General features: G+C 50.4%; 73 protein-coding genes and 3 tRNA genes (1 of these 76 only partly in view). 6 read left to right on the forward strand and 70 right to left on the reverse strand.

All coding sequences use genetic code 11. The annotated features are described in order from the left end of the window. Positions 1–126: 126 nt before the first annotated feature. The 12 genes from QZQ46_RS05880 to QZQ46_RS05935 form a co-directional block, all read right to left on the reverse strand. Positions 127–1,317, reverse strand: a complete 1,191-nt coding sequence (locus QZQ46_RS05880; RefSeq protein WP_296827848.1) for an MFS transporter — start codon at positions 1,315–1,317, stop codon at positions 127–129. Positions 1,318–1,751: 434 nt separating this feature from the next. Beyond that, positions 1,752–2,165, reverse strand: a complete 414-nt coding sequence (locus QZQ46_RS05885; protein ID WP_296827850.1) for a hypothetical protein — start codon at positions 2,163–2,165, stop codon at positions 1,752–1,754. A 12-nt stretch (positions 2,166–2,177) separates the two neighbouring features. Then, positions 2,178–2,807 (reverse strand): hypothetical protein, encoded by a 630-nt coding sequence (locus QZQ46_RS05890; RefSeq protein WP_296827853.1) that lies wholly within the window; start codon positions 2,805–2,807, stop codon positions 2,178–2,180. 5 nt (positions 2,808–2,812) lie between these two features. Then, entirely contained in the window at positions 2,813–3,157 is a 345-nt protein-coding gene (locus tag QZQ46_RS05895; RefSeq protein WP_296827856.1) for a hypothetical protein, read from the reverse strand. Between the two features lie 83 nt (positions 3,158–3,240). Then, the gene (locus tag QZQ46_RS05900) at positions 3,241–3,846 is read right to left on the reverse strand and encodes a hypothetical protein (protein ID WP_296827858.1); all 606 of its coding nucleotides are present in this window, start codon (positions 3,844–3,846) and stop codon (positions 3,241–3,243) included. Continuing rightward, positions 3,847–4,146 carry a hypothetical protein gene (locus QZQ46_RS05905; RefSeq protein WP_296827862.1) on the reverse strand — a complete coding sequence of 100 codons (300 nt, stop codon included), beginning with the start codon at positions 4,144–4,146 and terminating at the stop codon, positions 3,847–3,849. A 15-nt stretch (positions 4,147–4,161) separates the two neighbouring features. Then, entirely contained in the window at positions 4,162–5,148 is a 987-nt protein-coding gene (locus QZQ46_RS05910) for a hypothetical protein (protein WP_296827864.1), read from the reverse strand. Then, positions 5,145–5,471: a hypothetical protein gene (locus tag QZQ46_RS05915; protein ID WP_296827867.1), complete on the reverse strand. Its 327-nt coding sequence runs from the start codon at positions 5,469–5,471 to the stop codon at positions 5,145–5,147. The genes QZQ46_RS05910 and QZQ46_RS05915 overlap by 4 nt, the downstream gene beginning before the upstream one ends. Positions 5,472–5,475: 4 nt before the next feature. Continuing rightward, the gene (locus tag QZQ46_RS05920) at positions 5,476–5,790 is read right to left on the reverse strand and encodes a hypothetical protein (RefSeq protein WP_296827870.1); all 315 of its coding nucleotides are present in this window, start codon (positions 5,788–5,790) and stop codon (positions 5,476–5,478) included. 1 nt (position 5,791) lies between these two features. Further along, a complete protein-coding gene (locus tag QZQ46_RS05925; protein ID WP_296827873.1) occupies positions 5,792–6,046 on the reverse strand; it encodes a hypothetical protein in 255 nt (84 codons plus the stop codon). Further along, positions 6,046–6,219, reverse strand: a complete 174-nt coding sequence (locus tag QZQ46_RS05930) for a hypothetical protein (RefSeq protein ID WP_296827875.1) — start codon at positions 6,217–6,219, stop codon at positions 6,046–6,048. The genes QZQ46_RS05925 and QZQ46_RS05930 overlap by 1 nt, the downstream gene beginning before the upstream one ends. Next, complete coding sequence (locus QZQ46_RS05935; protein ID WP_296827877.1) at positions 6,216–6,662, reverse strand: hypothetical protein; 447 nt, start codon at positions 6,660–6,662, stop codon at positions 6,216–6,218. The genes QZQ46_RS05930 and QZQ46_RS05935 overlap by 4 nt, the downstream gene beginning before the upstream one ends. Positions 6,663–6,699: 37 nt before the next feature. Here QZQ46_RS05935 and QZQ46_RS05940 point away from each other — a divergent pair, with 37 nt between their 5' ends. Beyond that, positions 6,700–7,725 carry a tyrosine-type recombinase/integrase gene (locus QZQ46_RS05940; protein WP_296827879.1) on the forward strand — a complete coding sequence of 342 codons (1,026 nt, stop codon included), beginning with the start codon at positions 6,700–6,702 and terminating at the stop codon, positions 7,723–7,725. Between the two features lie 188 nt (positions 7,726–7,913). Here QZQ46_RS05940 and QZQ46_RS05945 read toward each other — a convergent pair whose 3' ends face one another. From QZQ46_RS05945 to QZQ46_RS06180, 48 genes are all read right to left on the reverse strand, one after another. Next, positions 7,914–8,120 (reverse strand): hypothetical protein, encoded by a 207-nt coding sequence (locus QZQ46_RS05945; RefSeq protein ID WP_296827881.1) that lies wholly within the window; start codon positions 8,118–8,120, stop codon positions 7,914–7,916. A gap of 718 nt (positions 8,121–8,838) precedes the next feature. Then, a complete protein-coding gene (locus tag QZQ46_RS05950) occupies positions 8,839–9,984 on the reverse strand; it encodes a hypothetical protein (protein WP_296827883.1) in 1,146 nt (381 codons plus the stop codon). Next, entirely contained in the window at positions 9,984–10,529 is a 546-nt protein-coding gene (locus QZQ46_RS05955) for a putative phage tail protein (protein ID WP_296827885.1), read from the reverse strand. The genes QZQ46_RS05950 and QZQ46_RS05955 overlap by 1 nt, the downstream gene beginning before the upstream one ends. Continuing rightward, a complete protein-coding gene (locus tag QZQ46_RS05960) occupies positions 10,522–11,556 on the reverse strand; it encodes a baseplate J/gp47 family protein (protein WP_296827887.1) in 1,035 nt (344 codons plus the stop codon). The genes QZQ46_RS05955 and QZQ46_RS05960 overlap by 8 nt, the downstream gene beginning before the upstream one ends. Beyond that, entirely contained in the window at positions 11,549–11,974 is a 426-nt protein-coding gene (locus QZQ46_RS05965) for a DUF2634 domain-containing protein (RefSeq protein WP_296827889.1), read from the reverse strand. The genes QZQ46_RS05960 and QZQ46_RS05965 overlap by 8 nt, the downstream gene beginning before the upstream one ends. Beyond that, positions 11,971–12,372 (reverse strand): DUF2577 family protein, encoded by a 402-nt coding sequence (locus QZQ46_RS05970; RefSeq protein ID WP_169014050.1) that lies wholly within the window; start codon positions 12,370–12,372, stop codon positions 11,971–11,973. Before QZQ46_RS05970 ends, QZQ46_RS05965 begins: the two co-directional genes overlap by 4 nt. 16 nt (positions 12,373–12,388) lie before the next feature. After that, positions 12,389–14,308 carry a phage tail tip lysozyme gene (locus QZQ46_RS05975; protein ID WP_296827893.1) on the reverse strand — a complete coding sequence of 640 codons (1,920 nt, stop codon included), beginning with the start codon at positions 14,306–14,308 and terminating at the stop codon, positions 12,389–12,391. Then, positions 14,305–15,045, reverse strand: a complete 741-nt coding sequence (locus QZQ46_RS05980) for a hypothetical protein (RefSeq protein ID WP_169014048.1) — start codon at positions 15,043–15,045, stop codon at positions 14,305–14,307. Before QZQ46_RS05980 ends, QZQ46_RS05975 begins: the two co-directional genes overlap by 4 nt. Continuing rightward, positions 15,045–18,032 carry a phage tail tape measure protein gene (locus QZQ46_RS05985; RefSeq protein ID WP_296827896.1) on the reverse strand — a complete coding sequence of 996 codons (2,988 nt, stop codon included), beginning with the start codon at positions 18,030–18,032 and terminating at the stop codon, positions 15,045–15,047. Before QZQ46_RS05985 ends, QZQ46_RS05980 begins: the two co-directional genes overlap by 1 nt. A 3-nt stretch (positions 18,033–18,035) precedes the next feature. Then, positions 18,036–18,176, reverse strand: coding sequence for a hypothetical protein (locus QZQ46_RS05990; RefSeq protein WP_296827898.1), 141 nt, complete (start codon positions 18,174–18,176; stop codon positions 18,036–18,038). Between the two features lie 35 nt (positions 18,177–18,211). Next, positions 18,212–18,574 carry a phage tail assembly chaperone gene (locus tag QZQ46_RS05995; RefSeq protein WP_072982017.1) on the reverse strand — a complete coding sequence of 121 codons (363 nt, stop codon included), beginning with the start codon at positions 18,572–18,574 and terminating at the stop codon, positions 18,212–18,214. Positions 18,575–18,588: 14 nt separating this feature from the next. Continuing rightward, positions 18,589–19,044, reverse strand: coding sequence for a phage tail tube protein (locus QZQ46_RS06000; RefSeq protein ID WP_296827901.1), 456 nt, complete (start codon positions 19,042–19,044; stop codon positions 18,589–18,591). Positions 19,045–19,057: 13 nt separating this feature from the next. Continuing rightward, entirely contained in the window at positions 19,058–20,188 is a 1,131-nt protein-coding gene (locus QZQ46_RS06005; protein ID WP_296827903.1) for a phage tail sheath subtilisin-like domain-containing protein, read from the reverse strand. A 3-nt stretch (positions 20,189–20,191) separates the two neighbouring features. Further along, positions 20,192–20,653 carry a DUF6838 family protein gene (locus QZQ46_RS06010; RefSeq protein ID WP_296827905.1) on the reverse strand — a complete coding sequence of 154 codons (462 nt, stop codon included), beginning with the start codon at positions 20,651–20,653 and terminating at the stop codon, positions 20,192–20,194. Next, on the reverse strand, positions 20,650–21,018 hold the full coding sequence (locus tag QZQ46_RS06015; RefSeq protein ID WP_296827907.1) for an HK97 gp10 family phage protein: 369 nt from the start codon (positions 21,016–21,018) through the stop codon (positions 20,650–20,652). Before QZQ46_RS06015 ends, QZQ46_RS06010 begins: the two co-directional genes overlap by 4 nt. Then, complete coding sequence (locus QZQ46_RS06020; RefSeq protein ID WP_296827909.1) at positions 21,018–21,341, reverse strand: hypothetical protein; 324 nt, start codon at positions 21,339–21,341, stop codon at positions 21,018–21,020. Before QZQ46_RS06020 ends, QZQ46_RS06015 begins: the two co-directional genes overlap by 1 nt. Before the next feature lie 50 nt (positions 21,342–21,391). Beyond that, positions 21,392–21,748 (reverse strand): hypothetical protein, encoded by a 357-nt coding sequence (locus QZQ46_RS06025; RefSeq protein ID WP_296827911.1) that lies wholly within the window; start codon positions 21,746–21,748, stop codon positions 21,392–21,394. Positions 21,749–21,775: 27 nt separating this feature from the next. Further along, a complete protein-coding gene (locus tag QZQ46_RS06030; RefSeq protein WP_296827914.1) occupies positions 21,776–22,687 on the reverse strand; it encodes a phage major capsid protein in 912 nt (303 codons plus the stop codon). Between the two features lie 15 nt (positions 22,688–22,702). Then, complete coding sequence (locus tag QZQ46_RS06035; protein ID WP_296827916.1) at positions 22,703–23,320, reverse strand: DUF4355 domain-containing protein; 618 nt, start codon at positions 23,318–23,320, stop codon at positions 22,703–22,705. 192 nt (positions 23,321–23,512) lie between these two features. After that, the gene (locus QZQ46_RS06040; RefSeq protein ID WP_074786657.1) at positions 23,513–23,734 is read right to left on the reverse strand and encodes a hypothetical protein; all 222 of its coding nucleotides are present in this window, start codon (positions 23,732–23,734) and stop codon (positions 23,513–23,515) included. Continuing rightward, a complete protein-coding gene (locus tag QZQ46_RS06045) occupies positions 23,724–25,466 on the reverse strand; it encodes a minor capsid protein (RefSeq protein WP_296827921.1) in 1,743 nt (580 codons plus the stop codon). The genes QZQ46_RS06040 and QZQ46_RS06045 overlap by 11 nt, the downstream gene beginning before the upstream one ends. After that, the gene (locus QZQ46_RS06050) at positions 25,408–26,775 is read right to left on the reverse strand and encodes a phage portal protein (protein ID WP_296827923.1); all 1,368 of its coding nucleotides are present in this window, start codon (positions 26,773–26,775) and stop codon (positions 25,408–25,410) included. Before QZQ46_RS06050 ends, QZQ46_RS06045 begins: the two co-directional genes overlap by 59 nt. Beyond that, positions 26,772–28,058, reverse strand: coding sequence for a PBSX family phage terminase large subunit (locus tag QZQ46_RS06055; protein WP_296827925.1), 1,287 nt, complete (start codon positions 28,056–28,058; stop codon positions 26,772–26,774). The genes QZQ46_RS06050 and QZQ46_RS06055 overlap by 4 nt, the downstream gene beginning before the upstream one ends. Beyond that, positions 28,015–28,524 (reverse strand): terminase small subunit, encoded by a 510-nt coding sequence (locus tag QZQ46_RS06060; RefSeq protein WP_296827928.1) that lies wholly within the window; start codon positions 28,522–28,524, stop codon positions 28,015–28,017. The genes QZQ46_RS06055 and QZQ46_RS06060 overlap by 44 nt, the downstream gene beginning before the upstream one ends. A 121-nt stretch (positions 28,525–28,645) precedes the next feature. Continuing rightward, a complete protein-coding gene (locus QZQ46_RS06065) occupies positions 28,646–29,023 on the reverse strand; it encodes a hypothetical protein (protein ID WP_296827930.1) in 378 nt (125 codons plus the stop codon). A gap of 1 nt (position 29,024) precedes the next feature. Continuing rightward, positions 29,025–29,510, reverse strand: coding sequence for a hypothetical protein (locus QZQ46_RS06070; RefSeq protein WP_169014002.1), 486 nt, complete (start codon positions 29,508–29,510; stop codon positions 29,025–29,027). Between the two features lie 155 nt (positions 29,511–29,665). Then, a tRNA-Ser gene (locus QZQ46_RS06075) sits at positions 29,666–29,759 on the reverse strand. A gap of 5 nt (positions 29,760–29,764) precedes the next feature. Further along, positions 29,765–29,840 (reverse strand) — tRNA-Trp (locus QZQ46_RS06080). A 25-nt stretch (positions 29,841–29,865) separates the two neighbouring features. Further along, positions 29,866–29,932 (reverse strand) — tRNA-OTHER (locus QZQ46_RS06085). A gap of 235 nt (positions 29,933–30,167) precedes the next feature. Further along, positions 30,168–30,716 carry a hypothetical protein gene (locus QZQ46_RS06090; RefSeq protein WP_296827933.1) on the reverse strand — a complete coding sequence of 183 codons (549 nt, stop codon included), beginning with the start codon at positions 30,714–30,716 and terminating at the stop codon, positions 30,168–30,170. 486 nt (positions 30,717–31,202) lie between these two features. Then, on the reverse strand, positions 31,203–31,616 hold the full coding sequence (locus QZQ46_RS06095; protein ID WP_296827936.1) for a YopX family protein: 414 nt from the start codon (positions 31,614–31,616) through the stop codon (positions 31,203–31,205). A gap of 25 nt (positions 31,617–31,641) precedes the next feature. Then, positions 31,642–32,148, reverse strand: coding sequence for a hypothetical protein (locus QZQ46_RS06100; protein WP_296827939.1), 507 nt, complete (start codon positions 32,146–32,148; stop codon positions 31,642–31,644). Between the two features lie 208 nt (positions 32,149–32,356). After that, a complete protein-coding gene (locus QZQ46_RS06105) occupies positions 32,357–32,635 on the reverse strand; it encodes an HU family DNA-binding protein (RefSeq protein WP_296827941.1) in 279 nt (92 codons plus the stop codon). A 28-nt stretch (positions 32,636–32,663) separates the two neighbouring features. Continuing rightward, positions 32,664–33,095: a RusA family crossover junction endodeoxyribonuclease gene (locus QZQ46_RS06110; protein ID WP_296827945.1), complete on the reverse strand. Its 432-nt coding sequence runs from the start codon at positions 33,093–33,095 to the stop codon at positions 32,664–32,666. Between the two features lie 11 nt (positions 33,096–33,106). Continuing rightward, positions 33,107–34,015 (reverse strand): DNA cytosine methyltransferase, encoded by a 909-nt coding sequence (locus QZQ46_RS06115; protein WP_296827948.1) that lies wholly within the window; start codon positions 34,013–34,015, stop codon positions 33,107–33,109. Positions 34,016–34,040: 25 nt separating this feature from the next. Continuing rightward, the gene (locus QZQ46_RS06120; protein WP_296827951.1) at positions 34,041–34,430 is read right to left on the reverse strand and encodes a single-stranded DNA-binding protein; all 390 of its coding nucleotides are present in this window, start codon (positions 34,428–34,430) and stop codon (positions 34,041–34,043) included. 13 nt (positions 34,431–34,443) lie between these two features. Beyond that, positions 34,444–34,626 (reverse strand): hypothetical protein, encoded by a 183-nt coding sequence (locus QZQ46_RS06125; RefSeq protein ID WP_296828026.1) that lies wholly within the window; start codon positions 34,624–34,626, stop codon positions 34,444–34,446. A 13-nt stretch (positions 34,627–34,639) separates the two neighbouring features. Further along, positions 34,640–34,891 (reverse strand): hypothetical protein, encoded by a 252-nt coding sequence (locus tag QZQ46_RS06130; protein WP_296827953.1) that lies wholly within the window; start codon positions 34,889–34,891, stop codon positions 34,640–34,642. Next, positions 34,888–35,487, reverse strand: a complete 600-nt coding sequence (locus QZQ46_RS06135; protein ID WP_072982066.1) for a hypothetical protein — start codon at positions 35,485–35,487, stop codon at positions 34,888–34,890. Before QZQ46_RS06135 ends, QZQ46_RS06130 begins: the two co-directional genes overlap by 4 nt. 1 nt (position 35,488) lies before the next feature. Next, positions 35,489–35,722, reverse strand: a complete 234-nt coding sequence (locus QZQ46_RS06140; protein ID WP_296827958.1) for a hypothetical protein — start codon at positions 35,720–35,722, stop codon at positions 35,489–35,491. Positions 35,723–35,746: 24 nt separating this feature from the next. Beyond that, positions 35,747–36,415 (reverse strand): hypothetical protein, encoded by a 669-nt coding sequence (locus tag QZQ46_RS06145; RefSeq protein WP_296827961.1) that lies wholly within the window; start codon positions 36,413–36,415, stop codon positions 35,747–35,749. A 20-nt stretch (positions 36,416–36,435) separates the two neighbouring features. Beyond that, positions 36,436–36,903: a hypothetical protein gene (locus QZQ46_RS06150; RefSeq protein ID WP_296827963.1), complete on the reverse strand. Its 468-nt coding sequence runs from the start codon at positions 36,901–36,903 to the stop codon at positions 36,436–36,438. 34 nt (positions 36,904–36,937) lie between these two features. Next, complete coding sequence (locus QZQ46_RS06155) at positions 36,938–37,849, reverse strand: phage replisome organizer N-terminal domain-containing protein (protein WP_296827965.1); 912 nt, start codon at positions 37,847–37,849, stop codon at positions 36,938–36,940. A gap of 50 nt (positions 37,850–37,899) precedes the next feature. Further along, entirely contained in the window at positions 37,900–38,781 is an 882-nt protein-coding gene (locus tag QZQ46_RS06160; RefSeq protein WP_296827967.1) for a recombinase RecT, read from the reverse strand. A 19-nt stretch (positions 38,782–38,800) separates the two neighbouring features. Beyond that, entirely contained in the window at positions 38,801–39,736 is a 936-nt protein-coding gene (locus tag QZQ46_RS06165; protein ID WP_296827969.1) for a YqaJ viral recombinase family protein, read from the reverse strand. Further along, on the reverse strand, positions 39,726–39,965 hold the full coding sequence (locus QZQ46_RS06170) for a hypothetical protein (RefSeq protein WP_296827971.1): 240 nt from the start codon (positions 39,963–39,965) through the stop codon (positions 39,726–39,728). The genes QZQ46_RS06165 and QZQ46_RS06170 overlap by 11 nt, the downstream gene beginning before the upstream one ends. A gap of 112 nt (positions 39,966–40,077) precedes the next feature. After that, positions 40,078–40,413, reverse strand: coding sequence for a LysM domain-containing protein (locus tag QZQ46_RS06175; RefSeq protein ID WP_296827973.1), 336 nt, complete (start codon positions 40,411–40,413; stop codon positions 40,078–40,080). Continuing rightward, positions 40,376–40,597: a hypothetical protein gene (locus tag QZQ46_RS06180; RefSeq protein WP_296827976.1), complete on the reverse strand. Its 222-nt coding sequence runs from the start codon at positions 40,595–40,597 to the stop codon at positions 40,376–40,378. The genes QZQ46_RS06175 and QZQ46_RS06180 overlap by 38 nt, the downstream gene beginning before the upstream one ends. A gap of 73 nt (positions 40,598–40,670) precedes the next feature. On the opposite strand from QZQ46_RS06180, the gene QZQ46_RS06185 reads away from it, so the two are divergent. Then, positions 40,671–40,877: a hypothetical protein gene (locus tag QZQ46_RS06185; protein WP_296827978.1), complete on the forward strand. Its 207-nt coding sequence runs from the start codon at positions 40,671–40,673 to the stop codon at positions 40,875–40,877. On the opposite strand, the gene QZQ46_RS06190 is transcribed toward QZQ46_RS06185, so the two are convergent. The 3 genes from QZQ46_RS06190 to QZQ46_RS06200 are packed head-to-tail and all read right to left on the reverse strand — an operon-like array spanning position 40,832 to position 42,259. Beyond that, positions 40,832–41,200, reverse strand: a complete 369-nt coding sequence (locus tag QZQ46_RS06190) for a hypothetical protein (RefSeq protein ID WP_169013979.1) — start codon at positions 41,198–41,200, stop codon at positions 40,832–40,834. The two genes, QZQ46_RS06185 and QZQ46_RS06190, sit on opposite strands and share 46 nt — an antisense overlap. Positions 41,201–41,213: 13 nt before the next feature. Beyond that, complete coding sequence (locus QZQ46_RS06195; RefSeq protein ID WP_296827981.1) at positions 41,214–42,029, reverse strand: phage antirepressor; 816 nt, start codon at positions 42,027–42,029, stop codon at positions 41,214–41,216. Beyond that, complete coding sequence (locus QZQ46_RS06200) at positions 42,026–42,259, reverse strand: helix-turn-helix transcriptional regulator (protein ID WP_279018191.1); 234 nt, start codon at positions 42,257–42,259, stop codon at positions 42,026–42,028. The genes QZQ46_RS06195 and QZQ46_RS06200 overlap by 4 nt, the downstream gene beginning before the upstream one ends. A gap of 187 nt (positions 42,260–42,446) precedes the next feature. On the opposite strand from QZQ46_RS06200, the gene QZQ46_RS06205 reads away from it, so the two are divergent. The 4 genes from QZQ46_RS06205 (at position 42,447) to QZQ46_RS06220 (ending at position 46,944) form a co-directional block, all read left to right on the forward strand. Next, a complete protein-coding gene (locus QZQ46_RS06205; RefSeq protein WP_296827988.1) occupies positions 42,447–43,073 on the forward strand; it encodes a LexA family transcriptional regulator in 627 nt (208 codons plus the stop codon). Between the two features lie 21 nt (positions 43,074–43,094). Beyond that, positions 43,095–44,741, forward strand: a complete 1,647-nt coding sequence (locus tag QZQ46_RS06210; RefSeq protein ID WP_296827991.1) for a DUF4041 domain-containing protein — start codon at positions 43,095–43,097, stop codon at positions 44,739–44,741. Positions 44,742–44,885: 144 nt separating this feature from the next. Beyond that, entirely contained in the window at positions 44,886–45,719 is an 834-nt protein-coding gene (dinD, locus tag QZQ46_RS06215) for a DNA damage-inducible protein D (protein ID WP_296827994.1), read from the forward strand. Positions 45,720–45,765: 46 nt separating this feature from the next. After that, the gene (locus QZQ46_RS06220; protein ID WP_296827996.1) at positions 45,766–46,944 is read left to right on the forward strand and encodes a tyrosine-type recombinase/integrase; all 1,179 of its coding nucleotides are present in this window, start codon (positions 45,766–45,768) and stop codon (positions 46,942–46,944) included. Positions 46,945–47,072: 128 nt separating this feature from the next. Here QZQ46_RS06220 and groL read toward each other — a convergent pair whose 3' ends face one another. The 7 genes from groL to tsaB form a co-directional block, all read right to left on the reverse strand. Then, positions 47,073–48,701 carry a chaperonin GroEL gene (groL, locus tag QZQ46_RS06225; protein ID WP_065359814.1) on the reverse strand — a complete coding sequence of 543 codons (1,629 nt, stop codon included), beginning with the start codon at positions 48,699–48,701 and terminating at the stop codon, positions 47,073–47,075. Between the two features lie 42 nt (positions 48,702–48,743). Next, complete coding sequence (gene groES / locus QZQ46_RS06230) at positions 48,744–49,025, reverse strand: co-chaperone GroES (RefSeq protein ID WP_296828001.1); 282 nt, start codon at positions 49,023–49,025, stop codon at positions 48,744–48,746. A 101-nt stretch (positions 49,026–49,126) separates the two neighbouring features. Next, entirely contained in the window at positions 49,127–49,753 is a 627-nt protein-coding gene (locus tag QZQ46_RS06235) for an ANTAR domain-containing response regulator (RefSeq protein WP_296828003.1), read from the reverse strand. Between the two features lie 3 nt (positions 49,754–49,756). Beyond that, complete coding sequence (locus QZQ46_RS06240; RefSeq protein ID WP_296828006.1) at positions 49,757–51,169, reverse strand: histidine kinase N-terminal domain-containing protein; 1,413 nt, start codon at positions 51,167–51,169, stop codon at positions 49,757–49,759. Between the two features lie 29 nt (positions 51,170–51,198). Beyond that, positions 51,199–52,209, reverse strand: coding sequence for a tRNA (adenosine(37)-N6)-threonylcarbamoyltransferase complex transferase subunit TsaD (tsaD, locus tag QZQ46_RS06245; RefSeq protein WP_296828009.1), 1,011 nt, complete (start codon positions 52,207–52,209; stop codon positions 51,199–51,201). 16 nt (positions 52,210–52,225) lie between these two features. After that, entirely contained in the window at positions 52,226–52,699 is a 474-nt protein-coding gene (gene rimI, locus QZQ46_RS06250; protein ID WP_296828011.1) for a ribosomal protein S18-alanine N-acetyltransferase, read from the reverse strand. Further along, on the reverse strand, positions 52,690–53,025 hold the 3' end of the coding sequence (gene tsaB, locus QZQ46_RS06255) for a tRNA (adenosine(37)-N6)-threonylcarbamoyltransferase complex dimerization subunit type 1 TsaB (protein WP_296828014.1). The gene runs 375 nt beyond the window's last position; the window shows 336 of its 711 coding nt (coding positions 376–711); its start codon lies off the right edge, out of view — the gene reads right to left on this strand; it ends in the stop codon at positions 52,690–52,692. Before tsaB ends, rimI begins: the two co-directional genes overlap by 10 nt.

The following is a 53,025-nucleotide window of genomic DNA, read 5'->3' on the forward strand; positions in this document are numbered from 1 at the left end:
ACATGGCGGAGACCTCCTAATGGTGTTTTGTGGTGAATCTATCATAACAGAGATCTCCGTTTATGTCTCTTTTTATATGTCCGAATTCATTATACAATCAACCTAAATTTCACAAAGCTCGTGTCCCTATCCACGAAGAGACAGCCGGGGACGACCCAAGAAGTGAAAGTAGGCAATGAAACAATAGAGCAGCGCCCAGAATCCGATACTGGCACCGACATATCCGATGTCCGGCAGTAAGCCGTAAGCCATGGTTCGCCCGCCGATCCAAGTCCCCATTCCGATGCCGACATTGAAGATGCCGGAAAAGATGGACATAGCCACCGGTGCCGCCCCGGCCGGGACTTGACGAATCAATTCAGCCTGAAAGGTTACGTTAAACAAGGTCGACGAGCAGCCTAAGATGAGGCAGACGGCCAGCATCCATTCCCAGTGATACGCTGCCAGCTGCCACAAGGACAGCATCAGGACCAGGCCGACGAAGCCCAAGCGGATGATACCGTAGCGGTAGTGGTTGTAAAAGTGAGAGAAAATATAACTGCCCACAAGACCGCTGAACCCGAGGAGCATCAACGTCGACGTAATACCGTCAGGAGTGAACCGGGCTACTGTTTTCAAGAAAGGTTCGATGTAGCTGTAGACAGTAAAATAGGCCGTCGCAAATAGGACAGAAATCAAATAGACGCTGATGACGACGGGATTTGTCAACAGTTTCGGCAAATCTTCTCGTGAAAAAGAGGTATTGGCCGGCTGTGCCGGAACGACGCGGAATAAGTAGATCAGCGCCAGCAAGGCAATGACTGTAATGCTGATAAAGGTCATGCGCCAACCAGCATAGAGACCGATGACCCGGCCCAAAGGAAGGCCAAAAATCATGGCTACGGACGACCCGGTAATAATCATGCTAAGGGCCAAGGACCGATGTGTACGAGTAACTAAACGGGCCGCCATAGGCGCTGCAATGGACCAAAAGACGGAATGAGCACAGGCTACTAAGATTCGCGCAGCAACCAACATCGGGAAGTTAACGGCCAGCCCCGACAAGAGCTGCCCCAAAGCAAAGAGACTGATCGTCGCCAACAAGAGCTTGCGCAGCTCGACGCGGCAAAGGAGAAGCATCAGCGGCAGGGACAATAAGGCCACAATCCAGGCGTAGATGGTAATCATAATCCCCGTCTGAGACTCGGTCATGGCAAAGGATCGGGAAATATCGATGAGCAGGCCAATGGGCATAAACTCTGAGGTATTAAAGATAAAGGCCGATATGGTCAACCCTAAGAGAGGCAAAACATATTTTAAAGGAATGGTGTAAAACATAAGAATCCTCCTTTTGGCAAAATCGAACTTCTTTATGGTACTCGCAGGCCCTGTAAAAGTCAAGATTGTTTGATATGCAAAAAAAAGAAACCTGCCATGAGACAGGTTTCTTAAGGAGAGTACAGTCAGTTGATGTTAACTGGCAAGACCTTACATCATGCCGGGCATTTTCCCACTGATTTTCACCTAATTTTTAAAGCATTAAGAAGCCCCATTTTATCGTGGTTTTTCAAGCATCGAATCACTTCATTTCTTACCATTTACTTTTAGGTTTAAGTATTTTGTTCTCGTTCTGTTCTCTGGTCGCATTAATAAATAAAAATTTCTTTATATTACATATATTATACATCAGCTATTTCATAGCAAGGCCGACTAATAACGTCCCAGCTGCTACAGCCCATGTGTCACGTTGTCTTGTCAGTCTGGCTTCTTTCTTAGTCATGGAGTTGATTTGCTCTGTCAATGTCGTCAAGGACTGACTCTGCCTGTTCAAGGCTTCGCTGGCTTGACTCAATGAGCTGTCGGCTGTCATCAATGACTGCTTTGTTGTCGTCAACTGTTCTTTGGCTTGCGTCAATTGATTCTGCAAGGCTGTCGAGTTGCTGTCCAGCTTGTCTAATCTGCTCTGTAGCTGTATTAACGCTCTCTCTTGCTCTCTGATTGTCGTCTTTAACTGATTGTACTGTTCGAGCGACATCTGCACCGTCTTCACGGGCGCGGCTGTCGTAGTATCGGCACAAAAGCCAGCCAAAGGCGAACACAAAGACAAGGACAACACAAGATACAATAAGGGTCTTTTTATTTTTAGCAATCTTATCAACCTCCTCTTTTAGATGCGGAAGATACAAATAGATCACCTCCTACAAGCGAGCCAATGCATCGTGCATTTCGCTATCAAAACGGTTGTTCAAACTGTCCCGGAGAGAAGAGCTGTTCCATTCCGGGGTCTTGCAGACACTGTATACGGCTACGATAAAATCATAGTCATACTCCGGAGAGTCGATGTAGCTCAAATTCGGATATCCGTCATAGTCACCCGTCTGTACGTTGAACATGCTGTGAACGGCTTCCGTCCACATGTCGAGGATGTTCCCGACGCCATACTGTACGGCCCGGCTCCACACAACGTCTTTTAAAACGTCGTGGTGATTCTCGATATGCCAATAGTTGTCTGCCAGAATCTGTACAGCCGGGTCATAGTACGCCGCTTTGACGTATTCATGCTGTGCCTGTGCAAAGCCGTCACTGTCGCTGGCCGCAATGTTGCGCCATGCTTCATCAAAACTGTCACTGCATAAGGGATATGCGTTGAGCTGTTCTCCGTACTGCGGATAGTTGTCGTTCAACCAGCTGACGAACTGGCCTAAACTTCCGGCATTGGAGCTGAACTGATACGTCCCGTAAGACTTGCCGCCCGGGTCACCATAGCCGTCGCTGATGCAGGCTGGGTCGCCGTTGCTTTCGTATTGCGCGCTTAATTCTCCTAACATAGTTATCATCCTTTCATTTTTTCTGCGTTATTTGCCATTGTGGGCGTGTTTTGTTGTGCAGCTGGCATTGTGTATCGTGCGGAGTTGAAACGGCTGTCATAGCCATATTTCGTCCAGCAGGCCTTTCCCAACCCGACGACGGTAGCGATACCACCGCCGACGGCCGTCACGCCGCTCCAACAGCTCATCAGTTCAAAGTGCGTTCCTCTTAGTGCGTTGCTCCAGTATCCGAAAAGCCAGCTGAACAGCACGAGAAACAAAAAGACCATCATAAGGATACTCATGATGATGATTAATTGGAGCCAGTGCTTTTGCCCCCATTTACCCAGGGCTATGATTTTCTTTTTCATAATATCCTTTTTTCTATCGTATTCAACTGGTGATGCGCAGACTTTACAGATGATTCCACTTGCAAATTAAACTTGTATATAACCTAAACTTTTGCAATATCGACTTTTATCACATACTTCTTCCCGACGTTACTAGCCGAGAAAAAATCGTATAAATTGCCGCTGTAAAGTGTCTGTTCGCCAATAAACGCCTTGTTGTAGCTCTGATAATACATGCCACTAAAATATACACTTCCTTGTTTACCCGTATCAGGGTCTATTAGCGTGACATTGGCATTATATGTCCCACTCGTTTCGTCTCCTATTTGCATAGCAAAATCTACATACCCACTATTAAATGCAAACATTCTGACGGCAACTGTTTTATTGTTGTACGTAAACGTACCGCTGATTGCTCCAAAGCTTTCCCCATCAAAGTCGCAAAAGCCGTCCATATTGAAATAGGTACCCATTGTTAAGTAGACATGTGGTGTAACAATGGGTTTTCTTATTGCGTATTTTTTTATTCCATTTTGCTTTATCCATAAGGCTGACGCATTATCGTCAGATTTTTCTCCAAGCTGTGCATACCGGGTCACGCCATCAGAGCATAAAACTGAGAAATAGCTATATCCATATTCTTTTGTATCTACAAGCAGAATATATTCTAAGTCTCCATTCGCTCTCGTTACACTAATATATTTTGCCATTTAATCAACACCAATCGTGACACTACCGAACGAAATTGCATTCCCTGATACTGTAATAGCAGGGACATCTGTCTTTTTAGCATATGTATCTGCGATAACATTGCCGGAATTATCATAGACAGCGCTTTTAGATGTGACGTATTTCAGCGACGTCCATGCTGTGGCGCCGTCTCCTATTTTTAAGAATGTCGTGTCGGTCTCTACCCCGAGCTCGCCGTCCAGCAGTACGGGGTTCTTGGCAGTCCAATTGACCGCCGTGTCATGCCGGCACTTGAGCTGTGCTTTTACGGTTTTGGCCATGGTCCGTCACTCCTTTTACGCATTGCCACAGTCCAGGATAAGCGTGTCGCTGTTGCGGATGAGGTTGGCCGAGTCCGACAGGTCCGTCGACTTCGATGCCTTAAAAGCTGCAACAAAGCGGGCTTGCGTATAGTACTGGTTCGTCCCTTCGGCGATGTCGGAGGTCGTCAGGATGACGTTGCCCGTCTTGCCATTGACGCTAGTAGCAGCATCCGTCGGGGACTTGAGCTGCACCCAGTTGGCCAACGTAGAAGCCGGGGTCTGTTTCAAAATCCATGTGCCCGCGCCATCGGTGCGGATTGCAATGTCGCCGACCTGTGCCGCGAGGGCCAGCATTTCGTGTTCGCTGGCGACCGTGTGCGATTCGGAAATCGCAATAGCCGGTATGACGCTGTCGCTCAGTTTTCCGTCCGAGCCGAGGATCGGGATGTTGCCCGCAGCCGTGCCGATGCCGCTGATGTCTGTCGTTGTCAGGTTACTGCCAGCCGTGACACGTCCCTTGGCGTCCACTGTTACTTTGCTGTACGTGCCAGCCTTGACCCCGGATGCGACCAGGGCGACGGTGATACTGGTGCCAGCCGAGCCGTCGAAGGTAGCCGAACCGGTAGCATCCCCGGCAATCGCAATCGTGCGGGATGCCGACAGCTTATCTGCGCTGGCCACATTGGAGACGCTCATGGTCCCATCGGCCGCAATAGACACTTTACCTGTTCCGGCGGCGGTCTTGACGCCGCCGATGGATGCCCCGCCAATAGGCAGGCGATAGACCAGCGTGTCGACGCCGTCAATTTTGATATAGCCGTTTTGCTCGCTAGCGCTCACCAAGACGCCGGCATAACGCAGGCCGACCCAGCTGGTGACGCCATCGCCAAGTTTAAATTTACCCGTGTCGACTTCGACGCCCGGTTCGCCTTTCGCCAGTACCGGGTTCTTTTCGACCCACGTAGCAGCCGTGTCGTTACGCAGGTATAAGGTTTTGACTTTTAATGTTTGTTCGCTCATGCGTGCCCTCCATCAATTGCAGTAATATCGTTATAGTCAGACCCGACGCAGTAATATTTCCCGTCGTCCGGGTCGTATCGATACAGTTTATTTTCTGTCGTATCTCCGTACAGGACGTTCACGTCGCCGATATTGGGAAAATGGAAGCGACTGTCAAAGGGAAGATACTCTAAGTGTGTCAGCGCCGCCGCAAATTCGGCCTCTGTGCCCGTGTAGCCGTTCTGCACAGCTACGTCATAGGCACTATATCCGCGTTCGCCACGTCTGGCGAATTGGCCGGAAATGCTGCCGTCGCTGCTCAAATGTGCTTTTAATGTCGCCATCTCATCACCTCGTTACGTCTGCAATGACTCGGAAGAGGCCCGGCCCGACGGTCTGCACACCGCCGCCCTGGGTCCGGACCTCGATGTCCCAAACATAGTCACCGGCCTCCAAATCGGCCGTCATGTCATGGGTTAGCGACACGACGCCATCTTGAACAGATGCTTGGAAGACATACGCGGCATCGGTGATTTTTTTCTTGACGCTAAAAACGGCAGTATAAGGTCCGATATCCGAGCCGTCTTCCTGCGTCAGATTTACGTCAAAACTGTCCGTATCCCCGCGGATATGATAGATGTTGTTGCCGATGATTTTCAGCATCTTATTTCACCCTTTCTTGCAAATCGTCCAGCCGATGATGCGCCGACGCGGCCGACGCTTCGACTTTTGCCAAGCGTTCAGCCATACTCTGCCGCTTCTCTTCGACACGGCGGATATAGTTCTGCGTGCTCTCGATGAGGTCCCGCAGTTCCTGTATCGACGACGACAGCGGCTTGATGACGGCATAGTTGAAGATGGCTCCGCATAAGCTTAGTGCGCCAACGAAGACACCCACAATCTGAAGAATAGATTCCATTATGCGTTGCTCCCGTTCTGCTGCGTGCCCTGTGACGTATCCTGTGTAGTGCTGGTATCCGCAGTTGTCGCAGCGGGCACATAGGCAATACAGTTGACGTTCGGGCAGCTCCCGTCCGCTTTCAGCGTGCTGCCGCAGTATTTACAGTATTTCTTGCGTTTCCAAAAACTCATGCTGTCGTCACTCCTTCTACCGCTTCCTTATAGGCCGCTGTCATGTCTTTGTAGTCCTTCTGGATGCTCGTCACGGCATCGGTGTTGCCGGCCAGGGACGCCGACTGCATGGCCGCCAGCATTTCCTGCTTGTTCGCTTCGTATTCACTGGTGAGCTTGGCTTTTTCCGCCGCAGCCTTTTCTTCAGCTGTCGGCTCCGGTGCGACATATGGGATAGGCTTGCCGGTCTGCATGTCGCGGACGCAGTTACTCATATACTGCTCAAAGGTCGCCTGGTCAATTAATTCAATGACGGTAGCATCGCTGGCCAGTTTTGCGGCCTTTTCTTTATCCGCTTTCAGCAGCGATTCACTGGACGGGTCCGTTGGATCATATTCGCATAAAATCGTGACGACGCGGCGGCCGGACGCATTAAAGCCGGCTACATAGTGCTGGGTATTCATGCTATCATCTCCCTAAAAAGATTATGAGGTGGTAAAAATGAGAAAGCCTAACGGCTATGGGTCTATCAAACATCTGAGCGGGCGTCGGAGGCGGCCGTTTGTCTTTGTAGTGTCTAAAGATGGGCATCAACGACCAGTTGCGTATTTCGCGACGCAGGTGGAAGCGGAAATTTTTGCAGCTGATTATAACAAAATTCATCGTCATCACTCCCTCCCTGGGCATCAAATCACGTTGATTGAGCTGTACCATCGCTGGCTCCCCGCTCATATCGCCGATACAGGACCATCACAATCATCGTTGGGCAGCTATAAGAACGCTTTTCGGCATTTATCCGACTTACATTACGAGCCAGTCACCAAATTACGCTATACGGACTATCAGCGCATCTTAGACGGCATGAAGCGGCACGGCTTATCGTACTCGTCACTAAAAAAGGTGCGCTCACTCATCTCTTTGCTCGAAAAGTACGCGCTGAAAACGGAGATTATCACGAAGGCTTATGCGCCGCTGCTCTCTATCGGTCGCAATCGGCCGGTCCGGCCTCATCACCCCTTTAGCCGGCAGAAAATCAACCGGCTGTGGGCGGCTGTGAACTTCTCCGGTGTCGATACAGTACTAATTTTGCTCTATACCGGGATGCGCTGTGGCGAGATGCTACAGCTGCAAAAAGCTGACGTCCATCTGCGTCAACACTGTATCCGCATCACACGGAGCAAAACCGCCGCCGGCATCCGCATCATCCCCATCCATCACCGTATTGCGGCGCTCATCGAGTCCCGCATGAAAAGCCCAGGTGATGCACTCATTTGCGATGATACGGGGCGGCCGTACAATTATGGCCGGTACTGCACAATCTGGCGGTCGGTCATGCATCTCATCCATGCTGACGGACACACGACGCACGACTGCCGGCATACCGTGGCCACACTGCTTGACAATGCTGGAGCGAACGAAACAGCTAAGCGGCGCATCTTAGGGCACGCAGGCGGCGATGTCACCGAACGCGTTTATACCCACAAAAACCTGCGACAGCTCCGCAAATGCATTGAGCTGCTCAAATAATGTTACTAATACGATACTATACGAGCCGCACACAGATGTATAAACCCGTCCGCTATGCGGCTCTTTTACTGTTACTATTGATACTTTAAAAATCGGTAAATCTGCATCCTCTCATGATTTTAGTGGATGCGGAATACCGATGATACGGTTAATACTCTATTTCTCATTTAGTTAAAACATATTGATAATTATGGAGCTTGCATCCGATTTAGATGCTCGTCCAGCTCTTTATATAACTGGTCGATGACAGCATCACTGAAAACAACTCCATAGCTTTCGGCCACAACTTTCATCGCGTAAATTGCGTTATTTACCTCGCCACACACAACACTGGGCCGTTTTTTCTCCGCGTCAGTACCGAGCATAAGGTATATATTTTTGTCTTGTTCGGTCATTTTAATCATCTCCTTTCAACAGTGGGTATATGATACCCAAAACTCAGACACGTTAAAAGGGGAATATACTATTAATATCCCTATCTCTATGAATTTATTAGGATGCGCCACGAGTGGTACCGGAGATGATTCTACAAATATCATCAGCTGGTCTACAACAAGCATAACGGTAAAAACTTTCCAATCACACATGACCGATCCAACGCATCGAGTTAGGCGTCCGTTCCATGCCATTCTAATCGGCAAGAACTAGACAGTGGGGATATTCTCTGTATGGCTATGTGGCGTTCCCGATTCGATTTACATCTTTTAGACAAATAACACTATTGCATGCGGGTAAGAACTTTATGATAGCTAAGGCATTAGAGGATGATTCACTTGCCGGTTTTACACTTTCAGTTAAAAACTTATCAGGATCGGACATTAATGAGGTCGATCAGGAAGGTTTCTATGACGCTCACTACATCGCAATTGGGAAATAAAAAACTACTTGCAAATTGCAATCCACTGTGCCCAAAGGTTGCTAACTTGGATTTGGCGGTCGTCGGTTATTCTTACACCGTCGAGCATAAATTTACCGTTTTGGTAGTTGCTTGTAGTTAAAATTAATGGAGTTTCCTCCGCGTTCATGTCGTTAGCTACTACTGCAAAAGGAGACGCGCTTATCGGGAGTATAACATATGATTTCACAGGGACATCACTAACGGTTCCCCACTGTTTAAAATCCTATGACGATTGCCCTAACTGTATGGTTCATTAATTCCCCCTTGCCGGAATATGTGTTAATTGTTGCTCCCGTCATCCCGTCCCTAACGACTTCGAGGAAAGTATAGTATCCGGTACCAGGGGCCTCGGAACAAGGTATTAACGTCCAATTTGACGTATAAGCAATAGGAAATTTAAATGGTTTATTGCTATCTGGAAATACCCACTGTATAATTAGGCCGTTTGCGAATTTCACGTAGCCGTTTTGCGTCAGGCTCTGGGCTACGATGCCGCCGCAGGTGCTGGCGTTAGCGTTGATGGTGTTGCGGACAGCATCGGCGCTGGTGTCGTCGAGGATGGTGCGGGCAAAAGCGGACAGTGCCGTCAGGCCGGCCGATGAGGCGCCTGTAAAGTACGGTATTTTGTCGCTGGACGGCGATAAGCTTTGCATGGCCTGATAAGCCGCGCTAAACGCCTCCCAGTCGCCGCTGCCGGCCAAAAAGCGATCCTGATAGCCGGACGACGGCGCGGGGACCAGGCCGTGCGATCCGCTATAGTAACTGCCGGCGCCGGAAAAATCATTGTATGTCGTATTGGTGTCCTGGGTGTAAAAATACCCGGTTGTATTGTCCCCGCGTGTATAGGTAATACGTGTCCCGCTACATGACAGGTCCTTGATGTAGGTGCTGCGGATATTTTGGCCATAGCTGTCGTTGGTCGCATTGGTAGCCGTAGCGCTGTTTCCGGTGCAGTTATCCGCCGTTACGGCTGTCGTATTAATGCTGATGTTTTTACTCCCATCAAACGCTGTCGCTGCGCCCGTTACTTTGCCGGAAATGGCAATCGTGCGGGCCGTGTTTAATTTTGTCGCCGTTGCCGCGTTCCCAGAAATGCCGGTACTGTGGGCGGACTTGTCCTTTTCGTGGGCCGCTTCCTGTGTGCCCAGCGAATCGATGGTTTCCTTCAGTCGCTGGTCATTCGAGAAGAGCTGGCTGCCTATATCGTTTTCCAGTTTTGCATGGACCGGGTCGCCGGTGATGCGTTGCGGGAAGCCATCCGTATTGAATTCCAGGCTATTGTCCAGGCCTGCTGTCGGGCGGGTCTGGTTATTGATTGTTTCCGGGAAATCCGTTTTCCATTTATCGAGATAGTTTGCCATTATTTTCCACTCCATTCCGTCATGCTAGTACCGTACGTATACGTCCCATCAAAGTTTATCTTCCCATTCCAGGACCAGCCCAGGTATACATAGCATCCCAGATGAGCCGGCTTATAGATTTCAATCTTCTTCTGCATCTCTTCCAGCGACGTCTTATCCGTCGTCGACGTATAGATGATGAAGAAATATTTGTCATTATGCTCTTCGACGTAGCCTGACCCATAAGCGGCGATGATATCATTGACACGGGTTATGGTCGTCGTCTGCGAACCCCGTAGGGCTATCAGGATACGTGCCCGCCGCTTCTCGTCAGAGTCGCCGGCGTCGGGTTTCAGGTCTAGGAATTCTTCCCAGTCCGAGAGCCCCCAGGTGGCGGTCTTGACGAAGAACTGTTTGGTGATGTCCATCAGGGTCAGCCGCTGTTTCTCGTGTTCCTTCGACAGGCTTTCCAGGGTCGCTGCAAAGGTCGGGTCGTGCTCCAGAAACTGCGGCAAGTATCGTTTCAGGTCTACAGGGATGACCCGCAGGAAATTGAACTTAGCCATTGATCGTCACCTCAGTGCAGCGCGCAATCTGATCATCCGTCACCGCGACCATGGTGGCGCTGCCGTTGATGGTCAATGATTCATAGTCTTCGACGCCGCAGGCCGAGTCTTCGAGGATCATCTTGCCGATCATGGCACAGGTAATGCGGATATTGTCGAACTGATGGGAGCCGAAGTAGTTGTTGACGACCGTCTGGATTGCCGTCGCGCTGGCGTTCTTGCTGTCGAGTGGCTTGATGGCCACTTTGACGGCGAAGATGCTCGGCGCTGCCACTGTGACCGTCGCCCCGATGGGCCGGACGCTTTCGATGTACGCCGCTACCTTGCTCTGCAGGTCGCTCGATGCGGGGTCCCCGTTTGTATCCGTAATCAGTACCTTAACCGTGCCGTTGCCGTTCCAGAGCGGCTTGATGACGGCCTTGCCGACGCCTGCCACGGAGGTGGCCCACTGCAGGTATTCATTCCTATTGCCCGACGTAGCTGGCTGGCGTACTTTGAAGAGCAGGCGATTGAACAGTGAATCGTCGTCTTCTTCATTGAAGCCGTCGTGCATGGCTGCGGCGTTCATCACGCTACTAATGCCCGGAATAGACATCGGTATCTTGGTGATTGTCTTCGCTGCCACATTGCCCACTGTGCCGGCCGTCGTACATTCGACAGGGATGTCCCCTGATTTGGAGATGGTCACTGCCTTCGTCGTCTCGAAGGAGATGCCTGTCTCCGTCTGGAAAATGCTGCCGAGCGGGACGATGCCGTTGCCGCTGACCGTCACCTTCCCGATGGCCTTGATGGCGTTCTTCCGGAAGATGCCGTGTTCCTCGGCCCGCATTTCCAGATATTCGCCCCAGCTGGAGCGGGCAAAGGATGCCTTATAAGCCTGTTCCAGCTCGACTTCTTCTTTCGAGAATTCGATGCTGTTCGAGGCAAGGACGTCGTATGTGAACGTCCCTTCGTAACTCGACGCATCGCTCCCGACGTTCTGCTGCAGTTCCGTCAAAATATCACTTTGTTCACGAGCTTCATACATCGACGCTCACCTCCCCATAAATCGTCGTCAGTGTAATGGATATATCGACCGTGTCGCCTTCGTGCTGGATGTCGATGGTATCGATGCTCTTGATGTATGGATTGACCATCAGACATTCGACGATGACACGTTTAATTTCACTGTAGCGCTGCTGCACGCCCATGACCTTGCCGATGAACGGGCGCAGTTCGATGCCGTACTGCCAGCTGTAGGCCAGATAACGGAAGCGTTCCGTGCTCAGGGCCTTGTAGATCCATATCTTTATCGCCTCGTCGCCTTCGACAATCTTGAGTCTGCCGTCCGCATCGTAGAGGAAGCAGTCTTTCTCGAAGTCCCAAGCGTATTCCTTCGGCGTCGGCAAATCCGACGTATAAGTATTGGCCGTAACAGTGCCGGTAAAGGGATATTCTACACTCATAATTTCACCCCGCTGTCTGCCAGCCAGTAAAGCTGCTCATCCTGGCCGTAAATCGGGATGAGCAGGACGAGCGTCCCCGGCTTCAGGGTATCGGTCCAGGTTTCATCATTGTCGACAGGATGGTTATGGCTCTCATACTGCGCATCCCCGGAGCCGCCGGCCCGGTAACTGGTTTCCCCGACGACGTGTCGGGTATAGTTCGGCAGCAGGTACCGCGAACAGTAGACGTCCTTTGCCGTGATTTCGATGTTGTTCATCTTGACGACCAGGTTCGGAGGCGGCGTCTCGACGATGCCGACCTGCGCCCCGCGCGGCAGTTCCTCCTGCGCGATGCCGTGCATGGTATCGACGACGCGGGCCATCGACTGCGAAGCCGACGGGATTTGGCTGTTATTCATGTGCTCTGCCTCCCTACTATGCTTTCTGCTGGACGCGGATGACCTTGTCCGGCAAAGAGCCGTAATCGTAAATGCTGCCGCGGTGGATCATGCGATAACCGGCAGCCGTCGAGTTGTCCCAGCAACCGCCGCTGCCGTCACAGACGCCGCAGTGTCGGCCGCTCCAGACGCAGATGTCGCCCGGGCTTGCATAGCCGTCCCAGTCTTCCTCGACATAACCGTTTTCCGAGCACCACCGTTCCAGCCCGTCCACATCTTCGATGTTCGAGTTGGCCAGGGCCACGAAGTCGGAGTTATACTGCGCGGCGAAGGTCTTAACGGCCCGCACGCAGCCATTGTCCCCAAAGGGAGCGCCTTCCAAGTTGGCCGCCGCTTCCGTGACGAGGGACGAGTCGCCGCTGAGGGTCGCGGTGCCGCTCTTGTAGCGCGGCGTTTCGACGCCGATTTCGCCGCTGTCGATGGAAGCCTTGACAGATTCTGCCGCCGCAGCACGGCCGCCTTCTGCGTAGCTGTCTTCACCGCTGATTTCGATGTTCTGGTTGAACCAGTCCGCCGCAGCCGACGGGGAACTGTCCGGAATCTGCGTCCGCAGGTCGCCGTTTTCGACCATCGTGACATAGTAAATCTGGTTCTGGTTGTTGTACGGTTCCATGCCGTGTTCCCGGCAGTATGCCACGTACTTCGGCCAGCGGTCGTCGTCACTGAGCTGGAAGAGCCCTGTATGGCTTCCGTTCGAGGCGGCCGGGTCGTAGTCGCTGTCTTCGATGCGGATGTTGCCGAGGATGCCGGCCGCCTGATTGTCCGTAAAGCCCAGGGAACGCATATAGCTGTAGGCGCCCTGTTCGCTCTGCGTGTACTGGCCCGTACCGGTTGCCTTCCTGGTTTCCTTCGGTTTGTCTTCTTTATTCATGATGTTCTCGAATTCGATTTCCAGCCGCATCTCATGGACGCCGTTCTCGAAGGTGTGCGTATCGGACTTGATCCAGAACTTGCCGCACAGCTCCGTCAAGATGTCCTTGATCTGGATGGAATAGGACGATTTCGCCGCGTAGTTGCCGAGCATCTGGATGACGCCGGACCGTTCCGGGCCTTTGAAGAGCTTGTTGATTTTCGTCTGGGCATTGTCATTCGGGTTCGTCTTGTAGACGTCTTGGACCATGGAATACTTCTTGATCCAGTCATCTTTCGTCTGATAGCCCGTGACATTGCCCTGCTGGTCCGTAACCATGACGCTGTCGACGAGTTCTTCGATGGATTCCCGGTACTGGCTGTTCTCGATGTTCGTGAACTGGTTCGCCTCCATGCCCTCGATGAGCTCGCCCTTCTTGATGACGTCCAGCTCATCGCCGCGCATGACCGGATGGAAGAGCACGTCCGGGTCGTCCTTGTTCGTCTTGCTGGCGTTAATCTGATTCGCCGCGTCCGTATAGGCAATCATAATGATCTGGTAGCCTGTCTTCTCCTGGGCGATGAAGGACGTCTTCTTCCCTGTTTCCGCTAGTTTGCCGGCTTTGATGCCCAGTTCGCTGCACACGGCCTTGGCAATGTCTTCGGCCAGCATGTCCGTGAACTTCCGCGTCGTCTTCGAGCGGCAGAGGATGAAGAGATTATCGTAGGCTGTGACCGTCACGGTCGACTGCTGCACGTCCTTCTCGATGTCGTAGACGTTGCCCTGGAACTGCAGGTTCCCGTCCTCGTCATAGCCATAGACGGTCTCACCGCAGTTGATGACGTAGTTCGGCAGGTTCGGGTCCCGGGCGTCCTGGACGTAGGAGAAGACGAGCTTCCGGGCCACGTTGAGGCGCGATCCTTCCCAGGTGACCTTGCCGACGACGAGCTGCGTGATGTCGTCCATCGACTCGGCCTGTTTGGTCGTCGTCTTCCCTTCCTTGTCCTTCGTCGTTTCCGTCTTGACGCTCTTATGCTTGATAATCAATTCTTAATCACCCACTTCCGGATGTCGTCTGCATTGTTGATAACTAGATCTTTCAGATTGTTGCTCTTGAGGACGCGGCGCCAGTGCGTATAGTCGCCGTAGGCCTTCTTGGCCACGTCCATGACGTCGCATGCCTTCTGGAAGAGGGCCTTGCCCTTGTTGACGTTCGCCTGCTCTTCCTTGATTTTCTGGTCCAGGTCGACCGGGCGGACTTTGAGGCCCGTCTTATCATCGATAGGCTTGTCATTGTTCGCTGTCGGAACGTTGAGTTCCTTATACTCCGTGAAATTCAGCGTGTAGTAGATGTCGCGGCTGCCGTCCTGCTCCCAGTAGGAGAATTCCATGATGGCCATCTGCAGGTTCACCGGCGAATCCGTAATGATGACGCGCACGGGCTGGCGGGCGGCCTTCCATTCCGTGATTTTCTCGACGCACGCCGTCGGTTCTTGGAAATCGCCGACTACAAAGGGATAATCATGGGTTGTCGACGGGAAGAACCCGGAGAAGGAAAGCGTCCGGGCTTTCGGCATCCCGAAGACCAGGGCTTCCCCGGCCTGTGTGATGTCGACGACTTTGTTTTTCTGTCCATCGCCGACGGTATATTTAGCCGGCGTGACCGGAAGGATGAGCTTCCCCGTCGTCCCTTCGAGGATGATCTGACGATGGGCACTGCTGCCGCCGGCCGAAAAGATGGCCGATAATACTTCGATGGTATTCCCTAATTTTCCGAGTCCCATTAGTAGCCGCCTCCATAATTCAGACTATTCTGTGCAATGAGTTTCGCCAGCTTGTAGGCAATCCGGTCAATATCCGCTTCTTCGCGGACATAGAAGGTATTGCCTTTGATGACGACCGGGCCGCTGCCAGACGACTGTCTGTTTTCCAGTTCGGCTTGAATCATCCGCTCCGTCGTGGCATGTGGATAGATACGGCTTCCCTGCGGCAGGTCGACGATTTCGCCGCCCCGTTCGTTGATTTCCGTCCAGCCGCCGGCGTAAAATGACGAGCCAGTCGCATGGCTGGAGAAGATACTAGGGATGCTGAATGAAAAAGAGCTGGCCGAGGAACGTATATCCGCTATAGTGCTCTGTAAATTTCCCCAGGCGCTCTTTGCACGCTCCGAAAGCGGGCCCCATACGTTCTCTTCAAACCATCCTGTTACGCCGTCCCAGGCCGCCTCAGCTTTATCCTTGGCCGATTGGAAGGCACTGGCAATGTTGCTTTCCGTGGACGAAGCGCCACTGCTGATTTCTTCCCAGGTTGTCCCGGCCGATTCTTCCAGTTCGGCCAGATAGCCGCCGGCGGCGTTTTTCGCATCGGCAAAGGTCTGGCTCCACTCCGCGTTCTTTTCATCAGCTACTTGACAAATCATATCCCAAGAGTCGACGCCGGACTGTTTGATGCTCTCCCAGGTATCCGCCCCGGACTGTTTGATGCCTTCCCAGGAGTCAGCCATATACTGATGCAATTCGGCCTGTTTAGCGTCCAGCCAGTCAGCTGTGTCACTCATTGATTGGCGGACACCTTCAAAGGTATTGGCTATAGTCGGGCCTAGTTGAGCAAAGGTCTGGCTCCACTCCGCGTTCTTTTCGTTGATGACCTGGCTAAAGGAATCCCAGTTGATGCTCTGGAAGGCTTCGGCCAGCTTCTGGCCGAGCATATCACCGCCGATACCTCCGGCGATGCCGCCCACGATTGCGCCGGCCGCTGTACCAACGCCAGGGACTGCTGAGCCTACCGAGGCACCAAATGCGGCCCCGGCTTTCATACCGGCAAAACCGCCAGCCAGGCCAGCCGCATCCCGTCCCGCTGTAGACAGCTTTTCCCCTTCCGGGGCATAAGCTACATCAAGAGCGGTTCCACCTAATGCGATAGCCGACCCAATCCATGGCACCCTTTTCGCCCAGCTGCTGAGCCGGGCGCCCCATCCTGGTTTCGGAGTCCCTTTGGGAGTCCCTTCTGGAACCGGAACCGGTGCGTTTGTCGGTGGTGCTGAAGTAGGTGCCGTGGTCGGCGCCCCTTTGCTGTTGATAATGACGTTCGTCGCCGTGACGACCATATCTTTCACGGACGACGTGCTGGGAAGCCCGTTCCCGCCGGTCGGCGTGCCGCCCGGGAGATTCTTCGGGATGCCCTGAATGACGTCTTTGACCTTCATGGCCAGGTTGTAAATCTTTTTCAACCCAACAGCTAAGGCACCGCCTGCCAGTACCGACCCGATACCGTCAAAGGCAAGGAATTTGTTTTTCAGGTCGTTGATGCCCTCGCCCACAATCTTGATGACGTCCGTCACCTGTAAACCGTCATCAATAAGGCCGGAAAAATGCGACGTCAGCTTGCCGAATTCATCGGTAAAGCTCCGCAAGCCATCGCCGACGCCATGGTCTAAGAGCTTAATGGTCAGGTTTTCCCAGGCGCTCTTCAACCGGAGCAGAGAGCCGCGCAGGTTGTCCATGGCCACCTTGGCCGTTTCATGGGCCGTGATGTCTTTCATGGCTGCGTTCATGTCTTTGACGCCCTTGGCGCCTTCACGCAGCATGATCATGCCGCCTCGGATAGCGTCCGAGCCAAACATGGTCGACAAGGCGTTCATCTTTTCTTCATCCGTTAAACCGGATAGATGCTCCTGCAAAAGACCGGCGATGTCTGAGAGGGACCGCAAGTGGCCTTCCTGATCGAAGAATTTAGACGTTCCTTCGTCGGTCAAGAGACCGAGTCTTTGCATTTCTTCGGTGGCCTGCTTCGTCTGCGGGGAGAGGTTCATGAGCATCGTCTTTAAAGACGTACCTGCGTCAGACCCCTTCAAGCCATTGTTGGCGAAGACTGCCAGGGCCGTATTAGTATCATCGAAGCTCATACCGACCCCGGCTGCAACAGCCGAGACAGCAGAGAGTGAGTACTTTAATTCTTGGACGCCCGTTGCACTGGCATTGGCCGCGCCAACTAAGACGTCTGCTGCATGAGTGGCATCATCAATATGGAAGGCGTTCATAGCCGTACTCATGATTTCCGCTGCTTCCGGAAGGGATAACTGGCCGGCTGCGGCTAAATCGAGAGCTGCCTGAGAAGCATCACCGAGAACGTCCTTGACACTGACGCCGGCTTTCAAGAGCTCTGTCATGCCCTGGGCCGCTTCCGTCGAGCTAAACTGCGTATCCGCACCGAGTTCCAGTGCCTTTTCCTTGACGGCGTCCATGGCTTCCGCATCTAACCCAGTGACTGCCTTGATTTGCGACAACTGAGCCGTGAAGTCAGAATAATTCTTTACAGCATCGAAGACGCCGTAGCCAAGCCCAGCAAAACCGGCAGCCTGTACAGGAAGGCCGGCCATAGCCCCGGCAGCCATTCCGGACAGTTTGTCCTTCATGCCACCAATATCGCCGTTTTGTTTTACGTTGATAGCCACGGTATAGGCCTTTCCTTTGAGCCCGTTCAGCTCCGTCTTGACCTTCTGGATTTTCGCCGTGGCGTCGTCCTTAGCGCGGATAGTCGCTTCATAGATGCCACGGATGCCCTGGAAGGACCGTTTAGCACGGTCTGCCTGGCCGGCTGCTTTGACAGCCGCTGTACCGGCTTTTCCCATCCCGGCGGCGGCCGTATCCGAAGCGCTCCCTGTGCTTTTCAGGGTTTCCGTCAAGCCCTTGAAGCCGGACCTTGCTTTATTGACCTGCGCCGTAAACTGGTCCTTGAGTTCCAGCGTAGCGCTCAAAACATAGTTGCTCACAGCCTAACGGCCCCCTTTCTTCAATGGCAGCGTCGCTAAATCCAATTCACGCTGCTGCTCCAGGCAGACAGCCTCATAGCAGAAAATCTTTTCCAACCGGTTCAAGCCGAAAAAATAGTCCAATCGATGCCCACGGAGGACCATGGCGGCCGCCGTAGCCGCTTCCCAGTCCTCTTGGATTAGTTTTTTACGTCTTCATGGACCTTCGATTCGATGTCTTTCCCATAGCCGGACAGCTGGGAAATCTTACGGGCAATGGCCGGAATCTCGCCGGCGTCGAACAATTTGTCGATGATGTCCGTCGGTTCGACGCAGCCATAGGCCTGCTGCAGGGTGGCATCCCTCAAGTTCGGTTCGACGACGGTCTGCAAGATGCAGTATTCGTCGGAGCCGTCGGTGATGGCCATGATTTCGGCCATGAGGCCTTTCGTGATTTTCTTGACCGTCAGCTTGCCGACGCTGGTGTCGAGGTCAAAGGTTTCCTGCTTCTTCTGTGCGATTTTGTCTTTCTGGTTAATCAATTCCTGAATGCTAACTGCCATGGTATGGTCTCCTCCTATTCAACGGTTTCCGTAAATGCCGCGTCTTCCGGCGTGAAGCCGAAGGGGTATTCCTTTTCGATGACTTTCCCTTTTTCAAAATTCATGAGCGACAGTTTGTTGAACCAGACGTTATTAAGCGTGATGCGCTCTTTCTGGGCGTCAATCATATCCGGGTCTTCGACCAGGCCAACCAGCGTCGTACGCAGGTCATGGCCACTCTTCCAGTCTTCCAAGTATTTATTCAGATTCCTGTTGATGACGCTCTTGATTTTGAGCGTCCCCGTACCCTTGAGGGATACGATCTTACTGTCTACACTGTTCCCAATAAGCACATCTTCACGGTTCGGTTCGACGTCGACTTCGAACGATTCAATTTCAAAAATGAGTTCGCCTTCCCACCATAATTTCCCGTGGGAGCCGTTCCAGCGCCGGTTGCCGCGATATTTTACGTCATATTCGCTTCTTGCCATTTGTCAGGCCTCCTTACAGCGTGAAATCAATCTTCAAGTTTTCCACGGCATCCACGAAGCGGATGTCACCGACCAGGGCCAGTGTATCGCCGGTATTGTACTGGCGGATTTCCATGACCGACATGGTCGTCGGGTCATCACCATGGAGTTTTGCGTAATTGCTCTGCCAGGTCGTGTCGATGTCGACCGTATTAGGCGCATCGGCATCCAGCACATTGCCCTTGATTTCCGAGAAATAGACCAGGATGGCCGAAATGAAGAGCATTTTGTGGTTGTAGTCGTTGATGACCTTGCCAACGTAATACTTCTTGAAGGTATTGCGGATGTCGTCAGTGACCATGTCGATGCCTTCAATAATCTTGATCTTACGGAATTCTTCGCCTTTGTCCGTCGTGAAGGTTGTCAGGCTGTTGCAGGCGCGAGCAATCTTGACACCATCGCCGTCCTGTTCATCAATCAGGAGCAGTTCGCCTTTATCAATCAGCGTGTCGATATCTTCGTAGACCTCGACGCTTTCTACTTCCGTCAGCTTGAAGTACGTGGCACTGCGGTCCAGAGCCAGGCCAGCCAAAATGCCGGCAATACGGGCCGTATACTGTACTGCTGTATACGTCGTATAGACGGGATTGCCCAAACTGTCAGTATCAGTCCGTACCTTGATATTGTTTGTGCAGAAATTGACAACCCCCTCATGGTCTGCGGCCTGGTCGGACAATACGGCCTTGAAAGTTTTATGCTTGTTGCTGCGCTGTGTCTTAATCCAAGACGCCAGGTCATTCTGTTCCTGCGTCGTGGCAGTCGGAGCGCATAGCCAGTTCCATTTGATGTTTGCCAGCATCTTGAGGACATCGGCCTGGTCCTTCGTAGCACCATCGACATTAGTATTCGGCAGCGTGTAGACCAGGATGCGGAGCGGCGTACCGAGCAGACATTTCTTGATCAGGTCCACGTTTTCATCCGTAAGGCCTGTATCCGGGATGTCGGAAACGTCGCGGATAGTGTAATTATGGATTTCATCTTTGGTTTCGTTGTGCAGGATCATCGCTACAATACCGCGGGTACTGCGCTTGATAGCCGTCGTCCCCTTGGTACGGAAATTGATGATAATCTGCGGCATGCCGAACAATTCCTGTTCATTTGCCATATGCTATTCCCCTTCCGTTTGATTTAGCTTGTTGATTTCCAGTTCCAGGTGCTGGGCCATTTCATACTGGATGCGGCCGGCATCCTCGAAGTTGTCACGGAAATCAAGATTGAAAATGTAATGCAGGATGTCATCGACAATGGTCATCTCTGCGTCGAGAATCGTAATATGCCGGTCCTTGACGGCCAGAACAGGGCGGAAAACTTTGTCCAGGGCATCGGCTACCTCGAAGACAGCCGTGCGGCTCACGCGTCCCATTGCGTCTTTCGGGTGGATATAGGTAATGTCCACCTGAATCAACCGGTCGCTGAACAGGTCGTCCACGGTCGTGGCCGTCGGCATGAACTCGACATAAAAATAAGGTGCATCCGATTTCTCGACATTATCGAAATGCACCTTATAATCTTTGAAGTTTTGATTGAGTACGGCCACGATGGCCGCTTTTATATCGCGGAGCGTCATCATTCGTCCAACACCGCCTTTATGATGGTATCGGCATCATCCCGGAACGTCTTTTCCGCCTGCAGCATGCCACGATGGAGCATTTTGCTTCCCTTTACGAATCCTTTCCCACCACGGGTCCGGTGTCCGTATTCGACATGGGCGGCATATTGGACATTATTATAGATTTCCGCCTTGCCCTGTACCGCCCTGGACCGTTTCCAGCCGCCTTTCAGCCGCCCCGTGTCAACCGGGGTATTGTCCTGGACTTTTCCGCGTATTACTTCGCCTTCCTGGGCGACAAACTGGTTCATCTTTCGGGCTCCCTGTTCTTCGATTTTAGCTAATCGCTCATCGAAGGCGTCGAAGCCACCAAATTGCACCCCCATTACGCCTCATCCTCTCTTCGGACGCTGATTTCCTGATGGTCAGGATACTTGAAGGCCTTCGCCGCATTGAGCGTAAAGGTTTGCCCGACATGCACGATGACTAGGACATCGTTCGGCGAAATGTCGTATTCCGGATCAAGGCAGATGCGCAGGTCCGTCTTTGTGAAGAACTCCCGCGGATTCTGCCCGCTCTGCATCTCTTTGCCGTATTGCGTCAGATGGCACGGGAGTTCCTGGTAGACGGCCTGCATCGTATAATCATCAGCTCCGTCGTCGTCTTTCACAGCCTGCTGCCGGTATACGGTGACGCGGTCGGTATACATGTATTTGTTGAGCAGGCGCTTGCATCGTTTCCAGCTGATAGGACCACCCCCTAGAGACTCTTCGGGCGCCGATACAGGTTCAATTTAGGTTTGAGACGGTCGAAATCTTCTTCCCTGGGGTCCCCCGTCGAGGATACTTCCGACACGGCGAATTGATACGTCGTGTCGTTCTGGGTCAAGCTCTTCAAGGGAGCCCGGCCGCCGTCTTCGGCATCCTCCAGCCAGCGCGTCACCATATCCTCGGCCGTAAAGGCCAGAGCCTGTGGGAAATCTTCCCGGTTGCAGTAGTCCAGGACGTCATAGACGAATTTCCGGGCTAAGCGTTCGGCTTGGTATGTGTCTGTCGAGTTCTGCGTGACGGCATCGACGATTTTCTCGACCGCCTCATCGGGTGTGAGATAATTCATGGCTTATCCCTCCTCCCTCATCGGAGACTATTTGCCCGTGCCGCTGGTCGTGGTGGCTTTCGGAGTCAGGACCGCAAAAGCCGTTTCCTTGACCGGCAGGAATCCGAGGCGCATGGTGGCTTTGATGGCAACCATGTCGTTTTCTGGCAGGGACAGCGGTTTGTCATCTGCCATGGTAACCGTCGACAGGGTAGCTTCACGGAGCGTTTCATACTGAATCTGGTCGCGTAAGCCGATGAGCGAGTATTTCCAGTTGCCGGCGATGGCGCGGGCCTTCGTGGCATCCCAGGCACCGTTGCGGCAAAACTCAATTGGCTGAGCGTACAGCGTGGACTGGTCCACATCCTGTACATAGAGCTGGTTACCGTTGGCATCACGCAGTTTGCGCAGGGAGTTTTTCAGATCATAACCGGCAACGAAGCCATCAACGTCCAAGCCCTGGGCTTCAACCGAGGCCATCGTGTCGGAAATATCGAGGTCTAACGATTTGTTCGTGCCTTCGGCAACGGTCTGTTTGCCGGCAGTCGCTACCCCTAAGATATTTTTTGCAAACGGGCTGTTCGTACCGAACAAGCAGGCTGCGTCGATGGCCTTATAAAAGGCTTCGGCTACATAGGGCTTGATGGCCGAGAAGACGTCGATAGTCGTATCTTCCAGCTTTTCACGGCTGACCGGAATGATGACGCCGATTTTCTTGGCGACCAGTTCCGGGAAAATCCATTTAGCAACGGATGTCTGGATTCGTTCCGTTTCACCGACCCAGTATGCGCCAGGGCCCGAGACCATAACCGGGAATTTCTTCGTTTCCGATTCCATCGGCTGAACCGTGGACAGTCGCATGACGCTAGAACCGCGGACGACGTCCGCAATGATGTCGGATGCAATCGGGGTCGGCACGAAGCCGCTCAAATTGTCTTTCAAAAATAATTCGTCTGCCATATTGTATTCCCCCTCTTATCGTTTGGCCTGATTCTTGTAAATGGCTTCAAAGAAGCTGTTCTTGGCACTGCCACCGCCATTGCCGCCAACACCGGTGCCGCCGGCTTTCGGGGCCTTGCCTTTCAGCTTTTCATTGACGGCCGCTTCGACGGCCTTTTTGAACTGTTTATCAAAAGTCTTGATGCGGTCCATCGTCGATTCGTTGTCGTCGGCGATGAGGTAGTCCATGAATTCAACAGGAATCTTGCGGTCGGACAGGACCTTCACCATTTCGAGCTTCAGCTCTTTCCGGTTCAGTTCTTTTTCCTTGGCTTCTAATTCTTTCTTGATGGCTTCCTGCTCTTCCTTGGCCCGCTCTGTTTCGGACAATTTGGACAGCCGTTCGGCTTCCTTCTTGGCCTTGTCAGCCTTCTTCTGGTATTCCTTCTCCCAGCGGGCCTTAGCCTGGTTCACTGCATCATCAATCCGTTTTTGTACGTCCGCATCCTGCTCTTCTTGGGTCTTGGTTTTCGGGGCGTCCGGGGTGCCTTTCCCGCCCTTATCGCCTTCAGTGCTGTCTGCCGTATCGTCTGCGCCACCTTCGGTGCCGCCGTCGGCGAACCGCTGCAGGTCGAACTTGAATTCGTCTGCCATGTGTATCCCTCCTAAAATTGGCATAAAAAAAGCGCCTGATCACTCAGACGCTGAAAATATAAACTTGTTTAGGCGGCCCCGTCTTTCGTGGAGCCTTGTTGTACCAGTCTAAATGCATGGCAACCTCCTGCCCTGGGCATAAAAAAAGCACCTCGCCTTTTCTGAGCTCGATGCTTTAAGTGAAGATGTGAATTAAGCAGACTTCCCTTGTCGGTCTGTAAAAAACTTTTTCCAATGTGGGTTTTCATGGTCAAAAATTTCTTTTTCTTCTGTGGTAAGTTTTTGTGGATAATCCCGAAACAAATTATATTCTTTTTTTTTGTTAAAGCTGAATATCCATTCCCCAACAGCTTCGGTTTCTTTCCACCAAATCTTGTCATCACGTTCGTTTTTGTACCATACACTATTTGACATGGCCGCTTCCTCCCTTCATTTGTTGAGCTTCTTCCGTATTAATGTATCCTAAAACATCTTGAAACTCAAGGCTATCTCGCAACGATTCTATATCAATGAGTATAACATCCCCACCAACGGTTTTACGGCACCCAAATCGTTTTTTCAATGTATCATAGGTTGTTCCGTAAACATCAAAATCGTGCCATCCATTGGGGTATGAAGCAAAGTTCGATTGCAATTCAAGATATTGTAGCTTCTCGCCTGTATTTCGAATAACAGCAGCATGCTTCCCAGTTGCCATATAATATTTTTTCCCTTGAGGAATGGTTTCTAGCAACCTTATTGTCCCGTCTATTTCTTTCTTCACGCGTGTAACTGTCGCTTTGACGCCTTCTAAAGAACACATTTTCTTTATGTTACTATACATGGCAAATAGCTGTTGGCTGGCTCCGCCCCTAAAGTCTATAACATCAAGTCCGTTAATATTGCCTGCATATGCAAAAGCCAAGGACGAGCACGAACCAGCAGTCTCATCGCCGCCGCCTAGCCTTGCTATGATAGTATCATCATCTGGTTGTTGTTTCCATGGGCGGACTGCATTATAAGCAATATTCATCCCCTCTGCTTCGGCAATAATATACTTGTAATATTCAGAGCCTATTGTTGATTCCATTATACTATTTTTATGGGCAATATTCCACTCTCTAATTGTCATGCTCTTACGGACATATACGTTTTCCCACTCTTTATAAGTCATGTCAGCCGGCACATAATATGTCTTGCCCTTGTCATTTCTGGCAATGCGTGTCCCTGTTTTCTCCTTTTTCGGCCCGTATAGGCTTCCCGCAATGGTAGAGCGGCAGTTAGGATGAAGCGGCGGGGCTGTACTGCCCGGCTGATATTCGTCGATGGGATAAACATGTCCATCGTGGTCCCGGCAGGTTGCCGATGTCCGCCGGTCCAGCGTCGCCGAGAAGCGGTAATACTTCATTCCCGCTTCCTTGATGCTATCGAAGGCGGCCCGGTTCTCTGTAAAGTTCAGCTCCGTCCGGACCAGACGGCGGGCATTGCTCACACCGACGTCCATCCGGCGTGATACCAGCCGCGACAAGGTTTCTATATCCGTCCCCCGGTGTGTGGCCTGGGTAACGACGTCTTTGATGGTCTTGCCGAGCTGTGCATTATCCTTCCAAATGCGCTGGCTGTAGTTCTTACCGCTCCAAGGCGTCTTTAGGATAGATAACACTTGTTTATCATCCACGGCCGTTACAGCTGCCCTCAGGCCTATTTTCTGACCTATGTCGTATAGGCTGTGATAGTAGAAATCTTGGTAAACCGTCGGGAAATATTTGTCGATGGCGTCCTCGGCTTTTTTCGTCAAGTCGGCCAAGTGGACCAGGGTTTCCGTGTATAGCTTGTCCAGCCGGGTGATGCGGCTGCGCATGGCTAATACGTTCAGCTCCTGGAGGATGGCCTTGTCGCCGGTATCCTTATACTGCTTGAGGTAGTCCTCGATGTCCATACGCCAGACGCGATATTCGCTCCCCTGCAAGAGCTGCGACGCCTCGACATAAGTCAAGCCATTGTCATCAGCAAAGCGGGCATACAGGGCGTCTATATCCTTCTGAATATGGGCCAGCGCCTGGCGATAATAGGCGGCCAGTTCGGCTTCCAGCTCCTGGCGGCTTTTCCTATTCCACTGTTCCTCCAGCTCCGTCATCCGGCGGGCCCAGTACTCCTCGTTCGTCATTCGTTACATCACTCCCATAGGCATCCTGCCGGTCCGCCTCTTCGCGCTTGAGCTCATCCATTTCGGCGGCCGGGTCTGCGATGAAGGGCAACAGGGACAGCAGCCGTTTCTGCGACACAAGTCCATACAGCTCTTTAACAATATCGGCCTGTTCCTTGATGTCGGCCGGGATGTTGGCCGTGAAGGTAATCTCAATGTCCCGAAAGTCAATATCGGCCGCGCTTTTAGTCCGTAGCATATCGGCAATCAGTTCAATGCGCCGCTGCAGCCCTTTCCGGAAGGCGACTTCTTTCCGGCTGCGAATCTGTTCCATGCCAATCAGTTTGTACTTGATAGCCACGCCCGACGCATTGCCGGAAAAAGCTTCATCGCTCATGTCCGGCACGCTCGAAAACTTGTGGATGTCCTTTTCTAGGCGGCTCTTCATATTCTCGATATACGTGTCATTCAGGTTCTTGATGAGCCATTTGGCGTCGCCCGTATTGTCCAGCAGCAGTACTTTATTGCGCCGCATCTCCTGGACGTCTTCCCCTGTAGTCCCGCCCATCCCGGCCAGGCACAGGTACGCGTCCGTGAAGTCTTCCATGTCGTCCATGGTACAGCTCTGGGCCAGATTGTATGCGTCAATCTGTGTGATGACGCCTTCGAAGTCGCCTTGATGGAGCTGGTTGTTCGCATATTCGACAATGGGCACATCGCTGAAGAAATGCGGCTGCGGCGCGCTGATCAGGCGGAGCGTCCCCGAATCATACGAGTAATTCGTCACCGTGCTGTCATCGTAGACGTCGACGTACTCCTGATAGGTCGCACCGTCCAAGTCGTATACCCGGTAGTGCCGGATGCCCAGCATGACATTCTCTTCCAGCGATGCGTCGCAGACCAAGATGACTTCTTCGGACGGGATACGGCGGAATCGGATGTTTGCGTCGGCATCCATATACAGCAGTTCGTAGCCGTCGCCGGTAATGCTGGCTTCTTCGGCCAGTTCCATGTTGTGTGCGGGCTCATCGTTGTATTTAAAGACGTCCTGGAGTGCCTGAACTTCGTCCCCATTTCCGGCAAAGGAGGCATAGGCGACCGGTTTGCCGATGAAGAAGCCCGTATCCATATCTGAGATATATTTGCAGAAATTGGCCACGACCTTGTTATTCGGTGCACCATGATTCCGCGCCTCTTTATTCAGGATGTCGTGCTGTCCCGCATAGTAGCCCTTTAGCTTGAGACAGTGATTATAATACCTGTCATGCCGCAAGCAAATCCGGGCCAGGTCCTGCACGGACAGCGCGGTCTTTGTCGTCTGAATCCTCATAATCCAAAATCTCCTCTCCGCAATGCTGGAACGGCTGAGCGGCGCATGACATCATCCATGGCATACCGCGTAGCATCCAGCGCGTGGTTGTCTTTATCCGGATAGGCACTGATGAACTGCCCCTGCCGGTTCCGCTCGTACTCATACGTCACGAACTCCCGGTACGTGTTCGGGCAACGTCTTTTATCGATGTAGATATGGGCCCGGTCCTGGAGCCACTTGATGCCGTGTTCGACACTGTCGCGGCTCTTCTTGGCTCCGCCTACATGAAGGCCCATGTTCCGCATCTCCTGTATCGACTTCGGTTCGGCTGAATCAGCGATGATACGGCCGGATCCGGCCTTCTGCTGTATCAGTTCGGCGGCCCGGCTATTGGTCAGCTTCTGCTGATAGATTTCATCGAAGATGTATAGATCTTCTTTTTTTGCATCGTAGTGCATCGATACGAAGGCCAGCGGGTCAATAGAAAAGCCGAAGTCCAGGCCGTAGTACAACCTGTCAAAATTTCCAACAAGTTCATCGCTCATGGCCATGTCTTCGACATTCTCAAAGACAGCGCCGCCGGTGCCTGTGACTTCGCCGAGATACTCATGACGATAGGCCCGTTCGTTCTTAGCCTTGAGCTTTTCCGCTTCGGCCAGGAACTGAGGCCCCAGCCAGTCTTCCGGCACGGTCAAATAGGTCGAGTGGTGAACCAGCCGGTCTGGATCATCCACAAGAATTTCCTCATTGACCCAGTTGTTCCGGCTCTTCGGCGGGTTATACGTTCCGAATACTTGATAGGACGGGCCGCCGCGCAGGAGAGACTGCAACACGTTGCGAATCTCTTCCATGCCGCTGAACTGGTCCAATTCTTCGAACCACACGATGCCAACATAGCCAAAGGGCAGTTTGATGGATTTGACTTTTGCCGGGTCATCCAGCCCAAAGAAAAGGATTTTCTGCCCCGTCTTCTTGTACGTGATTTCCGGCGGCGACAATTTGACGCGGAACTTGTCCAGGACGCCCAATTGCTCCAGCCCCCAGACAATCTGAGGCAATACGCTATTCTTGATAGTGTTGCCGACCTTCCGGATGACAACGGCATGGACATTCGGGTCTTCCATCACCGATACGGGGATGCGGATGCCGCCCACAAACGATGACTTAGCACTGCCACGGCCACCGGCCAGCATATAAAAGGTATGCTGATGGTTTTCTACATCAAAAAAAACCTCATCGAACGATGGGGCGATTAAGTCAGCTATGTTGATTTTCGTCTTCCGGTTTTCGTGAAAATTCAAAAGTAATCATCTCCTCACCCGTATGAGTGCTCAGATCTGCAACTTCAGCTTTGAGCTTTTCATTACGAAGCTCCTGTTCTTCTTGCATCAGCTTTGTCGGATATCGTTTAAGTAACAATTCCGCAGCCTTCAGCCGTTCACGTGCACCAATCTGTTTTTGCATGATGCGGGCTTTGGAACCTCCGTCTCCGGTCCCTTCTACGACGATACATTCTTCCTGTATCTCACCGCGCATAGCCGCCGTTAGGTGTTGCATGACCTCTTCAGGAGTAGCTGTCTTTGCCGATTCCATTGCATCCAACCGTGCCTGAATGGCCTGGCGAATGTTAGGTTTTGTTAGGTTTTCCGCGCCAACAAACCGCGCAGTTTTTTCGCTGTATCCGGCTTTCCTTGCTGCTTCTGTAGCATTGCCGGTTTCAATATATGCGTCAATAAATCTGCGCTGTTTTAACGTCAATTTCGCCATGTCACATACTCACCACCATCCTCTTTTAAGACATGAAAAAAGCACCCACATCGTGAGTGCTCGAAATCAGGGTATTAGTCCAACTTTTGTGGTTGAGCTAAATCCGAAATTAATTATTAAATTATGCAAACACAAGCCTTTGAGAGACGTCATTATATGTTTCTCTATACATCGTAACATCTTCTTGTTCGTTATTATTTTCATCGCCTATACATAAGCGCTGTTTTTTTTGGCGTACGGCTAATCGAGCAGAGAATATTGCCAATACCTGGGGAAATATCAATACCATCTGCCAAGCAATGTAAAATCTTGATAAGAGATTCTTTTCTTTACAAAATACCATAAATAAAACAGGTATAATCAAAAAATGAAGAAAAGGCAACACTAAAGCAATTTTTACTCTACCATCCAACACTCTGCTTTGATTCAATCTAAAAATAATAGACATGACTATCCCAACATATACTGAAATTACCGTTACGATTGTCAGCATAATCATATTACTCACGCCTTTCTACGGCAATGTCATCTTTTGCAAACCAACTACTTCCCCATTCAAAAGCATATGCAATAGGCAATATAATTGCAATCGCATATATAAAAGATTCACTTCCCCAAATTGGAATCTGATTAGTTGATTTCACTAAAGAAATAACACATCCACCATCAGTACTAACCAAGGCTGCAACTCCAATTAGACCAGCAATAGCTATCAAACCTATGACTGCAACAATAATTATAACTATTGTGCTATATACCTGCCTTACAGTACTATATGCTTTTATACTGACTGCATACAACAACTGAGAAATGGCAAAAACTGCTAACGTATTAAAAAATGCCTTACCATTCTCCGTATTCGTCCACAAGATTAATAATGACAGCCAAGTAGCTACAATTCGTAATATCAGAATTTTACTAGCTTCATACAATCCATATTTAGGAGCAAGAACTTTATCACATTCATTTTGAGTACTGTCATTCAATTTACTTTAGCCCCCCTATTTATTTTTATTATAAATTAAACCTTGCAAAAAGGCAAGATTTATAATATAGGGGAGATTTTTTTGTAAAAAAAGGGACCAGCTGCCATGTCCATCCATCTCAAACACGTGCAACTAAGTCCCTATCCGTATGTATTTGGCGGAAATGGATGGATTCGAACCATCGGGACGAGACCGCCTCGTCCGGCTCCTTAGCGGGGAGCTGCCTTTAGCCAACTCGGCCACATTTCCATGGCTGGCAGGAACGGAAGGGCTCGAACCTTCAACAAATGGTTTTGGAGACCACTACTCTACCAGTTGAGTTACGTCCCTACGATAGATACGCCCAAAAAGGAGAGGGCGGAGGCTGGACTCGAACCAGCAACATAGGAGGCCCCTTGGCTCTGCCATTGAGCTACTCCGCCGTATAGCAGCACATGGACAGTGCCGTGATGACTATCCATGTACCGCAAGGAGGCGCGTATCTGGTGACAGTGTGTGGGATGCGCAAGGGCAGCTAATGGACTGGTGCGTGACACGAGCCCCTCGCGTCATCCCCAACTCTCACGCTATTATCGTACCACGTCCGACCAACTTTTTCCGTATTCAAATATATTTTTTTCTGCGCGATTCTGTCAAAAAAACGACACGAAAAAAAAGTTATCCACAATTTCCATCACGGTCGTCTCTCTTCGCTTCGCTGCCGTCAATAAATACTAGGCTCATCTGCATCGGGATGGATTCTTCGCCAAACATGGCTCCAGTCAGCCGCCGCAGTGCCTTCTTGGCTTCCGTCCGGCAGTAGGTCACGCTGGCACCGGCATAACGGGCCGTGCTTTCCCAGGACGAGCCGTCGATATACCTGGCTCGGATGATCCGATAGTCAACGGGATTCGTCACTTTCATCGCATCCAGGGACCGGTCCAGCTTGCGGACCTTCGGCAGCACTTCCAGAAGGTCCTGATAGCTGTCTTCGAGACGCTTTTCCAAGTCCTCCTGTTTAAAATACGCCCGTTCCTGCGGGCTGGCCCCATCTCCGCCGCCACAACCGCCAGCAGGAGACAGGTTGGGGACCTTAGGGACGGCCGAGAGCTTCAGCATCTCTTTATAGTCTTCGATTTCCGCCTCAACGTTCGCCACATATTGCTTGAATTCATTATAACGGTTCAGATATTCCTTCACTAATACGGTGTAGTCGTTGTGATACATGATAACCTCCTTCGTAAACGTGAACAGCAGACAGGCTTTATTAGCCTGTCCGCTATGAATCAGTGTTAAAGCCTCCTATTTATTTACGCACAATAAGTTTATCGCAAGGGCCACCCAAAATGTTATGCAGGCCCCGTAGAGCGAATATTTAATAATATCCCGCACTTCTTATCGCCTCCTCCCGTGAACTTTCTTACATGTGTAATGTATCCGCTTCCGGATCTTGAATATCTGATCGACTTGGTAAGTCTCGATGTCAGATTCCAGCCGCTTGTCCGGCGCTTTCGCCTTTTTCTGGGTGTAGTGCTGGCGCTCCTCCTCTGTCATCTGCCGGCAATGTACCGGGCCAGGTTTATACCAGTTTTCCATCATCCCACCACCTTACCTGAAAATCATGATGAGCATCGTCACGAAAGCCGCCATGCATACGATGACGTAAATGATGAGCCCAATCCATACCTTTCGTTTCGTCATGCTATCACGCTCCTATTTCTCAGCTTTCTGTTCTAGCAGTTCCGGGTTTTCGTACGCATTGCCGATGACTTTAACCCGTCCGCCGTCATTAAGAATCATGTCCAGGTCAAAATCGACGAAAGGATATTGTTCTTTTTCTATGCATCGCGCGAGCAGTATCCCCGCTTCGTCGTCGATGACAAACCGCTTCGTTAGATCTTTATGTGTGGTTTCGACAATGTCGCCTTCGTAGATCTTCACACTATTACGACTGTCGTCATAATATGTTGTCCACGGCATGAGTACTACTTCATCGAATCTCGATGAAATGATTTCCTCTTTAGCTCTCCCTTTGACTCGGCGCTTCCGGAAGTCGATTTCCGATACGTGCATCATGACTTTCTTTTCAATGTGCCACGCTCGGTAATCAAGCCACTTGGTGTTCATTATTCTTCTCCTTTCCCTCATCTCATTATTCTCGTAACGTCTTCAGCAGCTCTATAGCTCTTTCCCGCCGTTTCATCATTCTGCCTACATTCGCTCGCGCCTGTGCTCTCGTTTTAAAACAATTTCCCATAGCCGCCTTCAATATGCCAGCATCCGATCCGATAAAATAAGTGCCACAAACGCTTCCGTCCCCATCCACGTAGTAGTATGCTTGACCAGCATATGGGATGAAGGGCTTCCTCATATCTTGAGCCGCTCTTTCGATAGCCAGTTTAATGCCGATTTCCGGATTAAAAGCATCGTCCGGATGGCACTTCGCCACGCCAACATATGTCGTGTCATTGTCGACAAACGTTACTTTGATTTTCCCGCTGGGATACCATTTTATCGAGTTGTTCATGCTTATCGGGAGGCCGGCTTTTTCAGCTTCACGCATAAAGATTTTGTTGATGTATTCCTGAAAATCCGTGCTGTCTTTCAATGTAATGTCAAACTTCTTTACGGCCATCTTGGCCGTTTCATCACTAATCATGTTATCCTCCTTGATTCCGCTTCAAAACCCGCGTCCGTGGCGAGCGTCGAAGTCTGGGCTTATGTCCATAGCATGGGATGCCTTTCGGTTTACATTCCCGGTCATCGGCACAGACCGGGGCCAGGTTCCCAGCCGGTGTCACCACATAGTGTATGTGGCGCCCGGCCAGGTTCCGATGGCAGTAGTAGCATCTGCCCATGACAGCCTCTTATTTCCCGTTGACTAAATCTTTGAGCTGTTTTCCCGCTTTGAAAGCCGGGGCCTTGGAAGCTTCAATCTGGATCGGTTCGTTGTTGCGCGGGTTGCGGCCTTCACGGGCTTTGCGCTGACGGACTTCAAACGTGCCGAAGCCGATGATCTGGATTTTATCGCCCTGGGCGAGGCCTTCGCTGATGACGTTGAAAACAGCTTTTACAGCTTTTTCAGCATCTTTTTTGGTAATTTCTGCTTCCGTTGCTACTTTGGCGATTAATTCTGTTTTGTTCATGTTACTAGGTCCTCCTTTGAATCGTTAATTATTTTGACTTCTTTCTAAGCTTTGGATGTAATTCGTTGAGTTTGTCGTCCGGCATAGGAATGACTTTGATTTCGGCGCGCGGCCATTCAGGGTCAACGCCTGCGATGCAGCTGTAGGCCACATCGGCAATATAGCCATCGTCCTCTACGATGCCGGCTTTCTCTAAAATGTCAGCCGTCGCTTGGACCAGCCCGAACAGATCAGGCCAGCCTTTGCGGTTCGGCATGTAGTATTCGACGTTCATCCGGGCCGCGCAAGCAATCGTGCGGAAACTCCTCGGCTTCTGTGTCATTAGCTGGCACAGGGCCATTTTTTCATAATCACGATACTGCTTTGACTGGATGAGTCCATAGCGGGTCTTAGTCATGCTGTTTTTCTTTGTCATCGGGCGGCCGTCGATCGTAAATCGGTAAATCATTTGTTCAATCACACCATTCCTTTCTATAGCATTTTCTTGAAAAGGCTTTCAAAAATCGGGACGGGAATACTATTGCCTGCTTGACGGTAAAGGGTCCTCCGGCTATTAACCTGAGCGGCTGCATCAAAGTCGATATCGCTGTAACCTTGAAGCCGCCAGCATTCACGCTCAGTCAAATACCTATAATTTCCGTTTCCTATTGGCAGGCATCCGCATCCCGGCGCTCTGTCCGGTCGTTCTGTAATCGTCCAACAGTAATCATGGATAATAGGAAGTCTCCTGACAGTTCCTGTCTTCCCGATTGCCCTAAGCATTGATGGAGCTTTAACCCGGTAATAATCATCAACAGGGCCTCTTTCCAGAAAAGCCCTGATATTGGCCATTGGCTTTCTTTTCAGATGGGTAAAATCAAATTCTTTGCCACCCAAAATAGACACCGTGAAAATCCGTTTCCTGGCTTGTGGAAGCCCGAAATCCCGGGCATCCAGCAGAGCATAGGAGCTTATATACCCCATTTGTTCCAATTCAGACATGTACCATTCATGGTTATGCACCATATAGCGGCTTCTTACGTTTTTCACGTTCTCCCATATGATGATTCTTGGCTTCCATAGTCCCATATTTCTAACGATGCTAATGGTTTCCCACATGAGTGACGATCGAGTGCCACTCCCTGGGTCTGCCCCTTTTTGACGACCTGCAATACTGAAATCCTGGCAAGGGCTTCCGTGAATCAAGATATCCGGCTTCAAGTTCCACCCCCTAACGTCTTGTGTTTTATACGGAAGCTCGTTTTTGAACATCGCATTGTAGCTGCGCACTGCTTTTTCGTCGATTTCCACGTAATCTATCGCTTTTACTGGAATTCCCATGTTTCGTAATGCCACTCTCGGACTACCGATACCGCCGAATAGCTCCAAAATTTTCAACAATTAAATCACCTTCATTTAGTGTCTCCTAGAACGGGATTTCTTCATCTTCCGCGGCGGCCCCCATGTCATCAAAGGATTCGCCCGGCGCGGCCGCTTTGACGGCTTTCGGCACTGTTCCTACATAATTCGCTGTGACTTCACTGTAATAGTGCTTGGTGCCGTCCTTTTCATACGAATTCGTCGTGAAGCGGCCCATCACTACTACCCGGTCGCCTTTCAAGAGGCTCTGCGCCAGATCCGATGCCGGCGGCCAGCAGGTCACCGGCACGAATGACGTCATTTCTTTCGCCTGGCCGTCCTTCCCTTTGTAGGTTTCGGAGCAGGCCACCGTCATCCGGACGATGGTCTTGCCGGTCCGGGTCACGCTGACTTTCGGGTCGCGGGCAAGATTGCCCATGAGTTGTACATTGTTCATTTTTTCATTCCTCCTACCAACTGATAAGGATTTCTTGCGAATTAATGGCTACTTTATAGCCCATGCCGTCGATTGACTGCGCAACGGCAGCATCGACAGCGTCATCGCCGCTTTTTTCAATCGCGGCATAGTTCTTCCCGTCATGGCAGGCTTTATCTATTACGGCCCGTATGCGGTTCATACTCATATCAATCAATCGGGTTCCCTCCTTATTTCAATTTGCTAATTTCTTCCAGGGCCTTCACGACGTCGTCAACTTCCAGGTTCTCCAGGACGTAGCTTGTAATCGGCGTATCAAACGTGATATCCCAGTAACTAGGGTAAAGGCGGTTTCGTTTGATTACCTCCAGTTTATACAGCCCTTGCGGGCCGCGGATGACTATGCCCCCGTAGCCATTCTCAAAGTGGAATTCAGAGGCTTTCGCAAATTCGTCCCACGGCGTAAATTTACCGAACTTCATGCTATCGCCTCATTTTTCTTTCTTGGTTTCCCGGTTATCTCGTTGAGTCCCCACTTAGGCCCCAGGTCAACCCGGCCATATTTCTTTTCATATTCTTTCAGCATGTCACAGCGCACGTTGAGCTCGTAGCGGATAGATGCCATAAACTGCCAGATAGTCACGCCATATGTCTTTGTGTCTAGCATGATTTCTGCGTAGTCATAGAGGCGCTTTTCCAGCCGATGCACCTCCGCCGCTTTGAATCCATAGTTGTTGCACAGAACATACAACATATTAATCACAGTGTCTGTCAGTACCTGATAGAGGGCATTGCGCAGCCGCTTGTTGTCAATCTTATCTGCGCCTATGACGGCCATTACTTTCTTTACGAAATTACGGTCCATACGGCCCCGGTTATACCCGTTGCGGGATACCTGCGATTCATATGACGCGCTATAGGGTAAATCGTTCCACAGATGGAAGATTTGCTCCACGCGGACTTTTCCGAACTGGAATTCGTCGTGCAGGGCCATGAAGAGCAGTGCTGCTACCGCTTCCGCCGAGGCATCCCCGGCAATCAGTGCGCGTTCTTTTTCCTTGCGTTTCTGTGTGAACATCCTAATCACCGTCCTCGAAAATGTAGTCTCTGATGTCGGCCATTTCCGGATCATCCAGGATGTCGGCCGTCGGGGCCGGTTCCGAGTCCGCCTTCACCGTTTTCTTGGGGCGTCCTTTTTTCGTATTTTCCGTTTTAACGGCCGTTCGGACTTCATGGCTATGATTTATCGTAAGGCTGTGTAAAAACGTCGTCAGCTCGACGTCACTGCCTTTTATGTCGATTTTGATTTCCATCTTTCTCTCTCCTTTTTGATTTTCCTACGCCAGCAGCCAACGCAGGCAGTCATGCAGCGTTTCCTTGGTTTCTTTTTCAAACTGCCCCTGCCGGTTGTCGGCAACGATGTATTTCGTCCCATCGAATGCTATGAACTGTGCCCTGGGGATATATTGCCCGTTGTCCCGTCGCCATTCTAGCGCTGGGATTTCCGCAGCCGTCACTAAAAGGACATTGTTCAAACGGTCCAGGTATTCCGCCATGGCCTGGCGTAGCCAGATAACGTTACAAGTTATTTTTTCACAAGTCATTTCTTCCACGCTCCTATTCATTCCAGCCATCAGCGGCTGCGTCCTCGGATTCTTCAAGCGGGCCGTGTGCCCGGCAATCTGGGCAGTACACGGTATACATGATCTGTATTTGTCCCCCCCCCTAGTGAACCGCATCCGCTGCACTAAGACATCCTGACAGCCGCAAAACGGGCAATCGTCCAGCCTCCTTGTCTTCGGAACGAGGTTCCCGCTGATGAGGCCGCCTAATACGGTATCCGGGTCGATGCAAGCATCGGACTTCGGAGTTGCCAAGAGCTGCCATCCGCTACGGTCCAGCTTGAAGACAGCGGCGGCCACATGGTTCCCTTCCTGGTCATAGACCTGGAACTGCTTATTGATTCCTACGCCGAGCTCTTGCGCGACGTTTTCTAAAATGCTCATAATTCTCTCCTTTTCTGCCGTTATTCCGGCATTTTCAGCCGGGCGTCCAAGTTATTTGTCAATTCTTTCACGCCGGCCAGGCCGGCATCGGCCAGGTACTTCTGATGGACTGGGACGCCGGAAGCGGCAAATTCTTTCACTTCTTCGACGTGGGCCGCTTCCGATTCATAAGCTTTGCGGAACTGGGCCCGCAGAATCGCAGTGTCATCCGTCGGCGTCTGGCAGATTTCTTTCCAGCCGAACCGGTCGACGACGCGCTGCGTCACCGGGTCGTCGAATTCCGGGACGCCGGTATAGCCGACGGCGGCAATGGCCTTCTGGACCTTGCCCCAGGCTGTGGCGCTGTCGATGGGCTTGGTTCCCATGGCCAGCGTAGCCACTTTTTCCGAGGCTCGCCGGATTTCGGCGATGGTGGGCAAAAAATCGCAATGGTTGATGCAGTATTTGACCCCGGCCGACAAGGCCGCCGGCGAGATGCCTTTGAGCATCTCTACATAAAACCTCAAACGTTCTTCTGGCATATCATTTCGATACGCCAGTTGCAAAGCCCCAATCGCTCTCAGGGTCGCTTCCTCTGCTGTCATCTTTCTTCTCTCCTTCTTGGGCTTGGTATTCCGCCATCAGGCGGTTCACGACGTCAATCGCTTCCTTCTTACTGTTGCGGGGCGTCGGCTGTGGCCGGGCTGTGTTTTCATCGTCATAGCCTCCAGCCTGCCAGCTTTTCAGGATGCCGTGGATGTATGCCAGACTCCTTTTATTACGGGTAACGGCTCTGTCGATGGCCTTTATAACAGCGTCGCTGCCAAAATCTTCAATCATGGCTTTGAGCTTTTCTAGATCCATCTCCCCGGGCATGGGGTAGATGTTTTTTCTGTAAGCAGTGATGACGTCTTTCAAGCCGTCGTCGGATGCTCCAGTTTCTTTCTTCCTACTTTCTACTTTCTTCTCTCTATTCTCTTTACTCTTATCTCTATACTCTATACTCTTATCTCTAATCTCTACGTTACTTTGTAACGCCTTATTCGTTACATCTCCGTTACTTTGTAACGCCTTTTTCTTCTTGCGATACTTGCGAACGCGGGCAGCTGATTCTGATTCGCTGCCAACCATATTCTTGACTTCTGGCATGACGGGTATCCCGCCCTGTGTTTCTTCGATAAGTCCTAAATGCTTAAAAAGGGATAATGCGACATTGACAGTATCAATGTCAAAGCCTGTCTTCTGGGAAATTTTTTTCGGCTCGTAAGGGATCGTCATATCTCCAATGGTTCTGATGAGCTCTCCCGATGTATTCGCCGTCAACAAGCACATTTTTAAGTACAGGACAATATAAGCGCTCCCGTTTTCCTGTTCCATTAGCCAGTCTATGGTTTCCTGCTGGAAGAAATTTTCTCGTAGCTTAATCCAATAGAAACGTTTATTTTCTGTGCTCATAGTTACCTCATATGCGGGGCAGCGGCTTTACCCGTTGCCCCATCATTCTTTTACATATCGAGTGATGCTTCAAGGATGGCATCGTCCTGCTTTTCCTGGGCTGCCTTGTCCGTTTTGACTTCTCCCGTGGTCAGGTCGACGTTGTCGGGTACTGGTTCGGCCTGAATGTCCGTGTAGTTTGTTTCGTCTCGGACATCGACCATATCTTTGCTGATTTCGGTCTTGATAGTTCCGTCGGCTGTGATACCACGGATGAACTCCGTCGTCAGCGGCGCGTATTTCAGCGCCTTCTTGATGACGGTTTTCTTTGCCATTTCGTCAAAATTTGACTTCCATGGCGAGAAGCCTTTTCCGTAGCTTTGGCTGTATTTCCGGGCATGGGCTTCGACATCTTCCTTGCTCATGATTTCAAAGCCGGAAATGCCGTCTTTATCCTTCCATAATCCATAGTACGCGATGACCGGGCCGCGGTCCTTGAATACCGGTTTATGGACCAGCTTCGGCTCTAAGCCGTATTCGACATCAAATTCGTCGTTTTCATGGACTTCATGAGCTTGGACATACAGCCCACTTCGATGGGCCAGGGAGATCATGCCCTTGTACCCTACCTGGAACTGGCATTCCAGGGTACCGTGGTTCATGAAGGGGATGAGATAGGCTTCCCCTAATGGGGTGTTCGGTTCCAGACCAAGTTGCGCGGCCTGCATCATAGCGCCCAGGAAAGACTTGGGCGTACAGGATGCCAGTTTCGGCGTGTTGCTCATAGCCGTAAGGACCATACGTGCGAATCGTTCGCCTGTGATGACGGAGGGAAGGGCCGCTTCAATCTGCCCTTTCATCGAAATAATAAGATCCTGCATGTTCTTCATCGGCGATGCTGCCGCCGGGGCCACTTTTTTGGCAGCGGCCAGGCCTCCTTTTGTAGTTGCCATTACAATATCTCCTTTCAATTCATACCAGGAACCGCCGCGTCGGCTTGCCCTGCTTCATGCAAGCTTCGTAGACGTCCGGAAATTCCTTCTTTAACTTCTTCGTGTCGACGGTGATGCGCCCTTTTTGGTTCTTCCAAGTGACTTTGCGGTCGCCGATGGTGGCAATCTCATCGTCCCCCATGAAGCATTTGATAATGTTCTCCTGGGTCGTGATGACGTCGTCGAGGCGTTTCCGTTCGGCCTTGGCATTGTCGATAAGGGCCAGGGCGTCGGCCGCTTCCTGGGGAAGCTCTACCGGCTCTGTCTGGCCGCCGGGATATTGGCTTTGAATGGCCTCTGTCGTCGAGCGGCTCCCGTCAATAGGCGGCGGAGTCATCGTTTGAACCATATTCCAGAATTCTTCTTCTTTTTGAGCTAGGTAATCAATGTCGTCGTCATTACGGGGGATGCACTTATAATCGTAATGCTGTCCCCCAATGAGTACGGCAATGTACCATATTGGCAGGCCGGTGACCATCATGTAATGCTGGCATTGCCAGTAGTACGCGTTCGGAAGCCCGTCATCTTCCCAAGCCTTGACATTAAAGGCATTGGTCGTCTTGCATTCCAACCCCGCTTTTTCGCCGATGACCAGGCGGTCGACGTTGGCAAAGAGCCAGGGAGTTTGCGTACTCTGCATCATGCCACAGCGGCGAACCCGTTTCCCGGTCCGCTTGGTGAATTCCCTGGCGACGATGTCCTCTAGGGTTGTCCCCCAATAGACCGGGTCCGTGCCGCTGATGTCTTCCGGAACCAGCTGGCCCGTCTTTTCAAGCCATAAGGCATACGGACTTTTCCAAGGGTTGTCGCCGACGATCGTGCCGGCATCGCTGCCCCCGATTCCTTGATTTCTCATATCAAGCCAGGCGGCGCGGTTTTCGCCTTCCTGAACCGTCATAATTAACTTAGCCTTCATTTTTGTCACCATCCTCTACCATATCTGTCATAAGGCGGAATAAATCATCAAGCGCCATGTTTGAACCTTTTGATACTTTTCTCCACGCTTCAAAAAGCATATGGTCAATGATTGTCGCATTGCCGTTCAAAGCAGTATAAAGCTGGTTGCTGTCCTTTGGGTGCGCTAGGACTACGATGTCAGCGTCTAGGCCATTAGTGAATTGTTCAATTTTTTTGTTGGATGTCATCTGTTTTCATTTTCAAGCCTCCATAAATGTGCTATAATATAAGTGTTATCTTTTTTTCAAACCTTCCTGGGTTTGGGGCCTCGCGGCTTTGCCGTGGGGCCCTTTTTTTGTCTTAAAAGCGAATGACCAGTCGCTGACCAGGCTTTAATGTCGGGTTCGGCCCCAAGTCGTTGTTGACTTGGAGCTGGTAGATGACCTCCCGGATATCCTGGCCGGTCTTGTCAGCTACTGGCCCGGCGATTTCCCACAGCGTTTCATCTTTGTTGACGACGTGGATGATGGCCGTATCAGCGGCAACCGTTTCGGCCTGGGACCAGGGAGTCGCACTGCCGAGGTACAGCCCGATACCGAAGGCGGCCATGATGGCCAGCCCCGCTCGGATCATCCGGAAGCGCGGTTTACGCGTTGGCTCATTCGGCCCCTGCTCGTAAATCTTCATTGTCTTCATGGTTTCTTCCACCTCCTTCCACGAAGTTGATTAATTGATTTTTGGTGCATCGCACTGTGCGGCCATACCGGAATCCGATTTCATGAATGATTCCGTAAGCCTGGTTCATGCCAATCCGCAAGAATTCGGCGATGTCTTTTGCCGTTAAAATCGGGGGTAACCCCTTATAAATATCTTCATTCATATTTAGTCCCTCCTTTATTTCTTTCCCCCTCCGTTGAACCATGCTATGATGAGTACGGAAGGAGGTGATTACGATGACCGAGGAAGAATTAAAGAAAATTTTTGTTGAAGCACAAGCAGAGATAATGGCTTCGTATGATGAATCAAAAGTTAAAGCGATATTATTGAATGCATCCGGAAAAACTTCGCTTGAATCCACTATCCTCGGAGCGTTTCAATTAAGTGCTAAGCTAAATCAAGAATTGCTCTTCAAGGTGCTCTCTAAGGCTTTATGCAAATGATTAGCTAATTGTTCAATGGATTCGCAAGAAAGGTCATCAAGTGCCAGCTTGGTGGCCTTTTCTTCGACATCATCCTGCCAAGTTCCCGGAATAACACGAGATAAAGGCAACTTGATAACACGAATAGTTGCGATTTCTTTTGTTTTTTCTTCGACAAGATGTTCAATAGGGCCAGCATACGATTCCGCTATACTTTCATAAAGGAACAACATGCTATCAGAGATACTACGTGATAAGCTCCCTTCCAGGTCCATTACGTAGTATTTTTGTTTGTTTAAATCAATACTTAATACGTAAACCGTCCCGCTTTTTTCTTTTTTCATGCTACGCGCCTCCTTAGTGCCCCGCTTCCTGGTCTTCCCGTTCAATCATGGGAAGAACTCCATGCTTCTTGAGGAGCTGATACAGGAAGAGGCGTCCTTTCTGTGTCCATTCGGTCTGCATCTTACAGTCCGGACGGCCGTCGCTGTGCTTGAAGTCGAAGGTCTTGCTATGGGTATAGCCTTTAGCCTGGTACTTGGCGTACAGGAACCATTGCGACCCCATCCGGTAGATGACCCGGAGTTCATGGAGTTTCTGATTCAGTGCCTTGGTGCTCATGCCATAGTCCTTGGCGATTGCTGTCGTCGGCACCGTCCCTTTACTGGAAAGGATACGGTCGGTATAATCGGCTTTCGGTTTCAGCTCACCGATAACCTGTTTTGCACTGGCGGCTTCCAGCTCAGCGTTCTTTCGGGCTTCCCGTTCGGCTTTCAGCTCCGTGGCCAGTTTGATAATCGTATCCGGATTCAGCAGGGCTTCCTCGACCTTTTCCGGCGTCATGTATGCACCGTGTTTACGGATTGCCGGTAGGACTTCGCTCGTGACCCAGTGCTTAAACTTTTTGGCTGTCGGAAGCTTAGAGCTCATTACTAAGCTGTATAAGCCAGATTCGTTGATGAGCGTGGCCTTGCTTTTGTAGTTGGAACCACTCCCCTGAATCAGGGTACTGGTTTTATCTTCGGGATCTATGTGATTCGCTACAGCATTTTCCGGTTTTGCATAGCCTAGTGCCATTGCCACATCTTTAGCGACAAACCATGGATCACCGTCTATCGTTACTGTTCTTACCTGTCCAAATTCTGGACTTTTGAAAATCTGTAGTTCGTTCATTGCTGTGTTCTCCTTTCTTTGCGTTTTGCAAAGTTTAGCGATAAAAAAATAGTTGTAGGGCTAACTTTCGCCCTTTTGGCGATTTTCATGCCATTTTCAAAGGACATGCGTCGTTTCCCATTGATTAACAAGCTTACCTGCGATTCTGAAAGGTTTAAGAGCTTGGAAAGACTTCTTTGCGTAATTCCTTTCTCTTCCAGAATTTCCTGCAAAGTCTGCTCTTTTTTCATCATCTCACCTCCTAACTTTGCGTTTCGCAATGTCTGATTGTAGTATAGTCTATACTTTGCATATTGTCAAGTATTTTTACACAATTATTTGACAATATGCAAAGTTTTGTTTTTTTATCGTTGTGCTTTGCTATTTGTAAAGTTATAATTTAAATAAATATTACACATTGTAAAGGAGGATACTTGTATGAGTTTTGGCGCAAAACTAAAAAAATGTAGAAAAGATAGGTCCTTAAGTCAAAAGGAATTCGGGCAAAAAATAGGGGTTGCCGAATCAACGGTATCCCTATATGAATCAAATAAGCGATTCCCTGATGCCGATACTTTAAAAAAGATATCTGCCCTCTTCGAGGTGTCCCTAGACTATCTGCTCGGAAACGAACCAGCCAAAGCCGCCCAGCCAAAAACCACAGGCCGGGGAGTCCGCATCCCAGTTCTTGGCCGCGTCGTGGCAGGCATCCCCATAGAGGCCGTGGAGGAAATCCTGGACTATGAAGAAATCACCCCGGAGCTTGCCGCAACGGGTGAATTCTTTGCGCTGCAGGTCAGGGGTGATTCGATGTTACCCAAATTGGAGGAAGGTGATGTTGTTATTGTAAAAAAGCAGGAAGATGTAGAAACGGGAGATATTGCAATTGTCCTGGTCAACGGAGACGAAGCCACTATTAAGCAGGTTAAAAAAGTTAACGGCGGCATCATGCTTTACGGCTTCAACCCAGATGTATATGAGCCCTATTTCTATTCCAATCAGCAAATACAAGAGCTGCCAGTTCGAATTTTAGGCAAAGTCATCGAAAGCCGCCGGTCATGGTAGATTACCGAGAGGAGGATATTTATGGATACATCCGTTAAAGAAAGTTGGTATTTAAAGAGTGTAACAATTTGTTTAGTAATAGCTGTTGGATCATGTTTTCCTTTTGCGGCCATGCTGGCTATTCCACTGCTTCTATATAAAAGCAAAAAGAATAAAAAGACAAATCACCAGTTACAAGAAAAATTAGACAGCTTCATTCAAAAGCATGAGTATATGTTCGGTGATGCCGAAGCTAAACTCGCAAAGTTAAATGAAGATATTACAAACAAAGAATTATTGAAAGCGCAGATTATTTCTGAAGCTACCACAGAAGCCGACGAACTTGTTGAAAGCAAAAAAGCTGAAATTGTTGAGCTTGATAAAAAAATAGTCAATAAGGAATCAGAAATTGATAAAATCATTAAAGATGCCAATGCTCAAGCATCTCAAAAGCTGGAAGATTCCCAACGGAAATTAGATGGGTTGGCTGAAAAGATAAAAAACAAAAAAGACATCATTGATGCAATCGTGAAAAAAGCCACCCAGGATGCACGCGCGATTGCTGACCAATTAAACACTGAAATTCAAACTCTTCAGCATAAAAAAGAAGAGCTTTCCAACCAGCTAGTCGAAATGGATGAAGAGGCGCTCATGCAAGATTTCGCTCTTTATCATCCGATTTATGATTTCGCCCACTCGGAAAACTATAAATTTAAATTAGACGAAATCAGAGACCGCCAAAAGGAAATGATAAAGAATAAAACCGCGGCCACCGGGAATCTTGACTGGACGGTAAACGGGAGCAAGTCCGAAGGCAAGAAAATGGTCCGAGATACACAAAAATTATTATTACGTGCTTTCAATAGCGAATGTGAGCATGTAACGGGGAAAGTAAAATATAATAATTTCGACTCTTGCAAAAAAAGAATCACGAACTCATACACAGCTATTACCAAGCTTGGCCGCGTCATGAATATATCCATTAACCCAGAATATTATAATTATAAGATCGATGAGCTGCACTTAGCCCTCGAATACCAACTGAAGAAACAGGAAGAAAAAGAGCATCAGAGAGAGCTCCGAGAACAAGCTCGAGAAGAAGCCAAGCTGAAGAAAGAAATCGCGGAAGCCAAAAAGAAAATTGCCAAAGAAAAAGCACATTATTCTAATGCATTAGAAACAGCACAAGAGCAATTAAAGACTACTGTAGATGCTGACGAAAAAGCTGCTTTGCAAGAAAAAATTACAGAGTTACAAGAGCACTTATCCGATGTCAATAAAAATATGGTAGACATTGACTATCGGGAATCAAATCAAAAAGCCGGCTATGTCTACGTCATTTCAAATATTGGCTCCTTCGGCAAGGATATTTATAAGATTGGCATGACTCGCCGTTTAGATCCAATGGAACGTGTCTATGAATTAGGGGATGCTTCTGTTCCTTTTAATTTTGATGTTCATGCCATGATATTCAGCGACGATGCACCGAAGCTTGAAGCCGCGCTTCATCATGCATTTGAAGATAAAAAGCTGAATATGGTAAATACCCGTCGTGAATTCTTTAAAGTTCCACTGAAACAAATCGAAAAAGTGGTGAAAGAAAATTACGATGGCACCGTTGAATTCACTGAAATTCCAAGCGCAGATCAGTATCGCGAAAGCATGAAGATGAAGCATCTGCCTGCGTAAATAGCCATGGGTGCCATCATCGCCACCAACCCCAGCGTGTACGAGCCCCACTTCTACTCGAATAAGGATATACAGGATATGCCCGTACAGATTATAGAAAAGTCGTCGAGATGCGGCGGAAATTTTAAGAAAGGAGTCTGTTCAATGAATAATCTAGAAAATATTAATGAATCTCTTTTTGAAAATATTAAACATATCAATGAATACGGCCAGGAATACTGGATTGCCAGAGAGCTTATTCAAGTGTTAGGTTATAATGAATATCGCTTTTTTAAAAAAGTAATTTTAAAAGCAATAGACGCTTGCAAAGCTAGTAATAATGAGGCTTCTGACCATTTCGTGCAGGTGCACGGAATGGTTAATATCGGCAGCGGGGCGAAACGTGTTTTGGAGGATTATCATTTATCCCGATACGCATGTTATTTAATCGCAATGAATGGAGATTCACGGAAAAAGGCCATCGCGTTAGCTCAGACTTATTTTGCCGTGAAGACTCGCCAGCAGGAAATCATGGATGATTTTGACAACATGACGGAAGATCAAAAAAGGCTGACTATCCGCGGCGATCTGATTGAACATAATAAATCATTAGTTGAAGCCGCCCAACAGTCAGGTGTAGAAACGCCGCGCGATTTTGCTATTTTCCAAAATAAAGGTTATCAAGGCCTTTATGGTGGATTAGGTCAAAAAGAAATTCATGCCCGTAAAGGATTAAAAAAATCACAAAAAATCCTGGATCATATGGGTAGTACAGAGTTAGCCGCCAATTTATTTCGCGCTACTCAAACAGATGAAAAGCTTCGCCGTGATAAAATCCATGGAAAGGAAAAGGCAAATAAAACGCATTATATGGTTGGGAAAGCGGTTAGGAACACAATAAAAGAATTAGGCGGAACCATGCCAGAGGACTTACCGACGCCGGATAAAAGTATTAAGCAAATTGAGCGGGAACAAAAGAAACAATTAAAAAAGAAGTAAAAAGTACAGATGCTCACAAGATGCTGGTAAGGGAAGGAGGTAAATCATGCACGTTTATAAAAAGCCTTCGGGGCTATGGGCCTATAAAATTGACATCGGCAAAAACCCGCGAACGGGGAAACGGCAACAGAAAGAAAAAGGCGGTTTCAAGCGGGCAAAGGATGCCAGGATAGCCGGAGAAGAAGCGCTGCGGCTGTATCGAAATAAAGGCTTCGCACGTCCGGAAGCTGTGACGTTCGGGGATTTTGCTAAGGAGTGGCTAAAGGCATACGCAACTACAGCTAAAGTATCGTCTGTCCGGATCCGAAAACATCAGCTTGGGCACCTTAACCGGTACTTTGAAAAAATCCCTGTTCAAGAAATTTATAAAAAACAGTATCAAGACGCCTTATTATCTCTTGCTAAGACGCTTGCTCCAAATACGATATCTGGTATCCATGCTACAGCCAAAATGATTTTTAAACGGGCTGTAGAATATGAGCTTATTTATTCAGATCCGACCGAGTTTGCTACGGTCCCACGGCCCAAACGGAAAATCGTAGATCCAGATGAAAACGTCCCCGCTTACCTGGAAAAGTCTCAGCTTCTTGATTTCTTGGAAACAGCGAAAGAAAAAGGAATTATGCCCGACTATCCTTTATTTACGCTGCTGGCTTATACGGGCTTACGGATCGGTGAAGCCCTGGCGCTCACTTGGGAAGATATAGACTTCAAGCAAAATGTGGTTAAGGTATCTAAGACGCTTTACAATCCGACGAATAACGCTGAAAAATACGAGTTCCTTCCTCCGAAGACAGAAACGTCGGTGCGAGTCGTCACTATGCCGGCACATCTGGAAAAGGTGCTGGCTGCATTCAAGTTCCAAGTCTCTAAACTCCGGATTGAATATAAAGAGCTATGGCATTACCCAAAGGGCAGTAAATTGGGCTTCGTTTTTACGGCTCCGGCCCATCCTGGGCATCCGCTTACCCAGCGGCTCGTACAGACTCGTATAGACCGTATTCAGCGACTTATGGATAACCCGGTGAGCCTTCACATACACCCACATATTTTTCGCCATACTCATGCTTCTCTGCTGGCGGAAGCCGGGATAGATCTAGTACAAATCATGAAGCGTTTGGGCCATGCCGACGACGCGATTACACGGCAGATATATCTTCACATCACCAAAACACTGGCGACAGAAACGGCAGAAAAGTTTGATGAACTCTTAAATAAGGCATAAAAATAAGCCCCTTGCGGTTGATTTCGCAAGAGGCTTATTTTTTGGTTCTCGTTTTGTTCTCTGAGCACGATTTTCAAGGCCTTATAAACGCCTTAACCATCGTATTTACAGCACTTTTGAATTTTTATTTACATCATGCCGGGCATGCCGCCCATACCAGCCGGTGCTGCCGGAGCTGCCGGAGCCGGTTCCGGTTTGTCAGCAACCAAGGTTTCCGTCGTGAGGACCAGAGCTGCGATGGAAGCTGCATTCTGAAGAGCCGTACGGGTTACTTTAGCCGGGTCGACGATACCAGCTTTAACCATATCGACATATTCTTCTTTGAGGGCATTGAAGCCTACGCCGTCTTCCGAGGATTTAACCTGAGCGACGATGACCGAGCCTTCGAGGCCGGCATTTTCAGCGATCTGACGGAGCGGAGCTTCAACAGCGCGTTTGACGAGGTTGATACCGGTCTGAATGTCGCCTTCTTCTTTGAATTCATCGAGAGCCGGGAGGATGTCGATGAGGGTCGTGCCGCCGCCGGATACGATACCTTCTTCAACAGCTGCGCGAGTTGCGTTGAGGGCATCTTCGAGGCGATATTTCTTATCTTTCAATTCGACTTCCGTTGCAGCACCGACTTCGATGACAGCGACACCGCCGGACATCTTAGCCAAACGTTCCTGCAGTTTTTCTTTATCGAAATCAGACGTCGTGTCAGCGATCTGCGATTTGATCTGAGCAACGCGTTCTTTGATAGCCTGAGCGTCGCCGTGGCCTTCAACGATCGTCGTTTCATCTTTAGTTACGCGGACCTGACGAGCCGTGCCGAGGTCTTCCATGGTAACGCTGTCGAGTTTACGGCCGACATCTTCCGTGATGACCGTAGCACCCGTAAGGGTTGCAATATCCTGAAGCATCGCTTTGCGGCGGTCGCCGAAGCCAGGAGCCTTGACGGCAACAGCTTTAAAGGTACCGCGGAGACGGTTGACAACCAAGGTAGCAAGAGCTTCGCCTTCTACGTCTTCAGCGATGATGAGCAGTTCCTTGCCGGACTGAACAACTTTTTCGAGAACCGGGAGCATTTCCTGGATCGAAGCGATCTTGCGGTCCGTAATGAGGATGTACGGTTCGCTCATGACAGCTTCCATCTTGTCCGGATCGGATACCATGTACGGGGAGATGTAGCCGCGGTCGAACTGCATGCCTTCGACGACGGAGAGCTGCGTGCCCATGGTCTTCGATTCTTCAACGGTGATGACGCCGTCTTTGCCGACTTTTTCCATAGCGTCAGCAATGAGGCCGCCGACTTCTTCGTCACCGGCAGAAATGGATGCTACCTGAGCGATAGAAGCTTTATCCGAAACGGGAATCGAGCGTTTTTTGATTTCTTCGACGAGTTTAGCCGTAGCTTTTTCAATGCCCCGTTTGAGGATCATCGGATTGGCACCGGCAGCGACGTTGCGCATGCCTTCTTCAATCATAGCCTGAGCCAGAATCGTAGCCGTCGTCGTGCCGTCACCAGCTACATCGTTGGTTTTGGTAGCGACTTCTTTGACGAGCTGAGCGCCCATGTTTTCAAAGGGATCTTCCAATTCAATGTCGCGGGCGATGGTAACACCGTCGTTGGTGATCGTCGGAGCACCGAATTTTTTATCGAGAACAACGTTGCGGCCTTTAGGTCCCAAGGTAACTTTTACGGCATTTGCCAAAGCGTCTACGCCTTTGCCGAGAGCACGACGTGCATCTTCATTGAACAAAATCTGTTTTGCCATCTTTAACACACTCCTATATGAAAAGTCAGTAGTTTTAATTTATTAGATAATAGCCAGAATGTCGCGTTCGCTGACGATCAAGTAATCTGTGCCTTCAAATTTGACTTCCGTACCAGCATATTTCGAGAAAATGATCTTATCGCCAACTTTAACATCCAAAGCAAGGCGTTTCCCGTCGTCCAGAAGCTTGCCCGAACCAACGGCGACAACTTCACCCTGACTCGGTTTTTCTTTAGCGGTGTCCGGTAAAAAAATACCGCTTGCAGTTTTTTCTTCTTGTTCCAATACGCGGATAACTACGCGATCTCCTAACGGTTTTAACATTGTATATTCCTCCTTAGACGTAAGTTGCTAGTCTTTATCAGCACTCTTCACTTCTGAGTGCTAACTTACAATATATATATTAGCCATTAAAGGTGAAAAAGTCAAGGCTTGGGCCTCAACTTTTTCTTTAATGGCTTTATTTTTTTTTGACCTTTTATCTTTTCCGCTCCGGCAATGACCGATTCGGCCACTGTTTTCAAGGGTTTGCGGTTCTTCATACTGTATTGCTGAAGCCGCTTGTAGGCTTCGTTTTCAGAGATATGGTATAAGTCCATGAGGCAGCCCTTGGCCCGATCGACGGCTTTGCGCGTTTCGATCCGGTCGTTCATATCGGCCAATTGTTTGGCCGCTTCCCGCTGCCGGGCAAACTGAGCGATGGCAATTTCAATGGCTGGGAACAGGTTGACCGGGCTCACCGGTTTCACCAGGTACCCCAGGACGCCGGAGTCTTTGGCTTTATCGACGATGTCCTCCTGGCTGTATGCCGTCAAGAGGAGGACCGGCGCCAGTCCTTCATGGCCGATCATCCGGGCTGCATGGATACCGTCCAGGCGGGGCATCTTGATATCGAGCAGGACGATGTCCGGCTTTTCTTTTCGCACTAATTCCAGCGCCTCCAGTCCGTCAGAGGCTTCACCGACGACGGTATGGCCGGCGTCTTCCAGCATTTCGCTTAAATCCATTCGAATGATCGATTCATCGTCCCCTATTACAATGCGATATCCCATGGTTCATTCTCCCCTCTTTGACAATGGAAACCGAATGGTAACGGCTGTCCCCCAAGGCACAGCTTCTGAAAAGGCAATCGTCCCGTGCAGATCTTTTTCAATCAGCGTCCGGACAATGGCCATGCCAAGGCGTTTGCGGTCTGCGTCTTTCGGAACCTGCGACATGCCGATGCCGTCATCACAGACGGTGATGACACAAACCGTATCTTCCCGGCGGATGTCGATGAAAATCCTTCCTTCAGCCCGTCCTTCAAAGCCATGGATGATGGCATTGGTAATGAGTTCATTGAGGATCAGCGCCAAGGACGTGACGACATCGGACGGCAGAAGCAGTTTATCGCCGGAAAACTTCGTTTCTACGCGGCATTCCTTGCTGACCAGACTGTGCGCCAAGAGGCCCAGCAGTTTTTGAGCGACGTCGGAAAGATTGATGTTTTCGTCATCGTCGTAGGACAGGGTCTCATGGACCAGGGCGATGCTCAAAATCCGGTTCAGGCTCTCCTTCAGGACGTCCTGCGCTTCTTCGCTCGTCGTGCGCCGCATCTGCATGCGCAGCAGGCTGGCGATGGTCTGCAGATTATTCTTGACCCGGTGGTGGATTTCTTTAATGACCGACGTCTTGACCATCAATTCCGCCTCTTTGCGATGGAGTTCGGTCCGTTCCGTCAAAATAGAAATGACGCGCCGCACCTTGCCGCGCTGCAAAATCGGGATGACCCGCCGCGATACGACAGCATCGCCGACGGTGATGTCATCGGCAAGACCATTGGCCTCGGCTAAGACCTGCTTGCCGCCGGTCACGTCGAGGCGGGTATTATAGATATTGGTCCCCGTAATGAGGCCGTGCTGACCGCACATGTGGAGGATGCTGTCGGCCATGTCATCGGCATAAATGACGATGCCGTTGCAGTTGACCAGGACGACGCCGTCCTGAATCGATAAAGGCCGGTACATGGAATGGAAATCCATCGGCACCTGGAGAGACAAGAAGGCAGTTTCCGTCAACAGCTCCCGACTCTCTTCGACGACGCCGACAAAGGCGATGACGGCAATGGTCCGGCCGCCGTTATCGACGAAGGGATAGGCCATGATCGGCGCCGTGCGGCCGTATTCGATTTCTTTTTCCCCATGCATGGCCCTGCCGTCTTGAAAAACCTGATAATTGAGCGGTTCTTCATAATGGGAAAAGATAGTTCCCGGATCGGACAGCTCACTTTGGCGCCCCTTCTGCAGGAGCGGCGTCCGGTGGGCTGCCAAGACCAGCGTCCCCTCACGCCGGCCGGGAACGTAGACGAAGAGTTCGCGGTGCGACAAATCACTGGCAAACTGCAGCAGTTCCTCACTATTTTGCAAAATATGGATTTGAACCGGCGACAGCGTACTGGCTGTCCGGCAAATGGGTGCAAGTGCAGCCATAGAAATCCCCCCTATTCCAGCCTTACGGCTTATTCCGCTGCAATCGGCAGTGCCGGTTTGGCATTGAGGGTCAAATCGGCAAAGCGGCCGGCCTGAGCCATATAGTAAGCCCGGCAGCCGATCATGGCCCCGTTGTCGGTACAAAGGATGGGAGCCGGCCGGTAGAAGGCATAGCCTTTTTCAGCACAGGCCGCTTCCATAGCATCCGACAGAGCACCGTTGGCAGAGACGCCTCCGGCCAGGACGATTTTTTTCGCCCCGCTGTACAAAGCGGCATCCATCGTCTTTTCTACGAGAGTCTCGACGACGGTCTTTTGGAAGCTGGCAGCGACGTCAGCAGCATTATAAGACAATCCCCGCTGTTCCTGGGTGTGCAGATAGTTGAGGACCGCCGATTTTAAACCGCTGAAACTGAATTCAAAGTTATGCCGTTCATGGAGGGCCTTAGGAAATTCAATGGCATCGGGATCTCCGTCTTTAGCCAGTTTTTCAATCTGAGGACCGCCGGGATAGGGATAGCCCATGACCCGGGCAATCTTGTCGAAAGCTTCGCCGGCTGCATCGTCGCGGGTCTGGCCCATGAGCTTGAAGGAGTTATAGTCATTGATCTGGACGAGCTGCGTATGGCCGCCGGAAACGACAAGGGCCAAAAACGGCGGTTCCAATTCCGGATGGCTGAGGAAGTTGGCGAAAATATGGCCTTCCATATGGTTGACGCCGACTAAGGGCTTATCGGCAGCAAAGCTGATGGCTTTGGCTGCAGCCACGCCGACTAAGAGGGCGCCGACCAAGCCCGGGCCGTAGGTGACGCCGATATGGTCGATATCGGAGAGGGTGACCTTGGCCGTATCGAGGGCTTCTTTGATGATGGGCATGACGTATTCGATGTGCTGACGCGAGGCGATTTCCGGTACGACACCGCCGAATTTCCGGTGGATCGGTACCTGCGTCGATATGATATTGGAGCGAATGTGACGGCCGTCTTCGATGACGGCAGCCGACGTTTCGTCACAACTGGTTTCGAGTGCTAAGGTGTACATAGATTTCATCCTTTTTTTATAATAAATGGCTGAGCCATCGATAATTTTCTTTGGTGCAGTTCATAATGTAAGCGTCTTCTACAGGCTGAGAATAATAGCCCTTGCGGATGGCAGCCTTTTCATAGCCCAATTTTTCATAAAGGGCGATAGCCCCTTCATTGGAAATGCGTACTTCTAAAAAGACGGCACTGCAGCCGTCATGAAAAAGTTCTTCCATGGCCGTACGCAGCAAGGTTTCACCGTATCCGAGTCCCCTGGCCGACGGGCGGACGGCGATGTTGGCCAACTGACCTTCATCGGCGATGAGCCATAAATCGGCATAGCCGGCAATGATCCCGTCGCCTGTTTCCAAGACGTAATAGCGGGCGACGCGGTTGTCGAATTCTGCCCGCAGAGCTTGGTGCGACCAAGGCGACGAAAAGGACGACTCTTCAATGGCGATGATATCCGGCAAATCATCAAGGACTGCCTTGCGGACCCTTACTGACATGGTGCGCTGCCGTGCCGCTTTTCCCAAAGGACTTCGGCTTCACTGCGGCGAAGATATGACGGCGTAAGGGTCATGCAGTCGTCATAATCCCCGGCAGTAAAGCGGGCGCTTGCCCCAATGGCCACGCTGCCGGCACGGGGAATGACCATCGTCGGCGGTGCCATGCGGAAAAGGTCGTTCCGTCCTTCGATTTTGCCCCTTCCTTTAAGGGCTCCGTCACCACAGAAGACGACGGGCTGCCCTTCGGTTTCGAGGGTATCCAAAACCTCCGTAAGGGGCGCGATATAGATATCTTTTTCCGTCGTCAGCTCCGTCCGGCTCCAGCG

This window comes from uncultured Megasphaera sp., assembly GCF_900539295.1.
Classification (GTDB): domain Bacteria; phylum Bacillota; class Negativicutes; order Veillonellales; family Megasphaeraceae; genus Megasphaera.

Excerpts from the sequence above, each read along its gene's own strand:
- QZQ46_RS05880 (WP_296827848.1), bottom strand. The coding sequence starts at position 1,317 with ATGTTTTACACCATTCCTTTAAAATATGTTTTGCCTCTCTTAGGGTTG.
- QZQ46_RS05890 (WP_296827853.1), bottom strand. The coding sequence starts at position 2,807 with ATGTTAGGAGAATTAAGCGCGCAATACGAAAGCAACGGCGACCCAGCC.
- QZQ46_RS05895 (WP_296827856.1), bottom strand. The coding sequence starts at position 3,157 with ATGAAAAAGAAAATCATAGCCCTGGGTAAATGGGGGCAAAAGCACTGG.
- QZQ46_RS05900 (WP_296827858.1), bottom strand. The coding sequence starts at position 3,846 with ATGGCAAAATATATTAGTGTAACGAGAGCGAATGGAGACTTAGAATAT.
- QZQ46_RS05905 (WP_296827862.1), bottom strand. The coding sequence starts at position 4,146 with ATGGCCAAAACCGTAAAAGCACAGCTCAAGTGCCGGCATGACACGGCG.
- QZQ46_RS05910 (WP_296827864.1), bottom strand. The coding sequence starts at position 5,148 with ATGAGCGAACAAACATTAAAAGTCAAAACCTTATACCTGCGTAACGAC.
- QZQ46_RS05915 (WP_296827867.1), bottom strand. The coding sequence starts at position 5,471 with ATGGCGACATTAAAAGCACATTTGAGCAGCGACGGCAGCATTTCCGGC.
- QZQ46_RS05920 (WP_296827870.1), bottom strand. The coding sequence starts at position 5,790 with ATGCTGAAAATCATCGGCAACAACATCTATCATATCCGCGGGGATACG.
- QZQ46_RS05925 (WP_296827873.1), bottom strand. The coding sequence starts at position 6,046 with ATGGAATCTATTCTTCAGATTGTGGGTGTCTTCGTTGGCGCACTAAGC.
- QZQ46_RS05930 (WP_296827875.1), bottom strand. The coding sequence starts at position 6,219 with ATGAGTTTTTGGAAACGCAAGAAATACTGTAAATACTGCGGCAGCACG.
- QZQ46_RS05935 (WP_296827877.1), bottom strand. The coding sequence starts at position 6,662 with ATGAATACCCAGCACTATGTAGCCGGCTTTAATGCGTCCGGCCGCCGC.
- QZQ46_RS05940 (WP_296827879.1), top strand. The coding sequence starts at position 6,700 with ATGAGAAAGCCTAACGGCTATGGGTCTATCAAACATCTGAGCGGGCGT.
- QZQ46_RS05945 (WP_296827881.1), bottom strand. The coding sequence starts at position 8,120 with ATGACCGAACAAGACAAAAATATATACCTTATGCTCGGTACTGACGCG.
- QZQ46_RS05950 (WP_296827883.1), bottom strand. The coding sequence starts at position 9,984 with ATGGCAAACTATCTCGATAAATGGAAAACGGATTTCCCGGAAACAATC.
- QZQ46_RS05955 (WP_296827885.1), bottom strand. The coding sequence starts at position 10,529 with ATGGCTAAGTTCAATTTCCTGCGGGTCATCCCTGTAGACCTGAAACGA.
- QZQ46_RS05960 (WP_296827887.1), bottom strand. The coding sequence starts at position 11,556 with ATGTATGAAGCTCGTGAACAAAGTGATATTTTGACGGAACTGCAGCAG.
- QZQ46_RS05965 (WP_296827889.1), bottom strand. The coding sequence starts at position 11,974 with ATGAGTGTAGAATATCCCTTTACCGGCACTGTTACGGCCAATACTTAT.
- QZQ46_RS05970 (WP_169014050.1), bottom strand. The coding sequence starts at position 12,372 with ATGAATAACAGCCAAATCCCGTCGGCTTCGCAGTCGATGGCCCGCGTC.
- QZQ46_RS05980 (WP_169014048.1), bottom strand. The coding sequence starts at position 15,045 with ATGGGACTCGGAAAATTAGGGAATACCATCGAAGTATTATCGGCCATC.
- QZQ46_RS05990 (WP_296827898.1), bottom strand. The coding sequence starts at position 18,176 with ATGGTCCTCCGTGGGCATCGATTGGACTATTTTTTCGGCTTGAACCGG.
- QZQ46_RS05995 (WP_072982017.1), bottom strand. The coding sequence starts at position 18,574 with ATGGCAGTTAGCATTCAGGAATTGATTAACCAGAAAGACAAAATCGCA.
- QZQ46_RS06000 (WP_296827901.1), bottom strand. The coding sequence starts at position 19,044 with ATGGCAAGAAGCGAATATGACGTAAAATATCGCGGCAACCGGCGCTGG.
- QZQ46_RS06005 (WP_296827903.1), bottom strand. The coding sequence starts at position 20,188 with ATGGCAAATGAACAGGAATTGTTCGGCATGCCGCAGATTATCATCAAT.
- QZQ46_RS06010 (WP_296827905.1), bottom strand. The coding sequence starts at position 20,653 with ATGATGACGCTCCGCGATATAAAAGCGGCCATCGTGGCCGTACTCAAT.
- QZQ46_RS06015 (WP_296827907.1), bottom strand. The coding sequence starts at position 21,018 with ATGGGGGTGCAATTTGGTGGCTTCGACGCCTTCGATGAGCGATTAGCT.
- QZQ46_RS06020 (WP_296827909.1), bottom strand. The coding sequence starts at position 21,341 with ATGTATACCGACCGCGTCACCGTATACCGGCAGCAGGCTGTGAAAGAC.
- QZQ46_RS06025 (WP_296827911.1), bottom strand. The coding sequence starts at position 21,748 with ATGAATTATCTCACACCCGATGAGGCGGTCGAGAAAATCGTCGATGCC.
- QZQ46_RS06030 (WP_296827914.1), bottom strand. The coding sequence starts at position 22,687 with ATGGCAGACGAATTATTTTTGAAAGACAATTTGAGCGGCTTCGTGCCG.
- QZQ46_RS06035 (WP_296827916.1), bottom strand. The coding sequence starts at position 23,320 with ATGGCAGACGAATTCAAGTTCGACCTGCAGCGGTTCGCCGACGGCGGC.
- QZQ46_RS06040 (WP_074786657.1), bottom strand. The coding sequence starts at position 23,734 with ATGTCAAATAGTGTATGGTACAAAAACGAACGTGATGACAAGATTTGG.
- QZQ46_RS06045 (WP_296827921.1), bottom strand. The coding sequence starts at position 25,466 with ATGACGAACGAGGAGTACTGGGCCCGCCGGATGACGGAGCTGGAGGAA.
- QZQ46_RS06050 (WP_296827923.1), bottom strand. The coding sequence starts at position 26,775 with ATGAGGATTCAGACGACAAAGACCGCGCTGTCCGTGCAGGACCTGGCC.
- QZQ46_RS06060 (WP_296827928.1), bottom strand. The coding sequence starts at position 28,524 with ATGGCGAAATTGACGTTAAAACAGCGCAGATTTATTGACGCATATATT.
- QZQ46_RS06065 (WP_296827930.1), bottom strand. The coding sequence starts at position 29,023 with ATGATTATGCTGACAATCGTAACGGTAATTTCAGTATATGTTGGGATA.
- QZQ46_RS06090 (WP_296827933.1), bottom strand. The coding sequence starts at position 30,716 with ATGTATCACAACGACTACACCGTATTAGTGAAGGAATATCTGAACCGT.
- QZQ46_RS06095 (WP_296827936.1), bottom strand. The coding sequence starts at position 31,616 with ATGAACACCAAGTGGCTTGATTACCGAGCGTGGCACATTGAAAAGAAA.
- QZQ46_RS06100 (WP_296827939.1), bottom strand. The coding sequence starts at position 32,148 with ATGATTAGTGATGAAACGGCCAAGATGGCCGTAAAGAAGTTTGACATT.
- QZQ46_RS06105 (WP_296827941.1), bottom strand. The coding sequence starts at position 32,635 with ATGAACAAAACAGAATTAATCGCCAAAGTAGCAACGGAAGCAGAAATT.
- QZQ46_RS06120 (WP_296827951.1), bottom strand. The coding sequence starts at position 34,430 with ATGAACAATGTACAACTCATGGGCAATCTTGCCCGCGACCCGAAAGTC.
- QZQ46_RS06130 (WP_296827953.1), bottom strand. The coding sequence starts at position 34,891 with ATGAAGTTCGGTAAATTTACGCCGTGGGACGAATTTGCGAAAGCCTCT.
- QZQ46_RS06135 (WP_072982066.1), bottom strand. The coding sequence starts at position 35,487 with ATGTTCACACAGAAACGCAAGGAAAAAGAACGCGCACTGATTGCCGGG.
- QZQ46_RS06140 (WP_296827958.1), bottom strand. The coding sequence starts at position 35,722 with ATGGAAATCAAAATCGACATAAAAGGCAGTGACGTCGAGCTGACGACG.
- QZQ46_RS06145 (WP_296827961.1), bottom strand. The coding sequence starts at position 36,415 with ATGAGCATTTTAGAAAACGTCGCGCAAGAGCTCGGCGTAGGAATCAAT.
- QZQ46_RS06150 (WP_296827963.1), bottom strand. The coding sequence starts at position 36,903 with ATGCTCAAAGGCATCTCGCCGGCGGCCTTGTCGGCCGGGGTCAAATAC.
- QZQ46_RS06155 (WP_296827965.1), bottom strand. The coding sequence starts at position 37,849 with ATGAGCACAGAAAATAAACGTTTCTATTGGATTAAGCTACGAGAAAAT.
- QZQ46_RS06160 (WP_296827967.1), bottom strand. The coding sequence starts at position 38,781 with ATGGCAACTACAAAAGGAGGCCTGGCCGCTGCCAAAAAAGTGGCCCCG.
- QZQ46_RS06165 (WP_296827969.1), bottom strand. The coding sequence starts at position 39,736 with ATGAAGGCTAAGTTAATTATGACGGTTCAGGAAGGCGAAAACCGCGCC.
- QZQ46_RS06170 (WP_296827971.1), bottom strand. The coding sequence starts at position 39,965 with ATGACATCCAACAAAAAAATTGAACAATTCACTAATGGCCTAGACGCT.
- QZQ46_RS06175 (WP_296827973.1), bottom strand. The coding sequence starts at position 40,413 with ATGAAGACAATGAAGATTTACGAGCAGGGGCCGAATGAGCCAACGCGT.
- QZQ46_RS06180 (WP_296827976.1), bottom strand. The coding sequence starts at position 40,597 with ATGAATGAAGATATTTATAAGGGGTTACCCCCGATTTTAACGGCAAAA.
- QZQ46_RS06185 (WP_296827978.1), top strand. The coding sequence starts at position 40,671 with ATGACCGAGGAAGAATTAAAGAAAATTTTTGTTGAAGCACAAGCAGAG.
- QZQ46_RS06190 (WP_169013979.1), bottom strand. The coding sequence starts at position 41,200 with ATGAAAAAAGAAAAAAGCGGGACGGTTTACGTATTAAGTATTGATTTA.
- QZQ46_RS06195 (WP_296827981.1), bottom strand. The coding sequence starts at position 42,029 with ATGAACGAACTACAGATTTTCAAAAGTCCAGAATTTGGACAGGTAAGA.
- QZQ46_RS06200 (WP_279018191.1), bottom strand. The coding sequence starts at position 42,259 with ATGAAAAAAGAGCAGACTTTGCAGGAAATTCTGGAAGAGAAAGGAATT.
- QZQ46_RS06205 (WP_296827988.1), top strand. The coding sequence starts at position 42,447 with ATGAGTTTTGGCGCAAAACTAAAAAAATGTAGAAAAGATAGGTCCTTA.
- QZQ46_RS06210 (WP_296827991.1), top strand. The coding sequence starts at position 43,095 with ATGGATACATCCGTTAAAGAAAGTTGGTATTTAAAGAGTGTAACAATT.
- dinD (WP_296827994.1), top strand. The coding sequence starts at position 44,886 with ATGAATAATCTAGAAAATATTAATGAATCTCTTTTTGAAAATATTAAA.
- QZQ46_RS06220 (WP_296827996.1), top strand. The coding sequence starts at position 45,766 with ATGCACGTTTATAAAAAGCCTTCGGGGCTATGGGCCTATAAAATTGAC.
- groL (WP_065359814.1), bottom strand. The coding sequence starts at position 48,701 with ATGGCAAAACAGATTTTGTTCAATGAAGATGCACGTCGTGCTCTCGGC.
- groES (WP_296828001.1), bottom strand. The coding sequence starts at position 49,025 with ATGTTAAAACCGTTAGGAGATCGCGTAGTTATCCGCGTATTGGAACAA.
- QZQ46_RS06235 (WP_296828003.1), bottom strand. The coding sequence starts at position 49,753 with ATGGGATATCGCATTGTAATAGGGGACGATGAATCGATCATTCGAATG.
- QZQ46_RS06240 (WP_296828006.1), bottom strand. The coding sequence starts at position 51,169 with ATGGCTGCACTTGCACCCATTTGCCGGACAGCCAGTACGCTGTCGCCG.
- tsaD (WP_296828009.1), bottom strand. The coding sequence starts at position 52,209 with ATGTACACCTTAGCACTCGAAACCAGTTGTGACGAAACGTCGGCTGCC.
- rimI (WP_296828011.1), bottom strand. The coding sequence starts at position 52,699 with ATGTCAGTAAGGGTCCGCAAGGCAGTCCTTGATGATTTGCCGGATATC.